This window comes from Microbacterium sp. CFBP 8801 (genome assembly GCF_014839455.1).
Taxonomy (GTDB): Bacteria; Actinomycetota; Actinomycetes; order Actinomycetales; family Microbacteriaceae; genus Microbacterium.
In genome coordinates, this window is sequence record NZ_JACYNU010000006.1 from 111,005 (window position 1) to 165,012 (window position 54,008).

Here is a 54,008-nt window from a genome sequence, read left to right on the forward strand (position 1 = left end):
GGCAGGACGCGCGGCTGTTCCCGCATCTTTCCGCGCGCGAGAACGTCGCGTTCGGCCCGCGCGCGGCAGGGGTCTCGGCATCCGTCGCCCGCTCCGGCGCCGACGAATGGTTGGATCGCGTGGGGCTCCCGGGGGCGGGGGACCGGCGCCCGGTGGAATTGTCGGGCGGTGAACAGCAGCGCGTCGCGGTGGCTCGGGCGCTCGCCGCCGAACCGCGGGTCGTGCTGCTCGATGAGCCGCTCGTGGCGCTCGACGCGGTGACGGCCTCGGAGATCCGCGCGATGCTGCGTGAGCACCTCGCCGGAGTGACGGCCGTCGCGGTGACCCACGACGCCGTCGATGCCGCGGCCCTGGCCGACCGGCTCGTGATCGTCGAGCGCGGACGCGTGACGCAGGCCGGGCCCGTGCGCGAGGTGTTGACGGCTCCGGCGACCGACGTCGCGGCACGGATCGCGGGCCTGGAACGGCTCGTCGGGGTGGCCCAGGGGGGAGCGTTCGTGCGAGGCGGGGTGAGGTTGACCGCATCGGATGCCGCGTCTCGCGCGCTCGCGGGCGTCGACGGCACCCCTCTTGCGGCGGTCTTCCGCGCGGTCGACGCGCGTCTCGGTGAGGGGTTCCGGGCGACCGTCGCCTACCTGGAGGCGACGCTGACGGGCGTGCGGGTCGTCACCGATGCGGGAGCCGTCGAGGTCACGCCGGAGGTCGCGGGCAGGCTGGGCCCGGGCGACGTGGTGTCGATGAGTGTCGCGCCCGAGCGGGTGCGGTTCGTTGTGGCGCCGTCAGAGGGCGCTCACGAGAACCGGGGCGGTCGCTGACGTGCGCGCTCCCTGACACCCGCGACCACCCGCCCGCCCTCCAGGCGCACCTCGCGGTCGACCAGCCCGGCGGGCACCTCGACGTGCGACACGAGCACCACGGCGCGGTCGCGTCCCACCGCGCCGAGCAGATCGTGCAGCAGGGCATCGGATGCCGCGGGGTCCACGCCCGCCGTCGGCTCGTCGAGCACGAGCACGGGGAAGCCGCGCAGCAGCGCCCGCGCCAGCGCCAGGCGCTGTGCCTGCCCGCCCGAGACGAGCGCCCCGCGATCGCCGACACGCGCGTCGAGTCCGCCCCGCTCGGCGACCCAGTCGTCGAGGCCGACACGGGCCACGGCGGCCCGGAGGTCGTCGTCGGTGGCGGTGTCGCGGGCGAAGAGCAGGTTCTGACGGACGGATTCGTCGAACAGATGAGGGGACTGCTCGACGAGACCCACCGTGCGGCGTAGGTCGTCGCCCGACAGGGTGCGCACGTCCACTCCGTCGATCTCGTATGTCCCCGCGACGTCGAGGAAGCGGACGAGCACGTGCGCGAGCGTCGTCTTGCCGGCGCCGCTCGGTCCGCTCACGAGCACGCGCTCGCCCGGGGCGACGTGCAGCGAGACGTCGTGCAGCCGCCCGGCGTCGGCATCGGTGTCGCCCCGCGCAGGCCAGTGCGCCGAGACGCCGACGAGGGAGAGGCCCGAACCCAGCGCCGGTGCGGAGCCCGTGGCGGCCGGCTCGTCGCGGGGAAGGCCCTCGGGCACGCCGTCGGGCACGGCCTCGGCGATGCGCTCCGCGGCGCGCCGGACCTGCCGCCACGAGGCCAGTGCCAGCGGCACGGGACCGAACATTTCGAACACCGCCATCGGCAGCAGGACGACCACGGCGAGGCCCGGTCCTGACAGGGTGCCGCCGGTCACCGCGGGGGCAGCCACCAGCAGGGCAGCCACCGAGGCGAGTCCCGCGAGCACCGAAACGGCCCCCGCGGTGAGTCCCTGCGCCCCGCCCCGGCGCACGACGGCACTGCGCAGTGCCCGGTCTGCCCGGCTGATGCGCTCGCGGGCGGCATCCCCCGCCCCGTAGGCCGTCAGCACGTCGAGGTTCGTCAGCAGGTCGTGCAGGGCGTCGGCGACATCGGCGCGGAGCGGCGCGATCGAGCGCTCGGCGCGGGCCCCCGCGACCCACCCCACGGCGACGGCCACGGCGAAGGCTGCGGCGAGGCAGGCGAACAGCACCAGGGCGGCCGGCCACGACACGAGGGCCACGAACACCACGGCGGCCAGGGCCGTCAGCACCGCGGTCGCCAGCGGCAGCACGACGCGCAGCGGCAGGTTCTGCAACTCCTCGACGTCGTCGACGACGCTGGAGAGCAGTCCGCCGCGGCGGGCGCGGCCGAGACCGTCGGGAGCGAGGGGCACGAGGCCGCGCACGAGTTCGGCGCGCACCCCGGCCAGCTGGTGGAGAGCGGCGTCATGCCCGCTCAGCCGTTCGAGGTAGCGGAACACCCCGCGCGACAGCGCGAAAGCCCGCACGCCCACGACTGCCAGTGACAGGTACATCACGAGGGGCTGCTCGGCCGCCCGCGCGATCAGCCACGCGCTCGCCGCCAATAGCGCGATCGCGCTCGCCGCCGACCCGAAGCCCGACAGCAGGGCCGGAGCGAAGCGCCGCGGCGACGGCAGGGCGGATCGCAGGATCCCCCGCACCCGGTCGTTCACGACCGCACCGCCCGACTCGCGCGCGAGTCGCCAGGATTCGTCGCCGCGACGAGCGCGGAAGCGACGGATCCTGGCGGCTCACGCGGGGGGTCCACCTCGACCACGCGGTCGGCGATCGCGCGTGCGGACCGGCGGTGCGAGACGAGCAGCACCCCGCGGCCGGCGTCGGCCTCGCGGCGCAGCGTCGCCCACAGGTGTGCCTCGGTCGTGGCATCCAGGGCGCTCGAGGGCTCGTCGAGCACGATGAACGGCGTCCCCACGACCCGTGCCCGGTACAGCGCCCGGGCGACGGCGACGCGCTGCGCCTGCCCGCCCGAGAGCCCCGCGCCGTTCGCGCCGAGCGGGGTGGCCGGGTCGATGTCGGTTGCCCCCACGTCGTCGAGGGCGAGACGTATCGCCGCGACGTCGGGCGTCGAGCCCAGGGCCACGTTCCCGCCGACGGTGCCCGTCACGAGTCCCGGCCGCTGGCCGGCCCACGAGACGCTGTCGCGAGCGTGCGGCACGGCGGTCCCGTCCAGGCGCACCTCGCCGTCGTGGTCGGCGAAACCGAGCAGGGCCGCGATCAGGCTGGACTTGCCGACGCCGCTCGGCCCCGACACGACCACGACCTCGCCCGGGCCCACCGACATCGACACCCGCGGCGAGCGGTGCCCCTCGCGGTGCACGCGCACCCCCTCGAGCGCGAGCGTCGTCCCGCGCGCCGGGGTGACGGCATCCGGAACATCGGCGGCGCGCGCGGCGTCGAGGGCGTCGAAGATCTGCTCGGTCGCCGCGACCCCCTCGCTCGCGGCGTGGAACTGCACGCCCACCTGCCGTAGCGGCAGGTACGCCTCGGGGGCCAGCAGCAGCACGAAGAGCCCGACGAGCAGGCTGAGGTCGCCCGCGAGCAGGCGGAAGCCGATGGTGACGGCGATGATGGCGACCGAGATGGATGCCAGGAACTCCAACGCGAAGCCCGAGAGGAACGACACGCGCAGCACCGTCATCGTCTCGCGCTTGTAGTCGCGCGTGACCGTCTCGATCGAGTCGGCCGCGCGGTGCTGTCGGCCGAACACCTTCAGGGTGCCGAGCCCCTCGACGGTGTCGGCGAAGCGTGCGGCGAGGCGGCCGAGCGTGCGGTACTGCTTCTGCTGCACGCCGCGGGTGGCGAGGCCGATGAGCACCATGAACAGCGGGATGAGGGGAATGGTCAGCACGACCGTGAGGCCCGACAGCGGGTCGGCCAGGGTCATCGCGCCGATGAGGATCGGCAGGGTGATCGCGGTCGCGACCAGCTGGGGCAGGTAGCGCCCGAAGTACGCGTCGAGGGACTCCAGGCCGTGCCCCGCCGTCAGGGCGAGGCTCGTCGAGTTGCGCTGCGAAAGCCATGCCGGGCCGAGGCGCGGGACCGCCGCGACCAGCGCTCGCCGCAGCTGCAACGAGGCCGCCGCGGCTCCGCGCGCCGACACCCGCTCGGAGGCGGCGATCAAGAGCCCGCGCAGCAGGGCGAGCGAGGCCGCGATCCCCACGTAGCCCCAGAGCTCCGCGAGCGGTCGGCCCTCGATCGCGCCGACGAGGGCGGCGGTGAGCGCCCCCGCGAAGCCGACGATCACCCCCGTCTGGGCGAGGACGATCGCCGCCGTGACCGCGAAGAAGCGGCGCGAGGCGGTGGCGTGGCGCAGCAGCCGGGGATCGACGGGTTTCAATGCGCCACCAGCGCGGCCTTCTCGATGCGCGCGCGGGTCACGCGCTTGCGGAACACCCAATACGTCCAGCCCTGGTAGGCGAGGATCAGCGGCAGGAAGATCAGTGCCGCCCAGCTCATGATCGTCAGGGTGTAGTCGGTGCTCGAGGCGTTGTCGATCGTGAGGCTCGATCCGGCACCCAGGGTCGAGGGCATCACGTTGGGGAAGAGCGCGAAGAACAGGGCCGCGACCGCGGCGACGATCGTGATCGCGCCGAGGGTGAACGCCGTCCCCTCGCGGTCGCGGAGGTTCGCGACCCACGCGCCGATGAGCGTCAGAGCGGCGATGCCCGCGAGGGCGACGACCCCGAGCAGCAGGGGTGCCTGGGCGTTCGCGGCGTTCACGATCGTCCACCCGAGGAACAGTGCGGCGAGGGCGATGGTCGCGAGCCCCGCTTTCTTCGCGAGCGACCGGGCGTCGGCGCGCACCTGCCCGTCGGTCTTCAGCGCGACGAAGAACAACCCGTGCAGGAAGAACAGGCTCAGCGTCGTGAGTCCGCCCAGGATGCCGTAGGGGTTCAGCAGGGTCAGCACGGTGCCGACGTACTCGTGGTCGGCGTCGAGGGGCACGCCCTGCACGATGTTCGCGAACGCCACGCCCCAGAGGAAGGCGGGCAGTGCCGAGCCGATCACGATCATGCGGTCGAACGAGCGCTTCCACCGCAGGGAGTCGCGCTGGTGGCGGTACTCGAACGAGACGCCCCGGGCGATGAGGGCGAGCAGGATCGCCAGGAGAGGCAAGTAGAAGCCGCTGAACAGCGTCGCGTACCACTCGGGGAACGACGCGAACAGGGCGGCGCCGGCGACGATGACCCACGTCTCGTTGAGGTCCCATACGGGACCGATCGTGTTGATGATCTGCCGGCGGGCGATGTCGTCCTTGCCGAGGAAGGGGATCGACATGCCCACGCCGAAGTCGAAACCGTCGAGCACGAAGTAGCCGACGAAGAGGAAGGCGACGATCCAGAACCAGAGGTATGCGAGGTCCATGAGGGGCTCCTAGTAGACCGTGGTCGGGGTGTTCTCGACGGAGTCGTCGTGCACGGCGTCCGGATCGGGCAGGGGGTCGGGACCCTTCTGCGCGTACTTCTTGATGAGTCCGAACTCGACGACGGCGAGGCTGGCGTACACGAGGGTGAAGGCGACGAGCGAGATGAGCACGCTCCAGCCCGGCACGCTGGGCGAGACGCCGTCCTGCGTGAGCATGAGACCGAACACGATCCAGGGCTGACGGCCCATCTCGGTGAACACCCACCCGACGAGGCTCGCGAGCATCGGCAGGGGAGCGGCCCAGATCGCGACGCGCCACATCCAGGGTGCGACCGGGCGGGTGGCCTTCTTGCGCGTGACCCACAGGCCCACGACGCTGACCAGCGCGGCGATACCGCCCAGGGCGATCATCCAGCGGAACGCCCAGTAGGTGACCCACAGCACGGGCGCGAAGTTGCCGTCGACTTGGCCTGCGAACTGCGGGAACATCTGCTGGCTGTACAGCGTGTTCAAGTCGTTGATGCCCTCGACGCAGCCGTCGAGCGAGTGCGTCGACAGGATGCTGAGCAGGAACGGCACCCGGATCGAGAACAGCTCGCTCGTGCCGTCGGGGGTGCCGAGCGTGAAGATCGAGAACGAGGCATCCTGACCGCAGACGGTGTGGAACGTCGCCTCGGCGGCGGCCATCTTCATCGGCTGCGTCGCGACCATGACCAGGCTGAGCTGATCGCCGACGACGGCGACGAGGACGAACGACACGAGCGTGGACCACAGGCCGAAACGCAGGGTCTTGCGCATCATGTCGGTGTTCTGGCCGCGGGCCATGTGCCAGGCCGAGATGGCGACGACGATCATGGCGGCGAACATCCAGCCCGCGAAGATCGTGTGCGGGAAGGCGGCGAGGGCGACCGGGTTGGTCAGCAGTGCCCAGAAGTCCACGAGTTCGGCGCGATGCCCCTCGGCGGACATCTGATACCCGACCGGGTTCTGCATGAAGGCGTTGGCGGCGATGATGAAGTACGCCGAGAGGGTGGCGCCGATCGTCGCCATCCAGATGCTGGCGAGGTGGGCGAGGCGGGGGAGCTTGTCCCACCCGAAGATCCAGAGGCCGATGAACGTCGCCTCGAGGAAGAAGGCGAGCAGCCCCTCGAACGCGAGGGGGGCGCCGAACACGTCGCCGACGAAGCGTGAGTACGCCGACCAGTTCATGCCGAACTGGAACTCCTGCACGATCCCCGTGACGACGCCCATGGCGAAGTTGATGAGGAAGATCTTGCCGAAGAAGCGCGTGATGTGCAGCCAGCGCACGTCTCCGGTGCGGTACCAGACCGTTTGGAAGATGGCCACGACCAGCGACATCCCGAGCGTGAGCGGCACGAAGAGGAAGTGGTACAGGGTCGTCAACCCGAACTGCCAGCGGGCGAGAGCCAGGGGGTCGAGCCACTCCATCAGGAGCCTCCGATCGAACCGGATTGTGTGGTCAGACCACATGCTACGCCGGGCTCCGGAGCGCCGTTCGGGGTTGCCTCGGCGTCGAACCATATACTGAGCAAGTCATTTTCGAGCCCGCCGGGAGGCCGCCGTGTCGGTACGTCAGAGCCTGCTCGCGATCCTCGATCGCGGCGCCTGCTACGGCTCTCAGCTGCGCGCGGAGTACCAACGGCGCACGGGCGCCACGGTCAACGTCGGACAGGTCTACACGACCCTCGAACGCCTCGAACGCGACGGCCTCGTGGTCGGCTGCGGCCTCGACGACGAGGGGCGCATGCTGTGGGAGCCCACCGAGGCCGGACGCCTCGAAGCGCGCACCTGGCTGTCCACCGCGTCTGTCGTTGCGGGACGCGACGACGTGGCGCTGAAGATCGCCCTGGCGGTGACGCTGCCGGGTGCCGACGTCAGCGGCATCCTGTCCACCCAGCGCACGGCCGTTCGTGCTGCTCTGACCGAGTCCGGGACCGAGAACCCGGATGCCATCCCCGCGGCGATCGTGCGCGCGGCCCGGCGTGTGCGGCTCGAGGCCGACCTTCGTTGGCTCGACGAGGTGGCGGTGCTCACGGCCGCAGCCACGCCGTTCGAGTTGTCGGAGGACCGTCCCCGTCGCGGCCGACCGGCCCGGTCAGCCGGTTAGCGCACCGCTAACGGCGGCGCCCGGATTCGTCAACCCCGAAACGCTTCCCGGCGCGACGCTTCACTCTGAGATCACCCCCGGAAGACCGAAGGAGTTCTCGAATGGTCATGGAAGCACCGCTCAGTCGCCGGGGTTCGTCGAGGGTGACCCGTACTACCGTTCCCGGTCCTCTTCCGACCCCGTCGGTTCCCGCTATCACCGAGATCCCCTGGACCCGCATCGACCTCGACCTCTACGAGGTCGCCCGCGACGGCTACATCGTCGGCTACGTCGAAGTGGTGGGCTCGGTGTTCGTCGCGCTCGGCGGCTCGCGGTACGACCGCGCCGTCGAGGTGTCGCAGCACCTCACGTTCCACGCCGCCGTCGACGCCCTCGTCCGCCGCGGCTGCTGAGGGCGCCGAGCGTCCTGAGGCTCGCTCAGCGCGCCAGCGTGTAGCCGGCCTCGTCGATCGCCGCGGCGATCTCGGCGTCGCCCACCTCGCCGGTGGAGGAGATTCGCACGAGCGAGGCTCCGCCCACGCGGAGGTCGATGTCGACGACGTCGACGCCGTCGAGGGCTCCGAGCTCCTCGGTCACCGCGCGGACGCAATGCGCGCACGTCATCCCCTCCACCCGCAGGATGTCGGTGGCCGTGCTCGAGGAGTTCGGGACGGGGTCGGCGGCGGCGTGGCCGCACCCGCAGCCGTCGCCGCATCCGCCGGACGCGGGAGTCGCGGACGTCAGGCCGAGGTCGATGCGCTGTTCGGTCATGGGGGTCTCCTTCACGAGCGGACCAGGCGGGCGATCGCCTGGTTGGCTTCTCTCAGTTTCTCTTCGGCGACCGGGCCGCCCTGGGCCGCCGCCTCGGCGACGCAGTGCGAGAGGTGGTCGTCGAGCAGCGACAGGGCGACGTTCTCGAGCGCCTTGGTGACGGCGGAGACCTGGGTGAGGATGTCGATGCAGTACTGGTCGTCGTCGACCATGCGGGCGATGCCGCGCACCTGACCCTCCGCGCGACGAAGGCGCTTGAGCAGGTCGTTCTTGTGCCCCTGGTATCCGTGCATGGCATCCAGTATACCCCCGAGGGGTATCCCTATCACTGTCGTCGGCACTGTCAACCCCCTCGGCGCGACGCGGGAGATGACGGATGGTCGAGGCACCAGGAGGTCGACATGAGTGACAGTCGTTCCGGTGGTGGTCGACGATGACCACCGAGCCCTTCCCCACCGGACCCCACCGCCCCGTACGCATCCCGCATCTGCCCCCACTGCGCTCGCAGCGGAGAGAATCGAAGGATGACGCGAACGCTGGCAGCGCTCCCCGGAGCCGCGAGGAAGCTGTGTCTGCTCAGGAGGAACGGAGAGATCTGCACCCGTGAGAACGGGCACCGCGGCCTGCACCACCGCACGGGGGGACGCCTGCTGTGGAGCGACGCGCAGTCCGATCCCCCGGAGTGCCCCGGCGCGGGCTCCCCGGCGGAGGCGGCACCGACCCTGCCCGACGGCTACCCCGGCGGCCGGGCAGTGTGTCCGATCTGCTGGGCCTTCGTGACCCGGAGCGTCCAGGGCACCCTCGAACCCCATGACTCGTGGCGCGGCGACGAGTCGCGCGCCGAGGCCGACCGTCGCCGCGAGTGGTTCAACTCCTTCGGCTGGTGAGCAGGCGCGCGCGCCCGTCGATGACCTCCACGGTCTCGTCCAGAGCGTCCCGGTGCGCGAGGTCGTGCGTGACGAGGAGCGTGGCGGTTTCGCGTTCGCGCGTGAGGCGCGACAGCAGCGCCATGATCTCTCCGCCGCGGGCGCTGTCCAGCGCGCTCGTCGGTTCGTCCACCAGCAGCACACGAGGCTCGTGCACGAGCGCCCGGGCGATCGCGATGCGCTGACGCTGCCCGCCCGAGAGCTGCGCGGGGCGGCGATCGGCGAGGGCGCTGAGGCCCACGGCATCCAACAGCTCGTCGACCCGGCCGCGCACCGCCGTCCGCCGCTGTCTCGCGCCGCGCCCGCCGAGCTCCGCCATCACCCGCAACTGCTCGCGTGCGGTGAGGGCGGGTAGCAGCTGCGGTTGCTGGAAGACGATGCCGATGCTCTCGCGGCGAAGCGTCGTGGCCCCCGCCGCGCTGAGGCGGGTGGCATCCGTTCCCGCGACGATCACGCGACCGGATTCGGGTCGGACGAGGGTGGCGGCGAGGGCGAGCAGGCTCGACTTGCCGGAGCCCGAGGGGCCGGTGATCCCGGTGACGACACCGGGCCGGCCCTCGAGGGTGACGTGGTCGACCGCGGTGACGCGCGTGTCGCCGTCGGGGTAGGTGAGGGTGACGTTCTCGAGCAGGATCATCGTGTGCTCCCGAGGGCGGTGAGGGGGTCGGACGAGGTGACGGTGCGAAGCGAGACGGCCGCGCCGAAGAGGCCGAGCACGACCATCACCAGTGCGGGAAGAACGGTCGTCAACGGGTTCAGCGCGAAGGGCAGCGTGCCGCCCGCCACGAGGCCCAGGGCCACGGTCGCTCCGATCCCGACGCCCACCCCCACGAGCAGGACGACCAGGGCCTGACCGAGCGCGTCACGCAGCAGAGCGGGGGTGCTCGCCCCGAGGGCCTTCAGCACGGCGATGTCGGCGGCGCGCTGCATCGTCCAGACGGTGAAGAACGCGCCGACGACGAGGGCCGAGACCCCGAAGAGCATCGCGATCATGAGGGCCAGCGAGCCGATCTCGGACCGGAAGGTGGGCAACGCCGTCAGGCTCGAGAGGGGGGTGGATGCCACCGTGCCGGTGTCGGCGGCCACGGTGTCCCACGCGGCGGTGCCGGAGACGGCGAGGACCGTCGCCCGACCCGAGCCGCCCAGGCGCTCATCGAGCGTCTGCCACGCGGCGGTGGTCAGCGAGATCACCGGAAGGTGGCTGTAGGAGAGGTCCCCGCCCACCGCGGCCACGCGATAGGTGGATCCGGCGATCGAGACGGAGTCGCCGACGGCGGTGCCGAGAGCGGTGGCGGCCCCGGTCGAGAGATCGACCTCGTCGTCGTCGGAGGGGGCGGCGGGCGTGGTCCCCGCGTCGAGGCCGAAGAGCGCCACCCCGGCGGTCGCACCGGATCCCTCGGCCCGCGCGGAGAGGATGCCGACCGGCGTCACCGTCTCGACCCCCGCGGCGCCACGCCAGGCGGCGACGGTGGTGTCGTCGATCTCGGAGTCCGCGAAGGTCGCGGACGCGCCGCCCACCGGCTGCAGGACGAGCCTGTCGCCGGGCAGGGCCAGCACGGCCGAGACGTTCTGCGCGGCGAGGCCGCCGGTGAGCCCCGAGAGGAAGCCGACGAGCAGGGTGATGAGGGCGACGACCGCCCCGATGAGGGCGAATCGCCCGCGGGCGAACCGAAGATCGCGCCATGCGACGTACACGTCGCCTCCTTCCGCCGGTGGATCTCGCCGGCTTCTTCCACTGTCGCCGTGGCGCGGCGGCGGGTCATCGGCGGCCGGGACGAAGTCCCTCTCCACCTTTCGGATGATCCGCCCGCGGCGCGGCATCCGTAGCCTGGAGATCGACATGCCCCACCGCACCCTCGCTCCCGTCTTCGCGGGCCTGCGCGCCGGACTCCACGCCCTCTTCGGCGGCCTGCTGGCCCTGGTCGTCGTGCGCGTGCTGCTGACGAACGGACCGGTGCTCGCCCTGGTCCTGGCCGGGCTGCTCGGCGCGGTGTACCTCTCGGGGCTCTGGCTCGCACGGGGTGGGCGCTCCCGCGCCGCCGTCGTGTGGCTGGCGGCCCTCACCGTCGTCTGGGCGGCGCTGGTCTGGCTCGTCCCCGAGGCGGCCTACCTCGTCTTCCCGCTGTTCTTCCTGTACCTGCACCTTCTGCCGGGCGTCGCGGGAACCCTCGCCGTCATCGGCACCACCGCGTTGACGATCGCGGCCTTCGCGGTGCACGGCGGCCTCACCGTCGGCGGCGTGGTCGGACCCGTCGTCGGAGCCGGAGTCGCTCTGCTGATCGGCCTCGGCTACTCGGCACTCGAGCGGCGCGCGGCCGAGCGCGAGGCCCTCATGGCCGAGCTGCTGGCGACCCGCGACCGGCTGGCCGCCGCCGAGCGCGAGCAGGGCACCCTCGCCGAGCGCGCCCGCCTGGCGCGCGAACTGCACGACACGGTCGCTCAGGGGCTCTCGAGCATCCAGATGCTGCTGTACGCCGCCGAGCGAGCCGATGCCGAGGGGCCGGGCATCGCGCACGTGCGCCTCGCGCGCCAGACCGCGGCCGACGGCCTGGCCGAGACGCGGCGTTTCATCCGCGAGCTCGCGCCACCCAGCCTCGATCGGGGACTCGGCTCCGCCCTCGAGCGTCTCGCCGCCGGCTGGGGCGCCCGCGAGAAGATCCCCGTCGACGTCGATGTGGATGCCGCGGTGTCCCTGCCGATGGATGCGCAGACGGCGCTCCTGCGCATCGCCCAGGGCGCTCTCGCCAACGTCGCCCAGCACGCCCGTGCCCACCGCGTCGGCATCCGGCTCAGCGCCGACCGGGGGACCGCGCGTCTGACGATCACCGACGACGGGGACGGGTTCGATCCGCGCGGCGCCGAAGACGCGGCATCCACAACCGACTCCTTCGGCCTGCGCGCCATGGGCGAGCGGGTCGACCAGCTCGACGGGCGACTCGCCGTCGACAGCATCGCGGGCTCGGGAACGACGATCACCGTGACGCTGCCGGGGGCGACGCCGTGATCCGCGTGCTCATCGCCGACGACCACCCCGTGGTGCGGGCGGGCGTGCGGGCGCTGCTCGATGCCGAGACCGACATCGACGTGGTGGGCGAGGCCGCCACCGCCGACGAGTCGGTCGCCCTGGCCGACACGCTCGCTCCCGAACTCGTGCTGATGGACCTGCAGTTCGGCGACCGCGCGGCCGGTGCCGACGCCACACGCCGGATTCGCGCGCTCGCCGCACCCCCGTACGTGCTCGTGCTGACCAACTACGACACCGACGGCGACATCCTCGGCGCCGTCGAAGCGGGGGCCAGCGGCTACCTGCTCAAAGACGCCCCTCCCCACGAGCTCCTCGCCGGAGTGCGCGCCGCGGCCGCCGGCCAGAGCGCCGTGGCCCCCGCGATCGCCGGGCGCCTGCTGGCGCGGCTGCGCGAACCCCGCGTGACGCTGTCGGTGCGTGAGATCGAGGTGCTCCGCCTCGTCGCGCGCGGTGCCTCCAACGCCGACGTGGCCGCGCACCTGCACATCACCGACGCCACGGTGAAGTCCCATCTCGCGCACGTGTTCTCCAAGCTGGGCGTGTCGTCGCGCACCGCCGCGGTCTCGAGCGCGCGAGCCCTCGGCATCGTGCGCTGACCGGGTTCGCCGCGTCGCGGCACGTACGATGGGCGACATGATCCGGGTGCGTGTGGTCGGTGTGGCCCTCGACCCGGCCCAGCAGCACGTCATCCTGTTGAAGCCGGTCGACACCGCCACCGACGGCGACCTGGTGCTGCCGGTGTGGATCGGCGCCCAAGAGGCGATGTCGATCCTCGTCGCGATCGAGGGCACCGGGAGTCCCCGCCCCCTCGCGCACGACCTGACCACGGCCATGCTCGGCGAGCTGTCGGCCTCGGTCGAGCGCGTCGAGGTCACGCACCTCGACGCGGGCACGTTCCACGCCCGCGTGCTGCTCGCGACGCCCGCGGGACCGCGCACCTTCGACGCCCGCCCGTCGGATGCCATTGCGCTCGCCGCCCGTTCCGGCGGGTCGATCTGGGTGGCCGCCGACGTGCTCGCCGAGGCCGGCGTGCCCGACGACGCGGTCGAGATCGAGCCGTCCGCCGAGGACGACCGGGTGGAGGAGTTCCGCCGATTCCTCGACGACGTCGACCCCGACGATTTCCAGGGCTGACACATCGACCGAGCGGCGCCGGGCGCTCCTAGACTCGCGGAGGGGCCGCCCGCGCGGCCGTGATCCACGAGGAACGGGGAACCAATGCAACTCGCCATGGTCGGGCTCGGACGAATGGGCGCCAACATCGTCCGCAGGCTCATGAAAGACGGTCACGACTGCGTCGTGTTCGACGTGAATCAGGATGCCGTGGCCGCCCTCGCGGCCGAGGGGGCGACCGGCGCCACCAGCATCGCCGACCTCGCCTCGAAGCTGACCAAGCCCCGTGCCGTCTGGCTGATGATCCCCGCCGGCCTCACCGGCTCGGTCGTCGACCAGGTCGCCGAGGTCTTCGAGCCCGGCGACATCATCATCGACGGCGGCAACTCGAACTACCGCGACGACGTGCGTCGCGCCGCCAAGCTGAACGACTCCGGCATCCACTACGTCGACGTCGGCACCAGCGGCGGCGTCTTCGGGCTCGAGCGCGGCTATTGCCTCATGGTGGGCGGCCACGACGAGGCCGTCGCGCACCTCGAGCCGGTGCTGCGCACCATCGCCCCGGGACCGGGCGAGGTCGAGCGCACGCCCGGCCGCACCGGCGACTTCTCGACCGAGGAGCGCGGCTACCTCCACTGCGGGCCCTCGGGCGCCGGGCACTTCGTGAAGATGGTGCACAACGGCATCGAATACGGCATCATGGCCGCGCTCGCCGAGGGCCTGAACGTGCTGAACAACGCCGACGCCGGTTTGCACCAGGGGGAGCACTCCGCCGAGGTGGCGCCGCTGGAGGAGCCCGAGTTCTACCAGTTCGACATCGACACCGCCCGCGTCACCGAGCTGTGGCGTCGAGGCTCGGTCATCTCGTCGTGGTTGCTCGACCTCACCTCGGCCGCTCTCACGCAGAACCCCACGCTCGACGGCCTCGCCGGCCGCGTCTCGGATTCGGGTGAGGGCCGCTGGACGGTCAAGGCGGCCGTCGACACCGGCGTTCCCGTGCCGGTGCTCGCCGCGTCGCTGTTCGAGCGTTTCGCCTCGCGGGGCGAGGACCACTTCGCCAACCAGGTGCTATCGGCGATGCGTCTGCAGTTCGGCGGGCACCAGGAGCTCCCCGCCGGCGACGTGCTCGAGGCGGGCCAGAAGAAGGCCGAGAGCGGAACGAACTGACCCGCTCCGCCGGGTCAGCGGGTCAGCGTGATCTGACAGATGTGCAGGCCCTCGCCGTCGGTCCAGACCTCGACGGCGGGGGCGACGCACGGCCCGCTCTCGGCGGTGAGCAACCGCACCGCGCCCTCTTCGTACAGCGCGTACGGACCCACGGTTCCGCGGACCGGGGTGGAGATCCCCGAGGGGAGCGTCCCGGTCGTCGCGAGGGCGTCCATGAGCGGCACGCTCGCGGTCTCGGTGTAGTGCGACGCCGCGTCGTAGTCGCGGCAATTGGCCGTGTCGTCGGCGCCGACGGGGAACCCCGTGCCGAGGCAGTAGCCGCCGACCGGCATGTCGGGGAGGGAGCCGTTCTCGGCGCGGTACTTCTCGAAGACCTCCTGCCACTGCACGAGGCGCCCCGTGGCCTCGGCGTTCGGATCGGACTGCTGCGCCGACAGGAACCACGCCAGAAAGGCGAGTGCGCCGACGACGAGGACTCCTCCGACGGCCAATGCGGTGACGGCAGCGGGGTGAAGGCGGGCAGAGGACTTCGTGGGCGTCGACATGGAGCGGACTTTCTCGAGGGACGCCGCAGCGCCGAGCGGGGGAGGAACGACCGGTGTAGGTTGCCACGCGGGCGCGATCGACCCTCGCGACGGATGCGCCATCGCGCGCGGTATCGCCCGCGGGTTCACCTGCCGGTTCATCCGTTCGCCGTGCGGGGGACAGACGCGTCGCCGGCGCGGGGGAGACTAGAGGGATGAGCAGTTCCGCGTCGTCCTCGTCCTCCGACCGTTACGTCGTCGCCACCGACGGCGCGTGCAAGGGCAATCCCGGCCCGGCCGGCTGGGCGTGGGTCGGCGAAGACGGCCATTGGGCGGCCGGATCCATCCCCGAGGGGACCAACAACATCGGCGAGCTGCTGGGCCTGCTGCACGCGATCACCGACCACACCGACGTGCGGGAGCTCGTCGTGCAGGCCGACTCGAAGTACGCGATCGACACGTACTCGTCGTGGATGGACGGCCACCGGCGACGCGGCTGGGTCACGAGCGCGAAGAAGCCGGTGGCCAACCGCTCGATCCTCGAGGCCCTCATCGTCGCGCGTGACGCCCGACGCGAGGCGGGCATGCCCGACGTCGTCCTCGAGCACGTCCGCGGTCACAGCGGGCATGTGCTCAACTCCTGGGCCGACGAGCGCGCGGTGCGCGCGTCGCAGCACGCCGCGAAGGGCGAGGAGCTCGTCTGGACGTCGTTGCGCGGCCTCGACCGCCTCGAAGTCTCATCGGCCCCGCCCCGTTCGGCGGCCGATCGCAACGGGCGCTGAGGCCCTACTCTTCAGATCCGGCCACCTGACCGTTCCGGCCGCGAGGGGTCTTCGGCGTTCACCCGCCGGGCGCGGCGCCGGGGCGCGGGTCAGGGAACGGGCGTGCCCCGGCGGGCCGCCGTCAGAACGACTTCGCGGCCAGCGACGGATCCTTCGCGATCTGGGTCTTGAGCACCTTCTCGCCCGCGAAGAGGGTGTCGCCGGACAGGTCGCCGAAGGCGAAGGGCGCGCGCATGTGCCAGATCGAGGCACCCGTGCACCACCGTGATCGCAGCGGTGCCCGCAGCACTGAGGCGTACAGCAGAGCTTGGACGTCGTGGTTCGCCGCCCCCGTGGGAGGGGTGCTGCCCTCTTGCTGCGCGAGCCCGTCGACCCTCGGCTGCGCCCCGACCTCGGTGATGAGGAAGGGCATACGCAGTTGGTCGCAGACGGCTTCGAGCTTGCCGAGATGGTCGTCGGTTCGTCCGCCCGCTCCCCGCCACCCGGCGACGAGCTCGTCGACGGTGATGTTGGGGGCGTCGGGGGTGTAGACCTTGTCGGTCAGGCGGATCCACGAGTTGATGCCGAACACGTCGAGCAGCTGCGCCATGTGCGGGGTCTTCTGGGGCAGCCAGTAGGTGTACAGAAGGAACAGCTCGAGGGTCGTGAACGCCGCGGTGAGCTTGATGGCGGGGTGATCGGCGCGCACCTTCGCCAGCATCGGCACCCACCGCTCGTACTCTTCGGCGGTGGTCTGCGCCGGCTGTTCGCACGCCACCGACAGGTACTCGACGTCGTTGTCGGTGCACAGCTGCGCGAAGTGCGACAGCTGATCGGCCCAGCTGTCGAAGAAGGCGTCGACCGAGGCCGGTGTGTAGTTCGCGCGGTAGAAGCTGTCACCGTCTTTCACGGTGGCGATGTGCGGCTTGACCAGGGTGATGCGCACACCGCGGTCCTTCGCCAAGGCGAAGACGGCGTCGATGCGTTCGTCGGAGACGCGGGTGAAGGTGGTCGAGTCGGGGTCTGAGATGTAGCAGAGGACGACGAGCGTCGCGTTGGCGCCGAGCTCGGCGATGCGGTCGAGTTCCCGCGCGGTGACCCTGAGGGGTGTCGTCGCATCGAGGCTGAGCGAGACGCTGAGATCCCGCTTGATCTCGCCGACCGCGCCCGCGAAGGCCTGTCGGCGGCGGTTGTCGCCGTGGCGCACCTCGACCTCGAAGGCGTACGGTCCGGTGTCGGTGAGCATGCCCGCCAGGCTCGATCCCGCGATGGCGAGACCAACCGGCAGAACGCCCCGGGTCACCGTGATCGTCGCGTCGTCGGCGGGCGACAGCGAGCGTCGTACCGTATCCCAGACGTGAAGTTCGAGGTCCTTCGTCGACGGGGTCGTCGCGTTCGCCGTCGGGCTCGGGGAGTGCGTGGCGCCCGAGGCGGAGGGCGTCGGGGCATCGGGTGCCCCGTGCGTCATCACCTTCGCCGCGGCGACCGATCCGGCGCCGAGTCCGATGATGCCGAGCACCCCGAAGAGCACGCTGCGTCGTGTCAGCTCCACGCGGGCTCCCCTCTCGATGCGATGGCGTCGTCGACCGATGAAGGGGTGGTGCGTGCGCGCGGTTCGGCTCGCGCGACTCCCCGGCTTCCAGGGTACGGGGCCGCGCGGTCGCGACCCCCTCCCCTCGACGAGTTCCGGGCCGACTCACGTGCATTCTGCGGGGAGGACTCCGCGCCGACGACGCACCCACCCCCGCCGCGGCGGGCCGAACTCCTGAGAAACCGGAGGCCGAGGCCGACTCCGCCGCGAATCGACGCGCCGCGCGCTGCGCCGCCGTCGCGATTCTCAGGAGTTCGGCCCGCACCGGCCCGGTGGATACGCTGGGGCGACCCGCGCCGACAACGGTGCGGGAGAAAGAGCTCTGATGTCTTCCCGCACCACGACCGTCCGTTCCCTCCGCACCGCGTCGCTGGCCATCGCCGGCATCGGGGCGTCGATCTCGATGGGATCGCTCGGATCGTGGTGGACACCGGTGATCCTGCTCATCGCCACCGCCGGGGCGCTGCTGGTGATCTGGCGCACCGACGGCGCCCTCGTGGGATCGCGAGCCGTCGTGCCCGTGCTCATCGTCGTCGTCGCCCTGACCGCGGCGGGCCTGCTCGCGCTCACCGGTGCGCTGCCGTCGGCGTGGATGTGGGCGGCGCTCGGCGCCTACGCCGTCGCCTGGGGCGAGTACCTCGTGTCGCAGACCATCGCGCGCTCCCGCGGCGTGACCGCGCGCTGATCGTCCCGTCCCGCACGCGCAGAAACGTCGAAGGGCCCGGATGCCGTGATCGTGGCATCCGGGCCCTTCGGCGTCGCTGAGGTCAGACGCGGGCTGCGGCCGTGGTCGGCTGCCAGCCCAGGGCCGGAGCGACGTGACGAGCGAAGTTCTCGACCAGGCGCAGGTTGAACTCGACGCCCATCTGCGACGGGATCGTCAGCATGAGCGTGTCGGCGCTCATCACGGCGGCGTCGTTCTGCAGCTGCTCGATGAGCTTCTCGGGAGGCGCGGCGTAGGTCTTGCCGAAGGTCGAGCGCATGCCGTCGATGACGCCGATCTGATCGGAGCCCGCCGAGCCGCCGAAGTACATCTCGTCTTCGGCGGTGACGATCGGGAAGATGCTGCGGCTGACCGAGGTGCGGGGCTCACCGACGTGGCCGGCCTCGCGCCAGGCGGCGCGGAACGCGTCGAGCTGCTGAGCCTGCAGGATGTCGAAGGGCGTGCCGTCGGCCTCGGTGAGCAGGGTGGACGACATCAGGTTCACGCCGATGCGCCCGGCCCACTCGGCCGTCGCCGTCGTGCCGGCACCCCACCAGATGCGCTTGCGCAGCCCGGGGGAGTGCGGCTCGATGCGCTGCAGACCCGTGCCGCCACCGAAGGGGCTGTGCGGGTCGCGCTCGGCGAGACCCTCGCCGTCGATCGCGCGCAGGAACAGGTCGAAGTGCTCGCGGGCGAGGTCACCGCCACGCGGGTCGTCCGACCCCGTGTAGCCGAAGGCCTCGTAGCCGCGCACGACCGTCTCGGGTGAGCCGCGGCTCACACCCAGCGCGAGCCGGTTCGCGCTGATCAGGTCGACGGATGCCGCCTCCTCGGCGAGCATGAGCGGGTTCTCGTAGCGCATGTCGATGACGCCGGTACCCACCTCGATCCGAGAGGTGCGGGCGGCGATCGCGGCGAGCAGCGGCATGGGGGCCGCCTGCTGACGGGCGAAATGGTGCACGCGGAACGAGATGCCGTTGACGCCGAGGTCGTCCATACCCTGGGCGAGGTCGATCGCCTGGAGCATCGAGTCACCGGCGGTCAGGTGGTGCCCGCCGCCGAGGGGACCGTAATGGCCGAAGGAGAGGGTGCCGAAAGAACGCATGCGTGAGAAAACGCACCGGCGCCTGATCTATTCCCTCGCATGTATCAAGGGGCGGCCTCGGTGCGCTGAGGGTGTGGAAGCATTCAGGCATGGACGACGAGGTGCAGGACGAGCTGCGACGTCTGCGTGCGCGGGCGTACGGCCCGGGGGCCGACATCGCCGACGATCCCGTGGCCGTCGCGCGTCTGCGCGAACTCGAGGAGCTCGACCGGACGCGACAGCACACGACGCTTCCGTCCGACGCCGTCGTCGAGGGCGGTGCCGAGGCGGAACGGACGGGCGTCGCGGCATCCGCAGGGCTCGACGACCTCGACTCGGCCGACATCGACCAGACACCGCGGCCCCCGCTCCTGCGCACGCGGCGGCGGGTGTGGGTGGCCGCCGTCGGCGTCGCGGCCGTCGTGGTGGCGGCCAGCGCGCTCACCGCCGTCGGCATGTCGTTCACGACCGTCGAGCGCACTCCGGGCATCGCGCAGACCGACGCGCTGACGCCCGCCCCCGAGCTCGATCCCGCGGCGGTCGGCTACCTCGGGTTCGATCCCGAGCAGTCGCGGGGCTTCGAGGACTACTACGGGCTGACGGCGTTCGCGGGGCCGACGCAGATCGACTCCGAGGGCAATCGGGCCGACTGTCTGCTCATCTCCGACACCGCCGATGTGGCAGACTCCGGCGGCGCTCTCCGCTCGAACGCGGGCGTGCGGTTCGGGGGCTGTGCGGCGGGGCTCTTCCCGGCGACGGCGGAGTTCATTGTGAACTCCACGTTCCCCGAGCAGTTCCGCGCCCGTTATCCGGTGGGCACGGCGGTGCAGTTCGTGCTCGACGGCGACGACGTCGGAGTCTTCTCCGACGCGGGCTGACGCCCCACGGATGAGAGGGTGGGGGAGTGACCCCCCTCCTCGAACTCGTGCCCGTCGGTGCCGACCCGGATGCCGTCTACCTGGGCTTCGTCGACTGGGCGGTCGCGCGCGGCCTGACGCTGTACCCCGCGCAAGACGAAGCGGTCATGGAGATCGTGTCGGGTGCGAACGTGATCCTGTCGACCCCGACCGGCACGGGCAAATCCCTGGTCGCGGTCGCCGCCCACGCGGCATCCCTCGCCCGGGGCGGCCGCACCTATTACACGGCGCCGATCAAGGCGCTCGTGAGCGAGAAGTTCTTCGCGCTGGTCGACATCTTCGGGGCCGAGAACGTCGGCATGGTCACGGGCGACTCGTCGGTCAATGCCGATGCGCCGATCATCTGCTGCACGGCCGAGATCCTCGCGAACCTGGCGCTTCGCCAGGGCGCCGACGCAAACGTCGACCAGGTCGTGATGGACGAGTTCCACTACTACGGCGAGGCCGATCGAGGCTGGGCCTGGCAGGTGCCGCTGCTGCTGCTTCCGCGGGCGCAGTTCATCCTCATGTCGGCCACCCTCGGCGACGTCACCGAGATCGCCGAAGACCTCTCGCGACGTACCGGCCGGCCCACCGCCCGGGTGACCGGCGTCGAGCGTCCTGTGCCGCTGCACTTCGAGTACGCGCGCACGCCCGTGCACGAGACGGTGCAGGAGCTGCTCGACACGAAGCAGGCGCCCATCTACATCGTGCACTTCTCGCAGGCGGCGGCGATGGAGCGGGCGCAGGCGCTGTCGTCGATCCGCATCATCGGGCGCGAACAGCGCGACGAGATCGCCGAGGCGATCGGCGGGTTCCGCTTCACGACCGGCTTCGGCAAGACCCTGTCGCGCTACGTCCGCGCCGGCATCGGCGTGCACCACGCCGGCATGCTGCCGCGTTACCGCCGCCTGGTCGAGACGCTCGCGCAGCGGGGGCTGCTGCGCGTCATCTGCGGCACCGACACCCTCGGCGTCGGCATCAACGTGCCGATCCGCACCGTCATGATGACGGCGCTCACCAAGTACGACGGCCAGCGCATGCGCCAGCTGACCGCGCGGGAGTTCCACCAGATCTCGGGCCGCGCGGGCCGCGCCGGGTACGACACCGCGGGCACGGTCGTGATCATGGCGCCCGACCACGAGATCGAGAACGCCGCGCAGATCCTCAAGGCCGGCGACGACCTGAAGAAGCAGAAGAAGATCGTGCGCAAGAAGGCGCCGCAGGGCTTCGTGAACTGGACCGAGCAGAGCTACGACCGCCTGGTGGTCGCCGAGCCCGAGCCGCTTCAGCCGCAGATGAAGCTGAGCGCCGCGATGCTCATCAACGTCATCGCGCGCGGCGGCGACGTGTTCGCCAACGTGCGATCGCTGGTGTTCGACAACCACGAGCCCCGCGCCCGCCAGTACGAGCTCGCCCGCCGGGCCCTGGCGATCTTCCGCACGCTGGTGCAGGCGGGCGTGGCCGAGGTCATCCCGCGCGAGTCGCCGGATTTCGTCGCTTCAGACGGCTCCGAAGCGACGATTCTCGGCGACTCGCGCATCCGGCTCACGGTCGAGCTGCAGGCGAACTTCGCGCTCAACCAGCCTCTGTCGCCCTTCGCGCTCGCCGCGATCGAGATGCTCGACCCCGAGGTCGAGCTCGGACGGGGACCGGATGCCACGGCCGCCAGCGACAGCGTGGGCACCGGCCACTACGCGCTCGACGTCGTCAGCGTCATCGAGGCGACCCTCGACGACCCGCGTCCGATCCTGTCGCAGCAGCAGTTCCGCGCGCGCGGCGAAGCGGTGGCCGCGATGAAGCGCGAGGGCATCGAGTACGACGAGCGCATGGAGCTGCTCGAGGAGATCACCTGGCCCAAGCCGCTCGACGAGCTGCTCGCGCAGGCGTACGAGGTGTTCGCGTCGAGCCAGCCCTGGATCCGCGACTTCGAGCTGTCGCCGAAGTCGGTCGTGCGCGACATGTTCGAGCGGGCGTGCTCGTTCGGCGAGTACGTCTCGCTGTACCAGCTGGCCCGCTGCGAGGGGCTGGTGCTGCGCTACCTCAGCGACGCCTACCGAGCGATCCGTCAGACCGTGCCGGTCGACGCGCAGACGCCCGACCTGCTCGATCTGATCGCCTGGCTCGGCGAACTCGTCCGTCAGGTCGACTCGAGCCTGGTCGACGAGTGGGAGCAGCTCATCAACCCCGCCGCCGACCCCGATGCGCCGGTCGTGCCGCCGGCGCCGCCGTCGATCCTCACCAACCGGCGGGCGTTCGTCGTGCTGGTGCGCAACGAGATGTTCCGTCGCGTGCAGCTCGCCGCGCTCCAACGCGACGACGAGCTCGTCGAACTCGACCCCGACATCGACTGGCCCACCGTGCTCGACCGCTACTTCGACGAGCACGACTCGATCGGCACCGGGGGAGCGGCGCGCTCCTCGGCGCTCGTCGAGATCGACGAGTCGGGGGCCTCCGACGGCGTGTGGCGCGTCGAGCAGACGATCGACGACCCCGCGGGCGACCACGACTGGCGCATCCGCGCCGAGGTCGACCTCGCGGCCTCGGAGGAAGAGGGCATGGCGATCGTGCGGGTCACCGAGGTTCTCAGGCTGTAGCGGCGGTGCGTCGGCGCGCCATCATCCGGCGCAGGACGAGGCCGACGACCGCGACGGCGATCGTCACCCCGATCGCGCGCAGGCCCAGTTCGGGTTGGGTGAGGGCCGAGACGAAGACGTTCACGCCGTAGTCGGCCATTTCGGGGAGGTCGGAGGCGAGCACCCGGGTGCCGGCGGCGGAGGCGAGAGCCGTCGCGAGGGGTGGGACCACCCAGACGAGCATCAGCCCGACCACCCCGGCCACCACCCGCCCCACCGTGTCGACGCCCGTCCACGCGATCGCCGCCCCCACGAGCACCGGGCCGAGGAAGAAGGTCAGGGGCAGGACGGCCGAGAAGGGCGACTCGGAGCCGAAGGGCAACGTCATCCACGCTCCGACCCAGATATCCGTCGCCAGTGCGCCGATCGAGAGGGCGACCCCCGTACCGGCGCGGGGAGCCGTCGACACCAACGACGCAACGAGCAGCGAGACCACGAACGCGAGCACGGCCACCGCGGTGAGCAGCACCAGGTACACGATCGATTCGAGGCGCTCCTGGAGCACGTTCCACGTCGCGAGCGCGGTCTGAACGATCGCGACGAGCTGGACGAGCGCGAGCCCACCCACCGTCGCGAGTCCGCGCAGAACCCCCGGACGCGAGCGTTGCGCGCGAGCGATGATGCCGGCGGCGGCTCCGCCGACCACGAGCAGCACGATGATCGTCGTGATCTCGTACTGGCTGTACGGCAGCAGCACGAACGGCCCCTGCCGCGACACATCGTCGGCGTCCTCCAGGTTCTGCAGCGGCAGGAACGGTCCACTCGTCAGCCAGGGGAGCAGCCCCACGACCGCGCCGAGCGCCCCGAAGAGCAGGAACCACGCGACCCTTCGCCGCGGGGGAACGTCGAGCGTCGGATCGGTCGTCATCAGGGTCCCCGTCCCCCGGCGATCCGCCGGACGCTCCGACGCTATCGGAGAGGAGGGGACCTCTGTCGTGCGCGTCATCGAGTCGTTGCAGCTCCCACGGCTTCTCCCCGGGCCAGGGGCGGGTGAACTTCTCCACCGATCACCGATCGAGGCCGTCGTCGGCCGCGCGCACGCCGGTAATCTGTCGACACGCACACCCCGGAAGGACCACCGTGAACCTCGACGCGGCTCAAGCCCTCATCGCCCTCGGGGCCTTCTTCCTGACCTTCGCCGCCGCGATCCTCAGCGGGATGATGTGGATGCTGGACCGCGTCGAGCGTCGCACCGAACAGAACTTCGCTCAGGTGGACCAGCGCTTGGGCCGCATCGAATCGCGCATGGAGCGCGCCGAGACACGGATGGAGAGGGCTGACGCCCGCTTCGACGAACGCATGGTGCAGATCGACGCGCGAGAACGCCGGATCGACGCGCGTCTGCTCACGATCGACGGCAACATCGCCGAGATCAAGGCCTCCGTGTCGCGTCTCGAGGGGCCGCACTCGCCGTTCCTGATCGCCCGCGGCTGAACGCCCGCACGCGAAAACACCGGATGCCGAGGCCACGATGAGGCCTCGGCATCCGGTGTGTTCGTCGTCGTTCAGCTCCGGGCGACGCGGTTCTCCGCGCTGACCATCCACGACAGCTGCTCGAGGCGCTCGAGGATCGAGTGCAGGATGTCGGCGCTCGTGGGGTCTTCGTCGTCGACGTCGTCGTGCACCTCGCGGACGGTGCCGACGGTGGCGTCGAGGCGCTCCGTGATCAGGTCGACGACCTCCGAGGTGTCGACCTCGCCCTGGGGGAACTCGGGGAGGGTCGTGGTCTCGGCGATGGTGTCGCTGCGGCCGTCGGGAAGAGCGTGCAGGGCGCGCATGCGCTCGGCGACGGTGTCGCTGAACTCGCGGGCCGCGTCGATGATCTCGTCGAGCTGCAGGTGGGTGTCGCGGAAGTTCTTGCCGACGACGTTCCAGTGCGCCTGCTTGCCCTGGATCGACAGCTCGATCAGGTCGATGAGCACGCGCTGAAGGTTGTCGGTGAGCTCCTCCGAGGCCTGGAAGCCGCTCTCAGCGTTCTGCTCTTCGGTGGTTTCGGGGCCGTTGCCGCCGCGGGCGGGGCGACGGCGGTTCTTGGTGGTCTCCTGGGTGGCGGACATGCGCCTTCCTTTCACTCGCGGTCGGTAGCGACGTTAGGCGCTTCGTCGGCGGGCGCGGCGGGGGTTGCGAGCCTTCGCACAGCGGGGTAGCTGCCGACGCGTGGGTCGGCGCCGTAGCCGCTCCCCTCGGAATGGACAACCCCGGCCTTGCCCCACCGCGCCGTTCTTAGCGTGGAGACGTGCCCCACACACCCCCTGCTCCGTCTCGCCCCCTCCGCGACTACGCTGCGATCGGTGACGGTCGGACGGTCGCTCTGATCGGTCTCGACGGATCGGTGGACTGGCTGCCGCTTCCGAACATCCACTCGCGCCCCGTGTTCGCGCGACTCGTCGACGAATCGGCCGGCGGGTGCATCGAACTCGCTCCGGTGGAGGAGTACGAGGTCACCCGGCGTTACCTGCCGCACACGAACGTGCTCGAGACGACCTTCACGACCGCGTCGGGGGTGGCCACCGTGACCGACGCCATGGTCACGGGCATCGCCGGACGCCTCCCGTGGGCCGAGCTCGCGCGGCGCGTCGACGGGGTGAAGGGCGAGGTCGAGTTCGCCTGGTGCGTACAGCCCGGCACCATGCTGCGCTCCGCCGCCCCGTGGACCGAACGCATCGACGGCTTCTCGATCATGCGCATCGGACACGTCTCGCTCGCCGTTGTCGGCCATGAGCACGGTCTGCATGGCGACCCGGATGCCGGCAACGAGAGCATCGACGGCGCGTTCACGACGTCGAAGGGCTCGCGCCATCTGCTCGTGATCGCCGCGACCGAGGGGGAGCCGCTGCGCATCCCCGACGCGAAGAACGTCGACCGCGGCATCGACCGCACCGTCGACGGGTGGACGACGTGGTCCGACGAGTTCTCGTACGAGGGACCCTGGGCCGAAGACGTGCAGCGCAGCGCCCTCGCGCTGAAGCTGCTGTTGTTCAGCCCCACCGGGGCGATCGCGGCGGCGGCGACGACGTCGCTCCCCGAGAACCCCCGCGGGGGCAAGAACTGGGACTACCGCTACGCCTGGGTGCGCGATCTCGCCTACACGGCGCACGCCTGGGTGGGTTTCGGTCTGCGCGAGGAGACGCACGCGGCCATCTCGTGGCTGCTGCGCACGATCCGCAAGAACGGTCCCGAGGTGCAGGTGATGTACACCCTCGACGGCGAGGCCGAGATCGGGCTCGAGAAGCACGACGTGCCGGGTTGGAACGGCAACCAACCGGTCGTGACCGGGAACCCCGCGCAGGGGCAGCTGCAGCTCGGCGTCTACGGCGACCTGATCGCCCTGTGCCGCACCTACGTCGAGGCGGGGAACCGTCTCGACATCCAGACCGGACGCCTGCTCGCCGACGTCGCCGACCGCACGTGCGACCTGTGGCGCCGCGAGGACTCGGGCATGTGGGAGCTCCCGGAGCTGCGTCACTACACCTCGTCGAAGATGGGCTGCTGGAAGGCCCTCGACGACGCCCAGTGGCTCGCGGCCGGCGGACACATCCCCGACAACGCCGACCGGTGGCGCGCGGAGCGCGACCGCATTCACCGCTGGGTCGAAGAGCACTGCTGGTCGGAGGAGCTCGAGGCCTACACGCTCGCCCCCGGAAGCTCCGATCTCGACGCGTCGGTGTTGCTGCACGCCCCCACCGGCTTCGACCGGGGCGAGCGCATGTCGAAGACCCTGGATGCCATCACCGAACGTCTCACGACGGAGAACCACCTCGTCTACCGGTACACCGGCATGGACCAGGAGGAGCAGACGTTCGTCGCCTGCGCCTTCTGGCGGGCCACGGCGCTCGCCTGCGTCGGCCGCCACGACGAGGCGGTCGAGGCGATGGACGCTCTCGTCGCCCAGGGGAACGACGTCGGCATCTACTCCGAGATGATCGCCGAATCGGACGGGGCGTTCTGGGGCAACCTCCCGCAGGCGCTCAGTCACCTGGCCCTCATCAACGCCGCGCTCGTCATCCGCGAACTCGTGGATGCCGCCGAGCTCTCCGGCCGCTGATCCTCTGCCGCGACGTCTCGTCTCGGCATCCATCCCCCATGAAAGGACTCGCCATGAGCACGCAGTACACGTTCACCGATCCCACGAAGCTCTACGCCGACATCGAGCCCCAGGCGCAGGACCAGCCCGAGCCCGGCCTCGATGCCGAGCTGACCCCGAAGGCCGCGCTCGGCGAGGACACCTACGTCGGCAGCGAGCGGCTGAAGGGCCGCAAGGCGCTGATCACCGGAGCCGACTCGGGGATCGGCGCGGCCACCGCGATCGCGTTCGCCCGCGAGGGAGCCTCGGTGGCGATGTCGTACCTGCCGGAGGAGAAGGTGGATGCCGACCGCATCGCCGGAATCCTTCGTGAGGCCGGCGCGACCGTCGTGCAGATCCCCGGCGACCTGCGCGAGCGCGAGTACGCCCGCACGCTGGTCAAGGAAGCGGTCGAGGGCCTCGGCGGCCTCGACATCGTCGTCAACAACGGCGGCAAGCAGATCTTCAACGAAGACCTGACGACGCTGGACGACGAGCAGTTCGACGACACGTTCAAGACCAACGTCTACGCGATGTTCTGGATCTGCAAGGAGGCCATCCCGCACCTGCCCGCGGGTTCGGCCATCATCAACACCACGTCGATCCAGGCGTACTCGCCCGCGCCGATCCTCGTCGACTACGCCTCGACCAAGTCGACCATCAACACCTTCACCAAGGCCCTCGGTCAGCAGCTCGCGCCCAAGGGCATCCGGGTGAACGCCGTGGCGCCCGGCCCGATCTGGACGCCGCTGCAGGTGACCGACGGTCAGCCGAACGAGAAGGTCGACGAGTTCGGCGAGGAGACCCCGCTCGGGCGCATGGGCCAGCCCGCCGAGCTCGCCCCCGCATACGTGTACCTCGCCTCGGCGGAGTCGAGCTACGTCATCGGCGAGACGCTCAACGTCAACGGCGGTATGCCGACGCCGTAAGCGTGACGCGCAGAAGGGGCCGTCGTCCGGGACCGGGCGGCGGCCCCTTCGTCTGCGGTGCGCCACCCCCCTGTTGAGTGTCCGACACACGCCGCGTTCGCGGTCGGCACTGCGGCGTGTCGTGGACACTCAACAGGGGGGGCGTCCTGCTCAGGCGGTGAGCGGCTTGCGGTAGAAGATCTCGCCGTCGGCGGTGGTCTCGGTGCGGTGATACCCCTCGCGCTCGTACAGACGCTGGTTGGCTTCGCTCAGGCCGCCGGTGAAGAGCTCCGCCTCGGTGGCGCCGGCTTCACGTCCGCGCTGCTCGACCGCTGCCAGCAGCAACGTTCCGAGACCGGCGCCCTGCTGATCGGGGGCGATCGCGAGGCGCCCGATGAGCAGCAGTTCCCCGTCGCGGCGCGCGCGGACGGCGCCGACGATCCGGTGTCCGTCGACGGCGACGCAGCCGAGATTCTCGACCAGCTCGGCTTCGAGCTCGGGCAGGGTCTGCGTGAGCGGAGGCATATCGGGATCGCCGTAGATGAGCGCTTCGCTCGCGAAGGCGGCGCGCTGGATCGTGAGCACCTCTCCGGCGTCGTCGGGATGGATGGGGCGCACGGCGGGCGAGTCGGCCACGGGTGTCTCTCCTGGTGAGTCGGGGTGAGGGGGGTTAACTATCATGGGCATGAGCGGTCCGTTTTCCAGCGGTTCGCCGTCCTCGCCTATGAACGATTTCTTCGACTCGCGCGTCCGCACCGATGACGTGGCCGACACGCAGGCCTGGCTGCAAGAGCAGTACGGGCGGGTCGACGTGCTCGCCGAGAGGGCCTCGATCGCGGAGCACGCGGTCGGTGATGCGGCGTTCGCCCTGCGACACCTGACCTGGGACTGCCGGGCCGAGATCGTCTACGAGGCGGATCGGTTCTACTTCGCCACCTCGAATCCCGGGTTCTCGTGGACCATCGGCTCCGAATCCGGCGACTACAGCGTGGAGCCCGGCATCGTGCAGCCCGGTCGCGAACTCATCGGGAGACCGATCGACACGACGGTGCAGCTCGTGGCGTTCGACGCCGAGTGGCTGAGCGAGACGGCCCGCACGATCTACGGCGACGAGACGCTCGTGGCCCGGTTCGCCGGCACGGGACCGGTGTCGCGGCGCCTGGGCGAGTACTGGCTCGCGACGCTGCGGTGGTCGTTGACGCAGGTCCCCCTGCTGGCGGAGCCTCTCGTGCGGGCGCACGTGCGACGCGCCCTCGCCGCGGCGACGCTCGAGGCGTTCCCCCTCGTGGGCGACGCGCGCGAGCGGCGGGCATCGGCACTCGAGCAGGCGACGATCTACACCGCCGCGACGTCGTGGATCGACGATCACGCGTCGTTGCCCGTGACGGTCGACGACGCGGCGCGTGCCGTCGGCACGTCTGCCACCGGCCTGCGTCGCGCGTTCGCGGCCAACGGGCAACTGGCATCCTCTCCCGAGGAGTACCTGTCTGCGGCGCGTCTGAGCGCGGCTCACGCCGACCTCCTCGACGCCGACGCGGGATGTGCGTCGGTCGGGGAGGTCGCCGCCCGATGGGGTTTCGCCGATCCGGACGCCTTCGTGCGGTCGTACGTCGAGGTGTATCGCGTCGCACCGCAGCGCACGCTCGAACGGTGATCGCCGGGTGCTGACCGAGGGACTCTGATCGCTCAGCGGTCGCGGTCGGTGTACTCGCCGGGGTTGTCGAGGTCTTCGTGCGCCTCGTCGCCGCTCGGCAGCTCGACGTCGGTGTAGGCGCCGGCCTCGTCGGTGCGGGGGCGCGACTCGCTCCCGTCGGCGTTCTCGCGGTCGACGTACTCGCCGGGCGCGTCGGCGCTCCCGCGGTCGTCGTCTCCGCCGGGCAGCTGCACGTCGGTGTACTCGCCTTCTTCGGGTCCGGTGCCGTGTCCGTTGACGTCGCGCTCAGTCATGTCCGCCTCCTGGGGGTCGTGATGACAGCGACGCTAGTCCGCGGATGCCGGGGGCGCAGCGGTCTTGACACGGCTTCCGCCGCGCAGCCCGCACGGCGCCACCCGTGCGGTGCCGCCCGCACGGTGTCAAGGGCGCAGACGAGGGGGCGTCGACCCGGCAGAGTGGGACCATGCCCGCTCTCGCCATCATCCTCGTCATCGTCGGTCTCGTGCTCCTCTTCCTCGGCATCTTCGTCGAGGCCGTGAAGTTCCTGCTCTGGATCGGCGTGATCATCCTGATCATCGGTGTGATCGCCGCGCTCATGCGGTTCATCCGTCGCCAGGTCTGACCGTTCGTCCCCACCCCCGGATCCGACCGAGGTCGGAGCGATCAGAGGCCGTCCCCCGTGTGCCGCACCGACGTGCGTCACACGGCCGGGGCGGCCTTTCGCGTGAGGCCGGCTCAGGCCGAGAACAGGTCGCGACCGCGCGGGGGGCGCAGAGCCGCCACCGCCTCGAGCGCCGGGGCCAGCTCGGGATAGCGGAAGACGTAGCCCGCCTCGGTCAGCACGCGGGGCACCGCCCACCGGCTCTTCAGCACGAGTTCGGGCTCGTTGCGCAGCAGCGCCATCGCCGGATCGAGCATCCACCGGAACGCGGGCAGGCCGATCGGCGCCCGCGCGATGCGCCGGAGCTCTCGCATGAGGGTGCGGTTGTCGCTCACGGCGGGCGCGGCCAGGTTGACCGGACCGACGATGTCGTCGCGGTCGCGCAGGAATCGCACGGATGCCACGACGTCATCGATGTGGATCCAGCTGAAGCGCTGGTGGCCCGAGGTGCGGTGCCAGCTCGACCACAGGCGCCCCGTGGGGCGCGCGCCGATCCCGCGGTACCGGCGGTGGGGGAACCACCAGCTGTCGATCTGCGGGCCGCCCAGCCCGAGTCGGGCGAGGGCGAACAGCATGCGGGTCGCCGGACCGTCTCCGAGCACGATCGCCATGCGCAACGCCACACGGCGCGTGCGGGGCAGTTCTCCCTCGAAGAACGCGCGTTCCCAGCTCGTGGCCACATCGACCGAGAACCCCTGGCCGATCTCGCCGTCGACTTCGTCGTTGCCGTGCTCGGTGGCGTGGCGGTAGATCGTCGCGGTCGAGGCGTTCATCCACACCGTGGGCGGGTGGGCCGCGTGCGCGACGGCGGAGTGCAGGGCACGGGTGGTGTCGACGCGAGAGCGCAGGATCTCGTCACGGTTCGCGTCGGTGTACCGGCACGACACGATCTTGCCCGCCAGGTTCACCAGGACGTCGGCGCCGTCGACGACCTGCGCCACGGCGGCCGGATCGGCCCAGGTCGCGGTGCCGGTGCGGCCGATCGTGTCGACGTCGTAGCCGTCGTCTCGGAACGCGGCGACCAGCGCTCCGCCGACGAATCCGCTCGCTCCGGCGATCACGGCGCGGGGTCGGGGCACGGCATCCTCCTGGGTCGGGTGGCCTCAGCCTAGGGGCGGAGGCGTGCTGATCGCCCTCCTGTTGCTCGACGCCGATGCAGTGCGCGGAACGCGCGGGGAACCCCTGCCACAATGGAGGCCATGCGACGACGGGCACGGGGCGCACGCGTCGCGCGCGGGGGCGTCGCCGCGTCGATCGCCACCCTCGTCGCGTTGCTCTCGCACGTGACCGGCGGGGGAGCCGTGCCCGGCTGGATCGGTGTCGTCGTTCCGCTCGCGCTGTCGTTCGTCGCCTGCACGGTCCTGGCCGGCCGCCGGCTCTCGGCCTGGCGTCTGAGCGCGGCCGTCGTCGTCAGCCAGCTGCTGTTCCACGCGCTGTTCGTGCTCGGCAGCTACGACCTCGGCGCGGCCGGCCACGTGCACGGGGCCGTCTTCCCGGCGGTCGCCGCGGATCCGGTGGGCGCCGCCCTGACGCCGGATGCCACGATGTGGCTCTGGCACGCGCTCGCCGCGGCCGTCACCTCGCTGGCCTTGCACCGCGCGGAACGCACCCTGGGGGTGCTGCGTGCGCTCGCGGACCGCGCGGTCGAGGGGCTGCGTGCGCGCGTGCGCGTGATGGCGGCGACGTTCGGGCCCGTGTCGCCGCGCCATCGCGTTGCGGTCGTGGTCGCCGTCGTGCGCCCGACCTCGGTGCTGCTCGCCGCGAGTGCGCGACGTCGCGGGCCGCCGGTCTCGGCATCCTGACCCTGCTCCGCGTCACGCCGCGCCGTGAGCGGTGCGTCCCGGCCGTCTGACGGACCGGGCGGGCGGTCGCGCACGCCGAGTGCTCTCGCGCCGGCGCGACTCCCTTCCACGTCCCCTCGGGACGCCCCCTTCCTCGGTCATCGTCGAGCGGCGATGTCGTATCCCGTGGCGCACCGCCCCGCGGCGACGTCGACCGCGCGCGGGACCCCGGCCCGTCGTGCACGCGCGCGGCGGCGCCGACCGACGGGCGCCACCCGGTGCCCGGAGAAGAGATCCTCCATGTTCCGTTCCCCTCCCCTCACCCTGCCGGCGCCGGTCGTCGCGGCATCCGCTCCCGACGAGTCCGCCCCGCCGTCCCCGCCGCCCGCGCCCGCCCCCGGCCGCCCCGTCGAGCCCGGGGCGCCGTCATGACGGCATCCACCCCGTCGAGTGTCCACAACACGCCGTCGGGAGACGACGCGGTGCGGCGTGTTCCGGACACTCGACGGTCGGGGAGCGGGCCGGGCGCTCCGCGACGAGGCTGGTTCACCGCGCTGCTGCGTCGGCTGCACTTCTTCGCGGGACTGCTCGTGGGGCCGTTCATCCTGGTCGCGGCGCTGAGCGGCGCGCTGTACGCCCTCACGCCGTCGCTCGAGAGGGTCATGTACGCGCACGAGGTGACCGCCACCTCCACCCTGGTCGGGATGCCGCTGGCCGACCAGGTCGAGGCGGCCGAGGCCTACGTGGGCGGCGGGGCCTCACCGGTCGCCGTGCGGCCCGCCCCCGCGCCCGGTGACACCACGCGCGTCCTGTTCGCCGACGAGGCGCTACCCGAAAGCACGACGCGGGCGATCTTCGTCGACCCCGCGACGGCCGAGGTCCGCGGCGACCTGCCCGCGTACGGCACGAGCGGCGCACTGCCCCTGCGGCACTGGATCAGCGACCTGCACCGCTCGCTGCACCTGGGCGAGCCGGGCCGGCTGTACAGCGAGCTCGCGGCATCGTGGCTCGGGATCGTCTCGCTCGCGGGCCTCGGGCTGTGGATCGGCCGCTTCGTGCGCAGCCGCCGCGGGCGCCGCGACCTGCTGCGGCCGAACCGCGCGCACCGGGGGTACCGCAAGCTGTCGGGCTGGCACTCGGCCGTCGGGATCTGGGTCGTGCTGGGCGCGGTCTTCCTCGCGGCGACGGGCATCACCTGGTCGGCCTCGGCGGGCGCGCACGTCTCCGACCTGCGTGCCGCGATCGGTGAGGGGACACCCGCGTTGACGACCTCGCTCGGTGCGGAGGCGGAGGCCGGCGGCGAGCACGCCGGACACGGCGGCGGGGCGCACGCCGACACCCCGGGGGCGGCGGACCCGGCCACGTTCGACGCCGTCCTCGCCGTCGCGAAGGGCGTCAACGTCAACACCGGCGACGTCGAGATCCGCCCGCCGTCCGGCGCCGCAGACGCCTGGGTCGTGCAGGAGGTGCACCGCAGCTTCCCGACCGAAGTGGATGCCGTGGCCATCGACGCATCGACCCTGCGCGTGACCGATCGGGTCGACTTCGCCGACTATCCGCTGCTCGCCAAGCTGTCTCGCTGGGGCGTCGACCTGCACATGGGCACCCTGTTCGGTCTCGTCAACCAGCTCGTGCTGTTCGCCCTGGCGATCGGCATCGCCGCGCTCGTCGTCTGGGGCTACGCGATGTGGTGGAACCGTCGCCCGACCCGTGGCCTCGCGTCGGCGCCGGCACGCGGCGCACTGCGCGGGGCACCCTGGTGGGGGATCGGTGCGGTGCTCGTGGTCGCGGTGGCGTTCGGGCTGTTCCTGCCGCTCGTCGGTTACACGCTCGCGGCGTTCGTGGTGCTCGATGTACTGCTCGGTCTCTGGGCGCGGCGGCGGCCCGGAGCGACGCGGCCCACGGTGTGACGGCGCGGCGCCGTCCCCCGCGAGGCGGCCCGCTCAGCCCTCGAGCAGCAGGTGCATCGTCACCGAACCCGTCGTCGGCTCGGTGAAGCCCAGGCTGCGGTACAGCGCCTGACCCGGAGGGTCGGCCAGCAGGGTCACGTAGGCACCCTCGGGGGCCTTCGCGCGGATCTCCGCGAGAAGGTCCTCGAGGATGCGGCGGCCGAGACCGCGTCGCTGGTACTCGGGCAGCGTGGCCATGTCGGCGATGAGGAAGTACCACCCGCCGTCGCCGACGACCCGGCCCATCGCGATCGATCGACCCGTGGCATCCACGATCCGACGCCAGGCCCAGCTGTTCGCGAGCGCGGGCGCGCCCTGATCGGAACGCTTGGGGGTCAGGCCCGAGGCACGGCGCAGCTCGAGGTAGTCGTCGAGAGAGGGGGCGAGGGGTTCGAGGCGGAGGTCGTGCATGCCTCCACCTTCGCGTATCTCCGTCTCGCGAGGGAGGCGGCGTGCGAAGCGGGTCCGTAGCGTGGAAAGCCCCCCTCGGAAGGACTCCCGTGACTCTCGCCCGTCGCCTCGCCGCCGCCCTCTCGATCGCCACGATCGCCGCCCTCACCGCGTGTACCAGCTCCGCGCCCGACACTCCCGCAACCCCCGCGGCCTCGGTCGAGGTGCCGGCCACCCCCGTGGGGGAGCGGCTGACCTGGGTGATCGACGTGCTCGAGGCCGAGGCCGACACGACGGCCGGCGACTGGTCGCGCGTGCTGCACGAGGACTTCCAGCAGCAGGTGTCGGCCGACGACATCGCCGAGCTGCTCAATCGGCAGATCCGCCCGGCGGCGCCCTTCACCGTGACCGCGTACCAGGGCACCGAGACCCAGGCGGTCGCGACCCTCGCCGGGACGCTCGGCGACCCGTTCGATCTCTCGCTCGCGATCGACGGCAACGACCGCATCACCGGCATGGTGTTCGCCCCGGTCGCCGAGCCGTGGGAGCCCTCCGCCTCGCTCGACGAGGTGGAGCAGCGCCTGGGCGATCTTCCCGGCGAGGTCAGCGCGCTGATCCGGCGAGGAGACGACGACGTCGTGGCGGTGGACACCGAACGGGCAGCTCCCCTCGCCTCGATCTTCAAGCTGTACGTGCTGCTCGCGGCGGCCGATGCCGTGGCATCCGGGGATCTCGCCTGGGACGAGACGCTCGTGCTCGACGACGCCGACCGCAGCCTGCCCTCGGGCGAGCTTCAGAACGCCCCCACCGGTACCGAGGTGTCGGTGCGCGAGGCCGCCTCGGCCATGATCCGCATCAGCGACAACACCGCCACCGACCTGCTGATCGAGCGGCTCGGGCGTGAGCGCGTCGAAGCGGCGGTCGCGCGCAGCGGCCACGCGGACCCCGCCGCGTTGACGCCCTTCCTCTCGACCAAGGAGCTGTTCACCCTGGGTTGGGGCGACCCGGCTCTGCGCGAGGAGTGGGCGCGTGCCGACGACGCTGCGAAGCGCGCGCTGCTCGACCGCATCGACGCCGCCCCGCTGGCCGTCGGCGTCACCGACGTGACGACCCCGGTATGGCAGGACGGATTCGACTGGTTCGCCTCGGCCACCGACATCGCCGCCGTGCATCGGGCGCTGCAGCAGACCCAGGATGCCGAGGTGCTCGCCATCCTGAGCGAGAACCCCGGTGCGGGACTCGACGTCGGCACGTGGCCCTACGTCGGCTTCAAGGGCGGTTCGAGCCTGGGCGTGCTGACCGGCAGCTGGTTCGTGCGCGACGACGAGGGGGAGGCGACGGTGGTGCTGCTTCTCTCGGCCGACGACGCGCAGGCCGTGACCGCGGCGATGGGCGACTTCTTCCACCTCGCCGAAGACGCCCTGCGCCTCGCACGCTGAGCCTCGCCGCTGCGGGAGGCCGGGAGCCCGTCGAGGGGGCTGGGACCGTGCGCGGGGGCGACCGGAGGGCCGCCCCCGGCGGGATCACGCGTCGTCGGGGTCGGGCAGGCTCTGGGCGATCTTGCTGGATGCCGCGGAATCACGGCCGACACCGGGCTGGAACTTCGCGATGGGGTCGTCGGCGTCGACGTGCGGTTCGCCCTCGGCGGGAGCGTCCGAAGCCGCGTGCGCGGTGGCCGAGCCGCCGCCGGTGTCCTCGGTGTGCCGCGAGGTCGAGCCGCCCTCGCCGCGGGCGTCGTCGGTGCCCCGCTCGGTGAGGCCGTCGGCGGCGCGGGTGCCGACTCCGGGCAGGTCGTTCTGGCTCGAGATGCCCTGGATGCGGGCTTCGTCGTCGGCGTCGATCTGCGCCGCTCCGACGGCACCGGTGTCGGCGCCGGCGGCGCCGGCGGGCACATCGGCGGCCAGGCCCTCGGACTCGGGGACGATGTTCTCTTCGTCGGCTCCGGGGAGCCGGTCGGCGGGAGTGTTCATGGCGTTCCTTCCGTGGGGTGTGCCGCCACGCTAGAGGCGACCGCCGACCGGGCGAACGGGCTTGACGACCGCCACGGGGTGCGCAGGGGGCGTCCGGTGGGCCGCGGCCCCGGTGCCGGACGCGCTGGATAGGCTCGGAACCAGCTTCGAAAGGAACCGCAATGCAGCAGCGTCCCCTCTCCCGCACCGGCCGTGACGTCTCGGTGATCGGCCTCGGTACTTGGCAGCTCGGCCCCGACTGGGGCGGTGTCAGCGAAGACGAGGCCCTCGCCGTGCTGGCCGCCTCGGCCGACGCCGGCGTCACGCTCTTCGACACCGCCGACGTGTACGGCGACGGCCGGTCCGAAGAGATCATCGGAAAGTTCCTGAACGACACCGCCGCCACGGGCATCACCGTGGCGACCAAGATGGGCCGTCGCGAAGACCAGGTGCCCGAGAACTACACGATGGAGAACTTCCGTGGGTGGATCGACCGCTCGCGGCGGCTGCTCGGCACCGACACCCTCGACCTCGTGCAGTTGCACTGCCCGCCGTCAGCCGTGATCGACGACGACGCCACCTACGACGCGCTCGACCAGCTCGTCGCCGAGGGCGTCATCGCCGCCTACGGTGCGTCGGTCGAGACGATGGAGCAGGCCCTCTCGGCGCTCCGCCGGCCGAACCTCAGCAACCTGCAGATCATCTTCAACCCGTTCCGGCTCAAGCCCCTCGACGAGGTGCTGCCGATGGCGGCCGAGAAGAACGTCGCCGTGTTGGCCCGCGTGCCGTTGGCGAGCGGTCTGCTCTCGGGCAAATACACCGCCGACACGACGTTCGACAAGGACGACCACCGCACGTACAACCGCAACGGCGAGGCGTTCGACAAGGGGGAGACGTTCTCGGGCGTCCCGTTCGCCGAGGGAGTGGCCGCGGCCGACGAGCTCAAGGCCTCGCTTCCCGAGGGAGTCACCCTGCCCGCCGCTACGCTGGCGTGGATCGCCTCGCGCGAGGGCATCACCTCGGTGATCCCGGGCGCCCGTTCGGTGGCGCAGGCCACATCGAACGCCGGGGCCGCACAGCTCCTCGACGAGGGCTTCGACCTCGACGCCTTCGACGCGTTGGTGCGTGACGTCTACGACCGCCGTCTGCGGGCGGAGATCCACCCGCAGTGGTGAGCGTCTGACACGCGAAAGCCGGGTCCGCCCCGAAGGGTGGACCCGGCTTTCCTGTCTATGACGTCAGCTGACGTCGCCGCGCCAGGCGCCGGACTCGGCACCGCGCGACTCGATGTACTTCTTGAAGTTGTCGAGGTCCTTCTTCACCGAGTGGTCGTCGGCGCCGAAGACGGCACCGAGCTTCTCGAGGACTCCGGTGGGCTCCCAGTCGATCTGCACGGTGACGCGCGTCTCGTCGTCGGAGAGACGGTGGAACGTCACGACACCCGCGTGGTTCTCGTCGCCGCCGACGCTGTTCCAGGCGACGCGCTCGTCGGGGTGCTGCTCGGTGATCTCGGCGTCGAACTCGCGCTCGGCACCGGCGATCTTCACCTTCCAGTGCGTGAGGGTGTCGCTCTTCTGCGTGATCGACTCGACGAAGCTCATGAAGTGCGGGAACTCCTCGAACTGCGTCCACTGGTTGTAGGCGACGCGGACGGGAACGTTGACGTCGATGGTTTCGATGACCTGTGCCATGGTGTCCTCTTTCGTGTGGTTTCCGGGGCTGGTCCCAGTCTTCGCTCGTCACGGGCGAGCTGCCCCCGGGGTTGAGGGATCGGCTCGCGTGCCCTATGGGCGTGCGCGGCGCGCCGGGGTCGTTCGGGGATTCGCCCCGCGGCTTAGGCGCGACCGCGCAGGATCAGGTGCCAGTAGACCCAGGGCAGCCCCCGACGGTCGGCGATCCACGACAGGGCGCGCTCTCGATACAGCGAACGCCAGAAGGGGATCGTGGGCTGCAGGCGCCCCTGACGATCGAACTCGGCGAAGACGACGGTGCCGCGCGACACCGTGAACGGCACGACGCTGTAGCCGTCGTACTTCGCGGAGGGGGAGCGCCCGGCTCTCACCGCCGTCATGTTCTTCACGAGGGCTTTCGCCTGCTGCCGGATCGCGCCCCCGGAACGGCGGGTCGCCACCGCGGCGGCATCGCCGACCGACCAGATCTCTGGATACCGCGTGTGCTGCAGCGTCTCGGGATCGACGTCGACGAACCCGTGCGGATCGTCGGATGCCGCCAGCCCGCTGCCGGCGATCCACTCCGGCGCCCGCTGCGGAGGGACCGCGTGCAGCACGTCGTACGCCAGGGTCTCTTCGGCCTCGCCGTGACCGATCGTGATCGTCTGCGCCTCGGCATCCACCGACCGCACCTCGCGGCTGTAGTGCACCTCGATGCCGTACTCGTCGAGTTTGCGCTGCAGCTCGCGGTCGATGGCCGGGATGCCGAAGGGCACGGGGTCGGGGGCGACGAAGACCACGCGCAGGTCGTCGCGCACACCGATCGCGCGCCACCAGTCGCACGCGAGGTACATCGGCTTCTGCGCGGCCGCGCCGCAGGACGCGGGCTCGGGCGGCTGGGTGAACACGACCGTGCCGGAGCGCAGGTCGCGCAGCACCGGTGAGGCTTTCGCGGCGAGGTCGTAGTCGTAGTTCGAGATGCCGTTCGGTGCCGCCATGGCCTCGGGCAGGCCCGGGATCTGCTCCCATGCCATGCGCAGGCCGGCGCACACCACGAGCTGGTCGTAGTCGAGATGACCGCCCGACACGAGATGCACGCGGCGGGCCGCGGCATCCACCGTGAAGACCTCGTCGCGCAGCCAGCGGGTGCCCGGGGGGATCACGTCGGCCTGCGCGCGGACGGCCTCGCTGGCCCGTGCCGCGCCTCCCGCGATGTGCGACTGGAGGGGCGCGAAGACGTGCTGCGTCCGCGGCTCGATCACGGTGATGTCTCCGGCGCGGGCCCGGTGGAGGCGTCCGGCCACCGACAGTCCGGCGTTGCCCCCGCCGATGATCACGATGCGGGGGGTGTCGGCGCGAGCGACGGTGCGGCTCGAGTCGTTCATGGGGGATCCTCTCGTCTCCCTCACCGTGTCGTCATCGGCAGCGGGATACCACCCGGTTGACAGCGTCGGTCGGGCGGATGACCCGGGCGCTGGGGAACGACGAAGAGGGCTCGCCGTCGGCAGGAGCGCTTCTCCCGCGCCGGAGCGGGGGCGCACCCGTCGAAGCGCGTGGTCCGTGCGCGGGCCGGGCCTGTCAAGGGGCGGGGCGCGGCCGCGTCGGCATCGTTGGATGGAGGCACCGCCGATCAGCGGTGACGCACCCCGGTGCGTTCGACGAAAGGATCCTCATGAGCGACGCCTCGATCGACCCGTCCCCCGCCGACTCGTCGACCCCCGCCGCCGACGTCGGCATCGCGGGCGTGCAGCCCCTGCGCGACGGCGACACCTCGATCGAGCCCGACCCCGCGCTCGACCCCGCCCAGGCGGAGTGGGATGCCACGACGGCCCTCGACGAGGGCGTCGACCCGCAGGACATCGCCCCCGCGACCGCGACGGGCGCAGACCCGGCCGAGATCGCCGCCGACGACACCGACATCCCGTTCGACGACATCCACCCCGGGTCCACCGGCACCGACTCGCAGGGTCAGGACCCGGGCGTCGTCGAGCTCGGCGAAGAGGGCCAGGGCGACCTGGCGCCCGAAGACCTCTGAGCGACGCGCGAAGAGAGGGGTCGGTCCGTTCGGGCCGACCCCTCTCTTCGCGATGGATTACTGCTCGATGAGCTGCGGTTCGCTCTCGTGCGCGCGGATGACGCCGTCGTGGTCGTCGGTGGCCACCGCGATGCGGCGCGGCTTCGCCTTCTCGTTCACCGGGATCGTGACCGACAGCACCCCGTTGCGGTAGGCGGCGCTGATGCCGTCGGTGTCGATGCCCTGGCCGAGGTTGAGCTGGCGGACGAAGGTGGCCGTCTCGCGCTCGCGGGTGATCCACTTGACGTCGTCGCCGGTGGCGAGGGTGCGTTCGGCGCGGATGGTCAGCAGCTGACCGTCGACGTCGATGTCGACCGAGCCCGGGTCGACCCCGGGAAGGTCGGCCGAGAGCACGTAGTGGTCGCCGTCGCGGTAGAGGTCCATCGGCATCCGGCGCGGTCCGCCCCCGCGACGGGCGTCGAGAAGGGTCGACGCGAGGCGGTCGAGGTCGCGGAAGGGGTCGTAAGTGGCCATGGTCGGTTCTCCTTTTCGGTCGGTCCGGATATCGGCATCCGGAGTTCGATGAAGTTGAGCCTTGTGCGCTCAACGTGGCAGCAGATTAGCACTCTCGATAGGAGAGTGCCAAGACCGTCGAGTGTCCAAGACGCGCCGTGCCGGGGCCGGTCTCGGCGGCGTGTCCTGGACGCTCAACGTGGTGGTGGTGAGGCGCCCGGGCGGGTCGACCGCCCGGGTGCGCAGCCGCGGTAGCGTCATCGGGTGATGGATGCCGCGGCGAAGCCGCCCCTCGTGCGGGCGCTGTGGGGCGCGACCCACCCGGGGCCGACCCTGGTCGTGACCGTTCTGTCGCTGGCCCTCGGCCTCGCCGCCGGGGTCGAGCCCGGGCGACTCGCGCTGCTGGTGGTGGCCGTGTTCGCCGGGCAGGTGTCGGTGGGCCTGTCGAACGACGCGATCGACGGCGCGCGCGACGCCGCCGTCGGCCGCTCGGACAAGCCCATCGTCGGGGGAGCGATCACTCCGGAACGTGCGCTCGGGGTGGCCGTGGCGTCCGCGCTCCTCGCCGTGCTCCTGTCGGTGCCGCTCGGCCCCGGACTCGTCGCCGCGCACGCGGTGGCCCTGGCCTCGGCGTGGGCCTACAACGCCGGGCTGAAGTCGACGCCGGCGTCGATCGTGCCGTTCGTGCTGAGTTTCGGGCTCTTCCCGTCGTTCGCGACGCTGTCCCTCGCCTCTCCCGCGCTGGCTGCCCCGTGGGCGTCGCTCGCGGGCGCCGCCCTCGGCGCGGCCGTGCATCTGACCAACGTCGTTCGCGACCTCGACGACGATCGGCGCACGGGCGTGCGGGGCCTTCCGCACCGCCTCGGTGCGCGGGTCTCGGTGGTGCTCGCGGCGGTCGGCGTCGTCGCCGGAGCGGTGGCGGTGCTGATCGGCACGGATGCCACGGTGCTCGGCGCGATCTTCTTCGCCGCCGTCATCGCGGTGGCGGCCACGGCCGTGGTGCTCGTGCTCGTGCGCGCGCCCGGACGCGCGGTGTTCCAGCTCACGATGCTGGCGGCGCTGCTGCTCGCCGCTCAACTCGTCGTGACCTGACTCCTCCCGCCCGGGCGGCTCGTCAGTCGCGGGCGGCGCGATCCAGTCGCATGGCGTACGCGCGCGTGAACAGCGCGCCCCCCGCCCCCCGCAGCATGGTGCGCAGCGCCCCGGTGCGCAGGGGGTGGGCGAGCGGGCCCGTGGCTCGCCCGAGCAGCGTGTTGAGCCAGGCCAGGCGCGCCGCGTGCCGCGCCGAGGCCAGACGGTCGGTCTCCCATCGTCCGAGGCCGACGGCCTCGCCCGTCCGCACCCACCCGGGCAGCAGCGGGGCCAGCGTGAGGGCGTCGAGCAGCCCGAGGTTCATCCCCTGACCGCCGATGGGGCTCACCTCGTGGGCGGCGTCGCCGACCACCACGACGCGGCCGCGCCGCAGCGCCGGAGCCACGGCGCGCCGCACGCGGAACGTCGTCGCCTCGGCGATGTCGACCTCGAGCCCCGCGCGCTCGGCGACGGCCCGCTCGAGGGTGCCGACGGCATCCGCCACCTCGTCGGTGCCCGCCCACGCCACCAGCCGGCGGCGTCCGCCGGGCAGCGGGAACGACTCCAGCACGCCCTGGCGTTCCAGGTGCACCCGGGCGACGGGACCGCCGGGAGCGACGACGTCGGCCATGACGTAGCGGTCGGGGTAGTGGTGCGTCCGAACGGCGCCGGGGCGGTACGCGAGGTCGCGGCCCGCCCATCCCGAGGCCACGACGACGACGCGGGCGCGGATCTCCTCGTCACCGCGCGGACCGGTGGCGCGCACGCGTACGCCTTGACCGTCGTCGTGCACGGCGGTCATCGCGACCCCCCGACGCACGCGCGGCGCGAGGCCGGTCAGAACCTCCATCGTGTCGGCCTGGGGGAGGGCGGCGACGTACGGATGACGCGCCCGCAGGCGATCGAAGCGGATCGCCGCGAGCAGCCGGCCGTCGGCCCGCGCCTCGCCGCGGACGATCCTCTCGGCGCGCGCCAGCAGGGCCTCGGTCGCGCCCGACGCCTCGAGGAGGGCGAGAGCGGGGGAGTGGATGCCGATGGCCCGCGACCCTGATCCGGTGCCGGCGCGCTTCTCGACGATCTCGACGTCGACCCCGCGCACCCGCAGGTCGGCCGCCAGGGCGAGACCGACGGGTCCGGCTCCGACCACCAGCACCTCAGGCACGCTCCGCCCGCCCCTCGGCCACGGCGAGAACACGGAAGGGCGCCGGCGTCTCGACCCGCCAGGGTGTTCCGAGCGCGGCGGCCAGCTCGGGGGCGCGATAGCTGCGGCGGATCGAGCGCAGTCCGTCGACGCGCAGAAACGTGCCGGCCGACAGCGGGGCGATCCCCGCGGCGTACAGGGCGTACGCGAGTCGGCCTCGGGCGATGTCGGCGTGCAGCACCCGACCGCTCGAGAGGGCGAGCGAGTCCTCGGCGAACGTCGCCAGGGCGGCGGCGTCGAGGTGGTGCAGCACGTGGTTCGACACGACCAGGTCGTAGCGTTCGCCCGCGGCGCGCAGGGCGCCCGAGTCCTGGGCCACGAACCGCACGCCCGGTCGTTCGCGCGCGCGGGCCGAGGCGATGGCGCGGGGGTCGGGATCGGCGCCGGTCCACTCGACGTCGAACCCGTCGCGCGCGGCCAGGCCCGCCAGACGGACGGCGACGTCGCCGCCGCCGCACCCCAGGTCGAGCGCGCGGGCGGGGCGGCCGAGCGCCTGCAACTGCGGGCGGACGCGCGAGCGGTACACGTGCCCCCAGGCCGAGACCAGGCGGTTCACGACGTCGAACCGCCGATACGTCGCCGCCAGGGCGCGCGGGTCGCAGTCGGGGTCGTCCATCAGCTCGGTGAGCGCCGCATCGCGTCGGGCGAGGCTGCGCCAGAGGCCGGTCGCTCCGTCGCTGGTGGCGGGGCCTCGCGCGGCGCTCACGGGCGGCGCAGCGTCAGACGCGCCGCCTCGACCGTCAGGCCGGGGCCGAAGGCCAGGGCGGCGATCCGCTCCCCGTCGGGGTGCGCGACGTCGGCCAGCAGGTCGCGCAGGATGAACAGCAGGGTCGCACTCGACATGTTGCCGTGCGCGCGCAGCACCTCCCGCGAGGGCGCCAGGGCGGCGGCATCCAGGCCGAGAGCACTCTCGACCCGGTCGAGGATGCTGCGGCCGCCGGGATGCACGGCCCACGCGTCGACGTCGCGCAGGTCGCCCAGCACGTCGGCGGCGATGCCGGTGATCTCGCGCCCGATGATGCGCGGCACCTCGGGGGTGAGGGTCATCTCGAACCCGGAGTCGCCCACCGTCCAGGCCATGTCCTTCTCGCCCTCGTCGGTGACGTGGGTGGCGAAGTCGTCGAGGTCGAGGCCGGGGTGCGACGAGTCTCCGGATGCCACGACCGCGGCCGCCGCGCCGTCGGCGAACACCGAGGCTGCGACGATCTGGTCGGGGTGCGACGAGGTCTGCCAGTGCAGCGAGCACAGTTCGGCGCACGCCACGAGCACGACGGCGTCGGGGTCGGCGGTCACGATCCGCGCCGCGAGCCGCAGCGCGGGGATCGCCGCCGCGCATCCGATGAAACCGAGGTGGTACCGCTCGGCCGAGGTCGGCAGGCCGAGGTCGCGCACGAGGTGGTAGTCGGGACCCGGCGCGAACATGCCGGTGCACGAGACGGTCACGACGTGCGTGATGGCATCCGGCGTCCGCCCCGAACCCTCGATCGCGGCGCGCGACGCCTCGGCGAACAGGGCGGGTGCGGTGCGGCGGTACTCCGCGTTGCGGGCTCCCGTGGACGGCATGAGCAGCGTGTCGCCGTCACGGACGCCGAGCCCGCCCCCGGTGCCGCCGGCGAGCTGCGGCAGCACGACGTGGCGGGTGTCGATGGCGGCGGCATCGAAGGCCGCACCCACCAGGCGTTGGCCCTTGCGGTCGAACCCGGGCTGCGCGGCGAAGAGGTCGCGCAGGGCCGATTGCTCGACGCGGGTCTCGGGCAGGGCCGTGCCGATCGAGAGGATGCGCGCGGTCATGCCTCACTGTAGACACGGTTCGGGGCACCGGCGGCGGGGATAGCGCGGTGTCGGTGCGGCGTCTATGGTGCCGCGCGGCCCCGCGTGCGCTGAGACGTCACGGAGTGCGCCGACTTCCCATCCCGTAGACGACGACGTTGACGGCGGGGACGGCGAGAAAAAGCATCCAGCACCACGCCCAACTCCCGGCCGCCCCGAGCGCGAAGGCCAGAGACACGCACACCGCTTGCACGATCAACGCCGCCACGACGCCCCAACCGCCGCCGAGGGGTCACCTCGGCACCGAAGCATCGTCGATGCTCATTCGCCCCATGACACGCCACCGTATCCGGGTGTCGCGAAGGACGTCCACATCGTGCGCGCCCGGTCTCTTTCTCGCCACCCGCGCGTGGAGCGGAATCCGTCGGTACCGTGCCACAGGAGACGGTGTTCTCACCTCGCGCCGAGGGTCAGGCGGCCAGGACGCTCGGCAGCAGCAGGCTCGAGATCGCACCACGGTAATCGTCGACCATGCGCCTGCGGTCGATGCGCGTGCGTGCGGCGAGGGCGGCGCGGCGCAGCTCGCCGCGGCGGCACAGCGCGTCGTCCCAGGCGGCGGCGATCGCGGCGGCGTCGCGGGGCGTGACGAGGCCGAAGCCCGCGACCATCCGGGCGGCGTCGCCGACGTCGGTGGTCACGGGGACGGCTCCGGATGCCGCTCCCTCGGCCAGGCAGAGGGGTGAGGCTTCGCCGAAGGCGCTGGTGAGGGCCACGATGTCGGCCGCGCGATACAGCTGCGGCATGTCTTCGCGCAGTCCCAGGGCGTGCAGCGCCACCGCGCCGTCGATGCCGTTCTCGGCGAGCAGGGCGGTGAACAGGGGATTGTCGCGGGTCATGCCCGAACCGCACATGACGTAGTGGGCGCCGGGGGAGTGCGCCGCATGGCGCGCCACCGCCGCGAGGAACAGCCCCGGGTCTTTCATGGCGTCGAAGCGTGCCGCCAGCAGCACGACGGGGGCGGACTCCGGGATGCCGAGACCCTCGCGGATGCGGTGACGCTCGGCCCGGGTGCCCGGGCGGAAACGACGGGTGTCGATGCCGTTGTCGATGACCCACGCCTGCTCGGTGACGACGCCGGCGCGGGCGTAGGCGGTCGACGTCGACGAGGCGCAGGCGATCGTGGCCGACACGGCGCCGGAGGCCCCGGCATCGCGCAACCACCCCAGCGCCGGCCCCGAATGCGTGGGATCGGAGCGGTGCAGGCACGCCGCCACCGGCCGTGCGGGCAGGAGCCCGGCGCGATCGAGGGCCACCACGAGGCTGAGCGGCTGCTCTTTCAGTGAGAGCACGACGTCGGCGTCGGCGAAGAGATGGGCCGCCCGCTCGAGTTCGGGCCGGGTGAAGTCTTCGGGGTGCACCGGGTGATCGCCCGCGATGCGGTCGAGGGCGTCGATGCGCACCCCGGCGCGGCGCAGACGGCGATAGCGCGTGTCGTCGCGGGCGAGCTGCAGCGACGCGTCGCGACGGGCGGCGGAGGTGAGCGAGAGCACCCGGTGGTGCTGCGCACCGCCGGCGGCGAGACCCGCGATGACGTCGGAATGCAGAATCCGTGCGCCCCCGGCGAAGAAGCCCTCGTACAACGACAGCACGCGCAGGGGTCGAATCATCGAGGGGCCTTCCGGGGGAGGAGCACCGCTCGTGGCGGTGCTGTCGCCGATCACCGCGGATGCGGTCGTCCCATGCTGAAGGGTCGGCCCGGTGCGGCGGGTTACGCCGTGGAAACCATCGTATGAACGCCCGGACACAGGCCGACGCGCCGGCTCCCGGGGGTGGGAGCCGACGCGTCGGTAGGAAGAGCGGTGGTTCAGGCTCGGGGCGCGACCACCATCGGCTCGACGATCGTGCGGGTGCGCGACCAGGGCCAGCGCGGGGCCGCACGCGTCCCCCGTCGGTCCTCGGCCGCCCTCGGCACGATGCCGTTGCCCATCGCGGTCGACATCGCGATGCTCCACACCGAGCCCGCGTGCTGGGCGTCGTCCTGTGCGCCGTGTTGTCCGTAGATCATGGTCTTCTCCTCGCTCCCGTCTCCCGACGGAACTGTCCTTGTTCCGTCTTAGACCGGCGGCGAGCGGCGGGGCCCGCCCTTGACAGCGCCGCCCTGCTGCGCATGCGGGGCAACGCCGCGGGTCCAGACGACGGGCCCGGCTCGAGGCGGAGGAGACGAGGGCATCACCCGGCTCCTCCGCCTCGCGACGAGACGGCCTCTGGGATGGAGTCGCTACGATCGGGGGTCGTGCAGACGTCTTCCGATTCTTCGTCGTCCCCCTCGCCGGGGTCCGACCTGGGGCGCGCCCTGCTCGCATACGGCGAGGCTCGGCGCGTCGCCGCCGCCGCCGCCCGCCGCGAACTCGCGCTTAACGAGCTCGACGCCCGCGCGCTCGTGTTCGTCGCCGACAACCCCGGCGCGCGTCCCTCCCACGTGCGCGATCACCTGGGGATCACCTCGGCCGGTGTGACCACCCTCATCGACCGTCTCGTCCAGCGTGGCGCCGTTCGCCGCGATCTCGACGAGGACGATCGGCGGGTCAACCACATCACGGCGACGGTCGATCTCGACAGCCCCCCATGGAACGCGCTGCGCGCTTTCGACGACGGCATGGAGGCGGCGATCGCCGGCCTGGATGCGGAGCGCGCGGCTGCGGCGGCGTCGCTGCTGCAGCACCTCATCGCGACGGTGGCGATAGCGGACGAGCGCTGAGTCGCCACGCTGAGGCGTGACCGCTCGACCTCCACACCGCGGTGGAGGCGAGGGTGTCAGGCTCGCGCGAGGAACGCCTCGGACCGGGCCTGCAGGAACGAGCACAGTGCCGCCAGGGTGGCCAGCTCGCCGGACAACGCCATGACCCGACCGGCGGGCAGCGGAGCCGCGTCTTCTCGAGGTTCGAAGGTGACGGCCCAGTCGGTCGAACCGACCTCGCTGCTCGGCGCCACGTAGAAGGTCGTCGAGACGCTGCGCAGCTGCGCGGCGACGAGGCCGGCGTCCGCGCCGTCTTCGCCATCCTGCGGGATGACGCGCAGGATCTCCGCGTCGTCGAACCCGAGCGCCCGGAAGTCGTCGACCCACTCCTGGAGCGTGCTCATCGTGCGAAAAGGCATCGGCATCCCCTCGGGTATCGGCACACCCGGCGGCGGCTGCCTCCATTATGTCCGTGCCGGGGCTCCCGCGCGGGGTGGGCCGTCTCAGTGCGGGGTCACGAGCGCCGCACCGAGACGATCCGACCGTCGCGCCGGGGAACGGGGACGCCGGATGCCGCACCCCGAAGGAGCTGCGTCCCGAATCTTCCCGAGCACGGCGGTGGCGGTCAATGCGATGTGAGACGGGTTGCGCGCCCCGGCCGGAGGTGCGCGCGCGGCGGCCGACGACGCTGTGGCTGCTTGCTATGAATTGCCCCAGTACGCTGGAACGTGGATGGGGGGCATCCAGGTTCGTGCACGGACGCCCGCGGAGCGCGCGTGAGAGCGGTCCCATATCGATCCTTGCCACGGAGCGCAATGGTCTTGCCGCACGACTTCGGACAATTTAGGAAGACCTCGTGGAGCATACGAACATCGAGACCCGCGACGCCGAGACGGTGGAGCAGCTGTGGCAGTCGGTCGTCCCGGGGGCGCGTATTTCGCGCGCGGAGGTGATCCAGCCCGGTCTGTCCTGGCACGCCGCGACGGAGCCGGGGTTCGGTTTCTTCGACTACACGATCGGGTCGACCATGCTGGTCGAGTCCGACCCGCTCGATCACGTGGTCGTCGGCCGCATCGCCGGCCCCCGGGTGGCGGGAACGTATCGCCGGGAGCGCATCGACACCGCGGTGCCGTTCATGGTCGTCGACCGCCCGCTCGAGATCGCCTTCACCGGGCGCATCGCCGGGGCAGGCGTGTCGTTCGCGCGGTCGGAGTTCGACGAGGCAGCCCGCCGCCTGTCGGGCGACGACACGCTGCGCGTGCGTCCGACCGGCTACGCCCCCGTCAGCGAGCAGCGTCTGCGCTACTGGTCGCGCACCTGGGAGTACGCGCGCGACGTGCTGCTGCGCTCGCAGGAACGCTCGCCGCTCGTCGAGCAGCAGGCGCGCACGCTCATGCTCGAGGCGTCGCTGCTGACGTTTCCGACCACGTTGACCGAGGTCCTCGCCGCTGGGCGTCCGGCCCGCCCGCTCCCCGCGCCCGTCCGCCGTGCGAAGGCCTACGTCGAAGCCCACGCCGCGGAGCCGGTGGTGCTGGCCGACATCGCCACGGCGGCGCGACTGTCGCCGCGGGGGCTGCAGTACGCCTTCCGTGCCGCGACCGGGCGCACACCCATGCAGTACCTGCGCCGCGTGCGGCTCGACGCCGCGCGCGCCGAGCTGCGCAGCGCCGATCCGTCGGTCGACACCGTCGCCGCGGTCGCCGCCCGATGGGGTTTTTCGAACCTCGGCCGTTTCGCGGCGATGTACCGCGGCGAGTTCGGCGAGACGCCGTCGACGACGCTGCGCAGCTGAGCCGCGCCCGCGTCGGCGCGTCGCGGTGCCCAGCGGAGCGCGTGGGACGAGGGGAGGACGTTTCTCGTCCTGGCATCCTCCCGTCGCTGCATCTCCTCCGTTCCGCACGCCGTCGGTGATCCGGGCCGGCTCCACGGCGCGCCGTCGGTGGTCACGGCCTCGCGCAGTCGGCGTGTGGCGGTGTCGCCCCGGCGTCGGCGCGTCGCGGTGCCCAGCGGAGGGCGTGGGATGAGGGGAGGACGTTTCTCGTCCTGGCATCCTCCCTGCGTCGCAGCTCCTCCGCTCCGCACGCCGTCGGCAGTCCGGGCCGCGCCCGCGTAACGCGACCCCGCCCAGCCGGCCCCGCGCAGCCGCCCCGCCCAGCCCGCGTGGCGCGCCCCGGTGCGCAGCCGGTGTCAGTGCCCGGCGCCGAGCCCACCGGTGAGGCGCCCGTGGAATCGGGCGGCGGCGGTGTTCATGCCCTGGAGTTCGACGGTCGTGCCCAGGTGCGCGTACTTGGTCTGAACGGCGTCGAGGGCGGCCACCGTCGAGGCGTCCCACACGTGCGAGCGCGACAGGTCGATGACCACGTGCGCTGGGTCGTGGTGGTAGGCGAACTTCGTCGTCAGGTCGTTGCTCGAGGCGAAGAACAGCTCGCCCTCGACGGTGTAGCGCGCCACCTCGCCGTCGACCTCGCGGGTCACCGTCGTCAGGCTCGCGACGCGGCGGGCGAACAGCACGGCCGCGGCGATCAGGCCCACGCCCACACCGATCGCGAGGTTGTGCGTCCACACCGTGATCGCGACGGTCGACACCATCACGACCGTCTCGCTCACCGGCATCCGGCGCAGGGTCGAAGGGCGGATGCTGTGCCAGTCGAACGTGGCGACCGAGACGACGATCATGACGGCCACGAGCACCGCCATCGGGATGATCGCGACGACGTCGCCGAACACGAGCACCAGCAGCAGCAGGAAGACGCCGGCCAGGAAGGTCGAGATGCGCGTGCGCGCGCCCGACGCCTTGACGTTGATCATCGTCTGGCCGATCATCGCGCAGCCGCCCATGCCCCCGAACAGGCCCGACAGCACGTTGGCCGCGCCCTGACCGAGTGACTCGCGCGTCTTCGACGAGGGGGTGTCGGTGATGTCGTCTACGAGGGCGGCGGTCATCAGCGATTCGAGCAGCCCGACGATCGCCATGGCCACGGCGAACGGCAGGATGATCGCGAGCGTCTCGCCGTTCAGCGGCACGTTCGGCAGCAGCAGCGACGGCAGGCTCTCGGGCAGCGCGCCCTGGTCGCCGACGGTCGGCACCGAGATGCCGAACACCACGGCAGCGCCGGTGAGCAGCACGATGGCCACGAGCGGCGCGGGCACGGCCTTGGTCAGTCGCGGCAGCAGGTACATGATCAGCAGCCCCGCCACGGCGATCGGATACACCGCCCAGGGCACGCCGATCAGCTGCGGCACCTGCGCCGTGAAGATGAGGATCGCGAGCGCGTTGACGAAGCCCACCATGACGCTGCGGGGGATGTAGCGCATGAGTTTGGCGACGCCGAGGAGGCCGAGGATCACCTGCAGGATGCCGCCGAGGATCACCGTGGCGAGCAGGTAGTCGACGCCGTGCTCGCGGGCGACGGGGGCGATGACGAGGGCGATCGCGCCGGTCGCGGCCGAGATCATGGCCGGGCGACCGCCGAGGAACGCGATGGCCACGGCCATCACGAACGACGAGAACAGTCCGAGGCGCGGGTCGACCCCGGCGATGATCGAGAAGGCGATCGCCTCGGGGATGAGGGCGATCGCCACCACGAGGCCGGCCAGCACCTCGCGGGTGAGCAGGCGGGGCGAGCGGAGTGCCTGCAGCACGGTCGGCTCGGGGCGCGGGCGCGCGAAGACGTCGGTCATGGAGATGCTCCCGGGAGACGCGGCGGAGGGATCCCGCCGATGAGCGGGGAGAATGAGGGGGTCGCGATCGCGACCGAACACACTCTACCGTAACGAGAGGGTTGCGGGATCGGGGATGCCATGAGCGACGCGCGACCGATGCAGATCGGCGAGCTCGCGGAGCGGACGGGCCTGTCGATCCGCACGCTGCGCCACTACGACGAGATCGGGCTCCTCGTGCCCTCCGCCCGCAGCGACGGCGGCTTCCGCCTCTACACGCCCGACGACGAGTCGCGCCTGCTGCTGATCCGCCGGATGAAACCGCTGGGCTATTCGCTCGAGCAGATGGGGGAGTTGCTCTCGGTGGTCGACGGCCTCGCCGACCGACCCGACGACGCCGCCCTCGGCGAGCGTCTCGAGGCCATCCGGACCGAGGCCACGGAGCGGCGCGAGACGCTTCGACGCCAACTCGACGCGGCCGACGAGTTCGTCGCCCAACTGGCCGCGCGATGACCGAGCACGACCTCGTCCTGCGCGGTCCCGACGTCGTGCTCACCCCCGCGCATCCCGACGACGCGACCGAGGCGTGGGCCCTCACCGACGCGGAGCTGTGGGCGGGCATGACGACCCCCTGGCCCGAGAGCGTCGAGGCTCACGCCGCGCGCATCGACCAGCAGCGGCAGACCCCGGGCCTGTTCGCGTTCACGGTCCGGGATGCCGTGACCTCCGGCATCCGGGGATCGACGACGTTCTACGACCACACGCCCGCGCAGGGCCGGGTCGAGATCGGGACGACCTGGTACGGCCGCGCATTCCAGGGCGGAAGGACCAACCCGGCGACGAAGCTGCTGCTGCTGACCCACGCTTTCGACGTGTGGGGGCTGAACCGAGTGGCGCTGCGGTGCGACAGCCGCAACACCCGCAGTGCCCGCGCGATCGAGCGGCTCGGCGCGACGCCGGAGGGGCGCCTGCGGCGGCACCGCATCAACGCCGACGGCACGGTGGGTGACACCCTGTACTTCTCGATCCTGCGCGACGAGTGGCCGGCCGTACGCGCGGGTCTCGAAGAACGGCTGCACGGTGCGCGGTGACCGACGTCGCCTCGGGGAGCGCGACTCGGACCGGCTCGAGTCCCGTGTAAGCTTTCCCGTTGGAAGTGTGTCCGAGCGGCCTAAGGAGCATGGCTGGAATCCATGTAGGCGGGGTAACTCGCCTCGCAGGTTCAAATCCTGTCACTTCCGCCGAACGAAGAGCGTCGTCCCTCACCGGGGCGGCGCTCTTCGCTTTCCCCCGGCGGACCGCGACGTCGACCCCGAGCAGAGCTCGGCCTCGACGCGCGACCGGTCCCGCCCCCTACCGTCCGACGGGTTCGCGCTCCGCGGACGCCGCACCCGGGCGCACGAGCAGCGAACGCGGCGCGAGTCGCGCGCCGAGGCGCCGGGGACGAGAGGCCGCGGCGGCGAGCGTGACGCGCGCCCGGTCGACGGCGTCGGCGAGGCCCGCTCCGGCGGAGGGGTCTATCGCGTCTCCGGCGTAGCTGACCTGCTCCAGCGCCGCGCGCAGCAGATCGAGGGCGTCGGCATCAGCGCCGTGGTCGGCGATCAGCCGCGCCGCGAACGCGCGGGGCGACTCGGCGGCGGGCGAGGGGATGCCGAGGTCGACGGCGTCTTCGCGCAGGGCGGTCCACGCGGCGACGGCGTCGCCCGCGCGCGCGGCGTGCAGACGTCGACGACGCACGACGAGGCGCACCACGGCGGGGGTGGCCGCGAGCAGCACGACCAGCAGACCGGCGAGCGCCGCCGGCACCCAGGCGGCACCCCGGCCCGCGCCGGTGCCGGTGCCGACGCCGTCCTGGTCGCCGACGTCGACGCGTCCGTCCTGCGAGGGCGCGGTCGACGGCTGGGCGCCGGGGGTGGCGGCATCCTGCTGCGGCGTGGCGGGGGCGTTGGACGCCCCGTTTTGCGACGACGAGGCGAAGTTCGTCGGCACGCCGAGGCTGTTCGTCGGTTCGAACGGCACCCATCCGATGCCCTCGAAGTACACCTCGGGCCACGCGTGCAGCTGGCTGGAGCTGACGACGAAGGTCGTCCGTCCGTCCGAGGGGGTCCCGGTCGCCGAACCCGGGAGGTAGCCCACCACGATGCGCGACGGCATGTCGAGCGTGCGCGCCATCACGGCGAACGCCGAGGCGTAGTGCACGCAGTACCCTGCGCGCACCTGCAGGAAATCGGCCACGGCGTCGAGCCCCGCTCCGTCGAAGCCCGAGTCGACCGGGGCGTCGAGCGAATAGCGGAACTCGCTGCTGCGGAACCAGGTCTGCAGGGCGATCAGCGCGTCGTACGGGTTCTGCGTGCCCGCCGTGACCTCTCGCGCGGTGTCGCCGATGATGGCGGGCACGTTCGCCGGGAGCGTGCGCACCGCGTCGCCGAGGTTGCCGCCGCCGACCGGCCGCGCGCGGATCTGCTCGAGGGTGGGACGCGCGACGGTCGACTGCACCTCGTACACCTGATCGCGCGTGGAGCCGGAGCGTGAGACGACGGTGCGGTTCTGCGGCATCCCGAGCCAGTCGCCCTGCAGACCCGTCACCGTGGAGGCCGGGTAGGGCACCGGCAACCAGGGGCTGTCGAGCTGGTCGACGTCGATGTCGGTGGTCCAGTCGGCCACCGCGATCTCGCCGTCGACGACGAGCGGGTCGAACACGGGTGCGTCGTCGCGCACGGGCACGGTGTCGGAGCTGTCGGGCTGCCACACCGAGCCGTCGAAGCTCGACAGGGTCACCGCGCGCAGGTAGGGCGCCGACGGCGCGGTCGTGCGCACGCTCAGCACGTCGACGTCGCGCGGCTGACGCAGGTCGTTGCCGAGTTCGAGGTTGGGGTTGATGGTCGTTCCCACCCCGCCCGTACCGCCCGAGGCGAAGCGCAGGCCGGGCTGGGGCAGCAGGGGGGTGGCGACGACGGCCACGATGACCGCGACGGCGGCGACGCCGAGGGCCGTCGCCGACGCGCCGACACGGCGCGGAGTCCTCGGGCGACGCGCGACGGGATCGGCCTGCAACCGCGCGCGGGTGTCGATGCGCAGCAGGAAGAGCAGAGCCGCGGCCAGCACGACGAAGCTCCAGACGTCGACGTCGGAGGGGATCGCGATCGTCGGGATGAGCGACACGGCGACCAGTCCCACGCCCGCGAGCAGGGGCATGCGCGCCGTCAGGACGACGTGATCGAGCACGATCGCCAGGGCCCCGAAGGCGGCGACCAAGAGGAAGCTCAGCCCGGTGGCGGCCGACACCGGGGCCACGCCGACGCGGATCTCCTCCGCCGCGGCGTCGAGCAGTCCGGGAACGGATGCCACGGTGGCCGGCGTCGGGATCAGCCCGAGCAGCGCGGTCGGACGCCCGAACATCGCCGTCAGCAGCACCACCCAGACGACGACCTCGACGAGGCTGGCCGCGAGGGCCGGCAGACGCGCGAGCCGCACGCCGAGACCCG

57 protein-coding genes and 1 tRNA gene (2 of these 58 running past the window's edge) are annotated in these 54,008 nt (G+C 71.9%); 29 read left to right on the plus strand and 29 right to left on the minus strand.

All coding sequences use genetic code 11. The annotated features are described in order from the left end of the window. Positions 1-815, plus strand: the 3' portion of a protein-coding gene (locus IFR11_RS09320) for an ATP-binding cassette domain-containing protein (protein WP_191915964.1). The gene continues 262 nt to the left of window position 1, outside the view; the window shows 815 of its 1,077 coding nt (coding positions 263-1,077); its start codon lies beyond the left edge, outside the window; its stop codon occupies positions 813-815. On the opposite strand, the gene cydC is transcribed toward IFR11_RS09320, so the two are convergent. Genes cydC through IFR11_RS09340 form a run of 4 tightly spaced genes read right to left on the minus strand, consistent with a single transcriptional unit; the run spans position 791 to position 6,677 of the window. After that, positions 791-2,515, minus strand: coding sequence for a thiol reductant ABC exporter subunit CydC (cydC, locus tag IFR11_RS09325; protein ID WP_191915965.1), 1,725 nt, complete (start codon positions 2,513-2,515; stop codon positions 791-793). The two genes, IFR11_RS09320 and cydC, sit on opposite strands and share 25 nt — an antisense overlap. Then, the gene (cydD, locus tag IFR11_RS09330; protein ID WP_191915966.1) at positions 2,512-4,200 is read right to left on the minus strand and encodes a thiol reductant ABC exporter subunit CydD; all 1,689 of its coding nucleotides are present in this window, start codon (positions 4,198-4,200) and stop codon (positions 2,512-2,514) included. The genes cydC and cydD overlap by 4 nt, the downstream gene beginning before the upstream one ends. After that, positions 4,197-5,228, minus strand: coding sequence for a cytochrome d ubiquinol oxidase subunit II (gene cydB / locus IFR11_RS09335; RefSeq protein WP_055938552.1), 1,032 nt, complete (start codon positions 5,226-5,228; stop codon positions 4,197-4,199). The genes cydD and cydB overlap by 4 nt, the downstream gene beginning before the upstream one ends. 9 nt (positions 5,229-5,237) lie before the next feature. Then, positions 5,238-6,677, minus strand: coding sequence for a cytochrome ubiquinol oxidase subunit I (locus tag IFR11_RS09340; RefSeq protein ID WP_055938548.1), 1,440 nt, complete (start codon positions 6,675-6,677; stop codon positions 5,238-5,240). A gap of 133 nt (positions 6,678-6,810) precedes the next feature. Here IFR11_RS09340 and IFR11_RS09345 point away from each other — a divergent pair, with 133 nt between their 5' ends. Further along, positions 6,811-7,356, plus strand: coding sequence for a helix-turn-helix transcriptional regulator (locus IFR11_RS09345; RefSeq protein WP_191915967.1), 546 nt, complete (start codon positions 6,811-6,813; stop codon positions 7,354-7,356). Positions 7,357-7,499: 143 nt separating this feature from the next. Next, on the plus strand, positions 7,500-7,748 hold the full coding sequence (locus IFR11_RS09350; protein ID WP_191915968.1) for a hypothetical protein: 249 nt from the start codon (positions 7,500-7,502) through the stop codon (positions 7,746-7,748). 25 nt (positions 7,749-7,773) lie between these two features. Here the strand turns inward: IFR11_RS09350 and IFR11_RS09355 are convergent, their stop codons facing one another. After that, positions 7,774-8,106, minus strand: a complete 333-nt coding sequence (locus tag IFR11_RS09355; protein WP_191915969.1) for a cation transporter — start codon at positions 8,104-8,106, stop codon at positions 7,774-7,776. A gap of 11 nt (positions 8,107-8,117) precedes the next feature. Next, complete coding sequence (locus tag IFR11_RS09360) at positions 8,118-8,399, minus strand: metal-sensitive transcriptional regulator (protein WP_191915970.1); 282 nt, start codon at positions 8,397-8,399, stop codon at positions 8,118-8,120. A 231-nt stretch (positions 8,400-8,630) separates the two neighbouring features. On the opposite strand from IFR11_RS09360, the gene IFR11_RS09365 reads away from it, so the two are divergent. Beyond that, positions 8,631-8,993 (plus strand): hypothetical protein, encoded by a 363-nt coding sequence (locus tag IFR11_RS09365; RefSeq protein WP_244630685.1) that lies wholly within the window; start codon positions 8,631-8,633, stop codon positions 8,991-8,993. On the opposite strand, the gene IFR11_RS09370 is transcribed toward IFR11_RS09365, so the two are convergent. Together IFR11_RS09370 and IFR11_RS09375 are read right to left on the minus strand one after the other, a co-directional pair. Beyond that, positions 8,974-9,669, minus strand: coding sequence for an ABC transporter ATP-binding protein (locus IFR11_RS09370; protein WP_191915971.1), 696 nt, complete (start codon positions 9,667-9,669; stop codon positions 8,974-8,976). The genes IFR11_RS09365 and IFR11_RS09370 overlap by 20 nt on opposite strands. Further along, positions 9,666-10,727 carry an ABC transporter permease gene (locus tag IFR11_RS09375; protein WP_191915972.1) on the minus strand — a complete coding sequence of 354 codons (1,062 nt, stop codon included), beginning with the start codon at positions 10,725-10,727 and terminating at the stop codon, positions 9,666-9,668. Before IFR11_RS09375 ends, IFR11_RS09370 begins: the two co-directional genes overlap by 4 nt. A gap of 145 nt (positions 10,728-10,872) precedes the next feature. Between IFR11_RS09375 and IFR11_RS09380 the strand changes: the two genes are divergently transcribed. The 4 genes from IFR11_RS09380 (at position 10,873) to gnd (ending at position 14,337) form a co-directional block, all read left to right on the plus strand. Further along, complete coding sequence (locus tag IFR11_RS09380) at positions 10,873-12,036, plus strand: sensor histidine kinase (protein ID WP_055939410.1); 1,164 nt, start codon at positions 10,873-10,875, stop codon at positions 12,034-12,036. Then, positions 12,033-12,653 carry a response regulator gene (locus IFR11_RS09385; protein ID WP_191915973.1) on the plus strand — a complete coding sequence of 207 codons (621 nt, stop codon included), beginning with the start codon at positions 12,033-12,035 and terminating at the stop codon, positions 12,651-12,653. The genes IFR11_RS09380 and IFR11_RS09385 overlap by 4 nt, the downstream gene beginning before the upstream one ends. Positions 12,654-12,690: 37 nt before the next feature. Further along, on the plus strand, positions 12,691-13,191 hold the full coding sequence (locus IFR11_RS09390) for a bifunctional nuclease family protein (protein WP_055939407.1): 501 nt from the start codon (positions 12,691-12,693) through the stop codon (positions 13,189-13,191). Between the two features lie 84 nt (positions 13,192-13,275). Further along, positions 13,276-14,337: a phosphogluconate dehydrogenase (NAD(+)-dependent, decarboxylating) gene (gnd, locus tag IFR11_RS09395; RefSeq protein WP_191915974.1), complete on the plus strand. Its 1,062-nt coding sequence runs from the start codon at positions 13,276-13,278 to the stop codon at positions 14,335-14,337. 14 nt (positions 14,338-14,351) lie between these two features. On the opposite strand, the gene IFR11_RS09400 is transcribed toward gnd, so the two are convergent. Then, entirely contained in the window at positions 14,352-14,882 is a 531-nt protein-coding gene (locus tag IFR11_RS09400; RefSeq protein ID WP_191915975.1) for a hypothetical protein, read from the minus strand. A 194-nt stretch (positions 14,883-15,076) separates the two neighbouring features. On the opposite strand from IFR11_RS09400, the gene IFR11_RS09405 reads away from it, so the two are divergent. After that, positions 15,077-15,643, plus strand: a complete 567-nt coding sequence (locus tag IFR11_RS09405) for a ribonuclease H family protein (protein WP_055838717.1) — start codon at positions 15,077-15,079, stop codon at positions 15,641-15,643. Positions 15,644-15,764: 121 nt separating this feature from the next. Here IFR11_RS09405 and IFR11_RS09410 read toward each other — a convergent pair whose 3' ends face one another. Continuing rightward, on the minus strand, positions 15,765-17,174 hold the full coding sequence (locus IFR11_RS09410) for a glycoside hydrolase family 113 (protein ID WP_191915976.1): 1,410 nt from the start codon (positions 17,172-17,174) through the stop codon (positions 15,765-15,767). A gap of 364 nt (positions 17,175-17,538) precedes the next feature. Between IFR11_RS09410 and IFR11_RS09415 the strand changes: the two genes are divergently transcribed. Beyond that, a complete protein-coding gene (locus IFR11_RS09415) occupies positions 17,539-17,898 on the plus strand; it encodes a hypothetical protein (protein ID WP_055838711.1) in 360 nt (119 codons plus the stop codon). 82 nt (positions 17,899-17,980) lie between these two features. Here the strand turns inward: IFR11_RS09415 and IFR11_RS09420 are convergent, their stop codons facing one another. Next, positions 17,981-19,021, minus strand: a complete 1,041-nt coding sequence (locus tag IFR11_RS09420; protein WP_191915977.1) for an LLM class flavin-dependent oxidoreductase — start codon at positions 19,019-19,021, stop codon at positions 17,981-17,983. Positions 19,022-19,110: 89 nt separating this feature from the next. Between IFR11_RS09420 and IFR11_RS09425 the strand changes: the two genes are divergently transcribed. Together IFR11_RS09425 and IFR11_RS09430 are read left to right on the plus strand one after the other, a co-directional pair. Continuing rightward, on the plus strand, positions 19,111-19,878 hold the full coding sequence (locus tag IFR11_RS09425) for a hypothetical protein (protein WP_191915978.1): 768 nt from the start codon (positions 19,111-19,113) through the stop codon (positions 19,876-19,878). A gap of 26 nt (positions 19,879-19,904) precedes the next feature. Beyond that, positions 19,905-22,493, plus strand: a complete 2,589-nt coding sequence (locus tag IFR11_RS09430; protein ID WP_191915979.1) for a DUF3516 domain-containing protein — start codon at positions 19,905-19,907, stop codon at positions 22,491-22,493. On the opposite strand, the gene IFR11_RS09435 is transcribed toward IFR11_RS09430, so the two are convergent. Continuing rightward, complete coding sequence (locus IFR11_RS09435) at positions 22,483-23,400, minus strand: hypothetical protein (protein ID WP_191915980.1); 918 nt, start codon at positions 23,398-23,400, stop codon at positions 22,483-22,485. The genes IFR11_RS09430 and IFR11_RS09435 overlap by 11 nt on opposite strands. A gap of 212 nt (positions 23,401-23,612) precedes the next feature. Between IFR11_RS09435 and IFR11_RS09440 the strand changes: the two genes are divergently transcribed. Further along, a complete protein-coding gene (locus IFR11_RS09440) occupies positions 23,613-23,966 on the plus strand; it encodes a hypothetical protein (protein WP_191915981.1) in 354 nt (117 codons plus the stop codon). Between the two features lie 71 nt (positions 23,967-24,037). Here IFR11_RS09440 and IFR11_RS09445 read toward each other — a convergent pair whose 3' ends face one another. Next, entirely contained in the window at positions 24,038-24,589 is a 552-nt protein-coding gene (locus IFR11_RS09445; protein ID WP_055938511.1) for a Dps family protein, read from the minus strand. A 179-nt stretch (positions 24,590-24,768) separates the two neighbouring features. Here IFR11_RS09445 and IFR11_RS09450 point away from each other — a divergent pair, with 179 nt between their 5' ends. After that, positions 24,769-26,577: a glycoside hydrolase family 15 protein gene (locus IFR11_RS09450; RefSeq protein WP_070409445.1), complete on the plus strand. Its 1,809-nt coding sequence runs from the start codon at positions 24,769-24,771 to the stop codon at positions 26,575-26,577. Positions 26,578-26,630: 53 nt separating this feature from the next. Further along, positions 26,631-27,524 (plus strand): SDR family oxidoreductase, encoded by an 894-nt coding sequence (locus IFR11_RS09455; protein ID WP_055838603.1) that lies wholly within the window; start codon positions 26,631-26,633, stop codon positions 27,522-27,524. A gap of 150 nt (positions 27,525-27,674) precedes the next feature. On the opposite strand, the gene IFR11_RS09460 is transcribed toward IFR11_RS09455, so the two are convergent. After that, entirely contained in the window at positions 27,675-28,184 is a 510-nt protein-coding gene (locus tag IFR11_RS09460) for a GNAT family N-acetyltransferase (protein WP_055839517.1), read from the minus strand. Positions 28,185-28,227: 43 nt separating this feature from the next. Here IFR11_RS09460 and IFR11_RS09465 point away from each other — a divergent pair, with 43 nt between their 5' ends. Further along, complete coding sequence (locus IFR11_RS09465) at positions 28,228-29,157, plus strand: helix-turn-helix transcriptional regulator (RefSeq protein ID WP_191915982.1); 930 nt, start codon at positions 28,228-28,230, stop codon at positions 29,155-29,157. Positions 29,158-29,189: 32 nt separating this feature from the next. Here IFR11_RS09465 and IFR11_RS09470 read toward each other — a convergent pair whose 3' ends face one another. Beyond that, the gene (locus IFR11_RS09470) at positions 29,190-29,450 is read right to left on the minus strand and encodes a hypothetical protein (RefSeq protein WP_055938500.1); all 261 of its coding nucleotides are present in this window, start codon (positions 29,448-29,450) and stop codon (positions 29,190-29,192) included. Between the two features lie 170 nt (positions 29,451-29,620). Here IFR11_RS09470 and IFR11_RS09475 point away from each other — a divergent pair, with 170 nt between their 5' ends. Continuing rightward, positions 29,621-29,779: a hypothetical protein gene (locus IFR11_RS09475; protein ID WP_181015936.1), complete on the plus strand. Its 159-nt coding sequence runs from the start codon at positions 29,621-29,623 to the stop codon at positions 29,777-29,779. Positions 29,780-29,892: 113 nt separating this feature from the next. On the opposite strand, the gene IFR11_RS09480 is transcribed toward IFR11_RS09475, so the two are convergent. Continuing rightward, entirely contained in the window at positions 29,893-30,897 is a 1,005-nt protein-coding gene (locus IFR11_RS09480) for a DUF1731 domain-containing protein (RefSeq protein WP_191915983.1), read from the minus strand. Positions 30,898-31,017: 120 nt separating this feature from the next. Between IFR11_RS09480 and IFR11_RS09485 the strand changes: the two genes are divergently transcribed. The 3 genes from IFR11_RS09485 to IFR11_RS09490 all read left to right on the plus strand — a co-directional run bounded on the left by IFR11_RS09485 (position 31,018) and on the right by IFR11_RS09490 (position 33,509). Continuing rightward, the gene (locus tag IFR11_RS09485) at positions 31,018-31,620 is read left to right on the plus strand and encodes a hypothetical protein (protein ID WP_191915984.1); all 603 of its coding nucleotides are present in this window, start codon (positions 31,018-31,020) and stop codon (positions 31,618-31,620) included. Between the two features lie 279 nt (positions 31,621-31,899). Further along, complete coding sequence (locus tag IFR11_RS16625; RefSeq protein ID WP_274604452.1) at positions 31,900-32,031, plus strand: hypothetical protein; 132 nt, start codon at positions 31,900-31,902, stop codon at positions 32,029-32,031. Continuing rightward, the gene (locus tag IFR11_RS09490) at positions 32,028-33,509 is read left to right on the plus strand and encodes a PepSY-associated TM helix domain-containing protein (protein WP_191915985.1); all 1,482 of its coding nucleotides are present in this window, start codon (positions 32,028-32,030) and stop codon (positions 33,507-33,509) included. Before IFR11_RS16625 ends, IFR11_RS09490 begins: the two co-directional genes overlap by 4 nt. A 33-nt stretch (positions 33,510-33,542) precedes the next feature. Here IFR11_RS09490 and IFR11_RS09495 read toward each other — a convergent pair whose 3' ends face one another. Then, a complete protein-coding gene (locus IFR11_RS09495; RefSeq protein ID WP_191915986.1) occupies positions 33,543-33,959 on the minus strand; it encodes a GNAT family N-acetyltransferase in 417 nt (138 codons plus the stop codon). An 89-nt stretch (positions 33,960-34,048) separates the two neighbouring features. On the opposite strand from IFR11_RS09495, the gene IFR11_RS09500 reads away from it, so the two are divergent. Next, entirely contained in the window at positions 34,049-35,377 is a 1,329-nt protein-coding gene (locus IFR11_RS09500; protein WP_191915987.1) for a Cpe/LpqF family protein, read from the plus strand. 84 nt (positions 35,378-35,461) lie between these two features. Here the strand turns inward: IFR11_RS09500 and IFR11_RS09505 are convergent, their stop codons facing one another. Beyond that, complete coding sequence (locus IFR11_RS09505; RefSeq protein WP_055838585.1) at positions 35,462-35,908, minus strand: hypothetical protein; 447 nt, start codon at positions 35,906-35,908, stop codon at positions 35,462-35,464. A 161-nt stretch (positions 35,909-36,069) separates the two neighbouring features. Here IFR11_RS09505 and IFR11_RS09510 point away from each other — a divergent pair, with 161 nt between their 5' ends. After that, positions 36,070-37,062, plus strand: a complete 993-nt coding sequence (locus IFR11_RS09510; protein WP_055838582.1) for an aldo/keto reductase — start codon at positions 36,070-36,072, stop codon at positions 37,060-37,062. Positions 37,063-37,125: 63 nt separating this feature from the next. Here the strand turns inward: IFR11_RS09510 and IFR11_RS09515 are convergent, their stop codons facing one another. Together IFR11_RS09515 and IFR11_RS09520 are read right to left on the minus strand one after the other, a co-directional pair. Continuing rightward, positions 37,126-37,578: an SRPBCC family protein gene (locus IFR11_RS09515; RefSeq protein WP_055838580.1), complete on the minus strand. Its 453-nt coding sequence runs from the start codon at positions 37,576-37,578 to the stop codon at positions 37,126-37,128. Between the two features lie 143 nt (positions 37,579-37,721). Next, a complete protein-coding gene (locus IFR11_RS09520; protein WP_191915988.1) occupies positions 37,722-38,942 on the minus strand; it encodes an NAD(P)/FAD-dependent oxidoreductase in 1,221 nt (406 codons plus the stop codon). Positions 38,943-39,229: 287 nt separating this feature from the next. Here IFR11_RS09520 and IFR11_RS09525 point away from each other — a divergent pair, with 287 nt between their 5' ends. Next, a complete protein-coding gene (locus IFR11_RS09525) occupies positions 39,230-39,592 on the plus strand; it encodes a hypothetical protein (protein WP_055838574.1) in 363 nt (120 codons plus the stop codon). A gap of 57 nt (positions 39,593-39,649) precedes the next feature. Here the strand turns inward: IFR11_RS09525 and IFR11_RS09530 are convergent, their stop codons facing one another. Next, positions 39,650-40,105, minus strand: coding sequence for an Hsp20/alpha crystallin family protein (locus tag IFR11_RS09530; RefSeq protein WP_191915989.1), 456 nt, complete (start codon positions 40,103-40,105; stop codon positions 39,650-39,652). A 246-nt stretch (positions 40,106-40,351) separates the two neighbouring features. Between IFR11_RS09530 and IFR11_RS09535 the strand changes: the two genes are divergently transcribed. Then, on the plus strand, positions 40,352-41,176 hold the full coding sequence (locus IFR11_RS09535) for a UbiA family prenyltransferase (protein ID WP_191916023.1): 825 nt from the start codon (positions 40,352-40,354) through the stop codon (positions 41,174-41,176). A gap of 22 nt (positions 41,177-41,198) precedes the next feature. Here IFR11_RS09535 and IFR11_RS09540 read toward each other — a convergent pair whose 3' ends face one another. The 5 genes from IFR11_RS09540 to IFR11_RS09560 form a co-directional block, all read right to left on the minus strand. Continuing rightward, positions 41,199-42,317, minus strand: a complete 1,119-nt coding sequence (locus tag IFR11_RS09540; protein ID WP_191915990.1) for an FAD-dependent monooxygenase — start codon at positions 42,315-42,317, stop codon at positions 41,199-41,201. After that, complete coding sequence (locus IFR11_RS09545; RefSeq protein ID WP_191916024.1) at positions 42,310-42,972, minus strand: methyltransferase domain-containing protein; 663 nt, start codon at positions 42,970-42,972, stop codon at positions 42,310-42,312. Before IFR11_RS09545 ends, IFR11_RS09540 begins: the two co-directional genes overlap by 8 nt. 86 nt (positions 42,973-43,058) lie before the next feature. Further along, positions 43,059-44,147 (minus strand): type III polyketide synthase, encoded by a 1,089-nt coding sequence (locus IFR11_RS09550; protein WP_191915991.1) that lies wholly within the window; start codon positions 44,145-44,147, stop codon positions 43,059-43,061. A 449-nt stretch (positions 44,148-44,596) separates the two neighbouring features. After that, positions 44,597-45,793: a glycosyltransferase gene (locus IFR11_RS09555; protein WP_191915992.1), complete on the minus strand. Its 1,197-nt coding sequence runs from the start codon at positions 45,791-45,793 to the stop codon at positions 44,597-44,599. A 197-nt stretch (positions 45,794-45,990) separates the two neighbouring features. Beyond that, positions 45,991-46,191 (minus strand): hypothetical protein, encoded by a 201-nt coding sequence (locus tag IFR11_RS09560; protein WP_055838552.1) that lies wholly within the window; start codon positions 46,189-46,191, stop codon positions 45,991-45,993. 228 nt (positions 46,192-46,419) lie between these two features. Between IFR11_RS09560 and IFR11_RS09565 the strand changes: the two genes are divergently transcribed. Beyond that, the gene (locus IFR11_RS09565; RefSeq protein ID WP_191915993.1) at positions 46,420-46,884 is read left to right on the plus strand and encodes a MarR family transcriptional regulator; all 465 of its coding nucleotides are present in this window, start codon (positions 46,420-46,422) and stop codon (positions 46,882-46,884) included. A 56-nt stretch (positions 46,885-46,940) separates the two neighbouring features. Here the strand turns inward: IFR11_RS09565 and IFR11_RS09570 are convergent, their stop codons facing one another. Next, positions 46,941-47,282 (minus strand): hypothetical protein, encoded by a 342-nt coding sequence (locus IFR11_RS09570; protein WP_070410021.1) that lies wholly within the window; start codon positions 47,280-47,282, stop codon positions 46,941-46,943. A 437-nt stretch (positions 47,283-47,719) separates the two neighbouring features. On the opposite strand from IFR11_RS09570, the gene IFR11_RS16775 reads away from it, so the two are divergent. Continuing rightward, on the plus strand, positions 47,720-48,655 hold the full coding sequence (locus tag IFR11_RS16775) for an AraC family transcriptional regulator (protein ID WP_055838548.1): 936 nt from the start codon (positions 47,720-47,722) through the stop codon (positions 48,653-48,655). Between the two features lie 395 nt (positions 48,656-49,050). Here IFR11_RS16775 and IFR11_RS09580 read toward each other — a convergent pair whose 3' ends face one another. Further along, complete coding sequence (locus IFR11_RS09580) at positions 49,051-50,544, minus strand: SulP family inorganic anion transporter (RefSeq protein WP_191915994.1); 1,494 nt, start codon at positions 50,542-50,544, stop codon at positions 49,051-49,053. Positions 50,545-50,664: 120 nt separating this feature from the next. Here IFR11_RS09580 and IFR11_RS09585 point away from each other — a divergent pair, with 120 nt between their 5' ends. The 3 genes from IFR11_RS09585 to IFR11_RS09595 all read left to right on the plus strand — a co-directional run bounded on the left by IFR11_RS09585 (position 50,665) and on the right by IFR11_RS09595 (position 51,764). After that, positions 50,665-51,036: a MerR family transcriptional regulator gene (locus IFR11_RS09585; protein WP_191915995.1), complete on the plus strand. Its 372-nt coding sequence runs from the start codon at positions 50,665-50,667 to the stop codon at positions 51,034-51,036. Continuing rightward, positions 51,033-51,614 (plus strand): GNAT family N-acetyltransferase, encoded by a 582-nt coding sequence (locus IFR11_RS09590; protein ID WP_070409471.1) that lies wholly within the window; start codon positions 51,033-51,035, stop codon positions 51,612-51,614. Before IFR11_RS09585 ends, IFR11_RS09590 begins: the two co-directional genes overlap by 4 nt. Before the next feature lie 61 nt (positions 51,615-51,675). After that, positions 51,676-51,764: transfer RNA gene (locus tag IFR11_RS09595), tRNA-Ser, on the plus strand. A 112-nt stretch (positions 51,765-51,876) separates the two neighbouring features. On the opposite strand, the gene IFR11_RS09600 is transcribed toward IFR11_RS09595, so the two are convergent. Continuing rightward, positions 51,877-54,008 carry the 3' portion of a transglutaminase TgpA family protein gene (locus IFR11_RS09600; protein WP_342030280.1) on the minus strand. It continues 175 nt past the right edge of the window, so the window shows 2,132 of its 2,307 coding nt (coding positions 176-2,307); the start codon falls outside the window, past its right edge — the gene reads right to left on this strand; the stop codon is at positions 51,877-51,879.

What these genes read in the sequence shown, in the direction of transcription:
- IFR11_RS09380 (WP_055939410.1), top strand. Translation starts at nt 10,873, where the DNA reads ATGCCCCACCGCACCCTCGCTCCCGTCTTCGCGGGCCTGCGCGCCGGA.
- IFR11_RS09340 (WP_055938548.1), bottom strand. Translation starts at nt 6,677, where the DNA reads ATGGAGTGGCTCGACCCCCTGGCTCTCGCCCGCTGGCAGTTCGGGTTG.
- IFR11_RS09530 (WP_191915989.1), bottom strand. Translation starts at nt 40,105, where the DNA reads ATGGCCACTTACGACCCCTTCCGCGACCTCGACCGCCTCGCGTCGACC.
- IFR11_RS09370 (WP_191915971.1), bottom strand. Translation starts at nt 9,669, where the DNA reads ATGATCCTGCTCGAGAACGTCACCCTCACCTACCCCGACGGCGACACG.
- IFR11_RS09405 (WP_055838717.1), top strand. Translation starts at nt 15,077, where the DNA reads ATGAGCAGTTCCGCGTCGTCCTCGTCCTCCGACCGTTACGTCGTCGCC.
- IFR11_RS09580 (WP_191915994.1), bottom strand. Translation starts at nt 50,544, where the DNA reads ATGACCGACGTCTTCGCGCGCCCGCGCCCCGAGCCGACCGTGCTGCAG.
- IFR11_RS09510 (WP_055838582.1), top strand. Translation starts at nt 36,070, where the DNA reads ATGCAGCAGCGTCCCCTCTCCCGCACCGGCCGTGACGTCTCGGTGATC.
- IFR11_RS16625 (WP_274604452.1), top strand. Translation starts at nt 31,900, where the DNA reads ATGTTCCGTTCCCCTCCCCTCACCCTGCCGGCGCCGGTCGTCGCGGCA.
- IFR11_RS09555 (WP_191915992.1), bottom strand. Translation starts at nt 45,793, where the DNA reads ATGATTCGACCCCTGCGCGTGCTGTCGTTGTACGAGGGCTTCTTCGCC.
- IFR11_RS09590 (WP_070409471.1), top strand. Translation starts at nt 51,033, where the DNA reads ATGACCGAGCACGACCTCGTCCTGCGCGGTCCCGACGTCGTGCTCACC.
- IFR11_RS09400 (WP_191915975.1), bottom strand. Translation starts at nt 14,882, where the DNA reads ATGTCGACGCCCACGAAGTCCTCTGCCCGCCTTCACCCCGCTGCCGTC.
- IFR11_RS09390 (WP_055939407.1), top strand. Translation starts at nt 12,691, where the DNA reads ATGATCCGGGTGCGTGTGGTCGGTGTGGCCCTCGACCCGGCCCAGCAG.
- IFR11_RS09465 (WP_191915982.1), top strand. Translation starts at nt 28,228, where the DNA reads ATGAACGATTTCTTCGACTCGCGCGTCCGCACCGATGACGTGGCCGAC.
- IFR11_RS09550 (WP_191915991.1), bottom strand. Translation starts at nt 44,147, where the DNA reads ATGACCGCGCGCATCCTCTCGATCGGCACGGCCCTGCCCGAGACCCGC.
- IFR11_RS09415 (WP_055838711.1), top strand. Translation starts at nt 17,539, where the DNA reads ATGTCTTCCCGCACCACGACCGTCCGTTCCCTCCGCACCGCGTCGCTG.
- IFR11_RS09460 (WP_055839517.1), bottom strand. Translation starts at nt 28,184, where the DNA reads ATGATAGTTAACCCCCCTCACCCCGACTCACCAGGAGAGACACCCGTG.
- IFR11_RS09520 (WP_191915988.1), bottom strand. Translation starts at nt 38,942, where the DNA reads ATGAACGACTCGAGCCGCACCGTCGCTCGCGCCGACACCCCCCGCATC.
- IFR11_RS09505 (WP_055838585.1), bottom strand. Translation starts at nt 35,908, where the DNA reads ATGAACACTCCCGCCGACCGGCTCCCCGGAGCCGACGAAGAGAACATC.
- gnd (WP_191915974.1), top strand. Translation starts at nt 13,276, where the DNA reads ATGCAACTCGCCATGGTCGGGCTCGGACGAATGGGCGCCAACATCGTC.
- IFR11_RS09490 (WP_191915985.1), top strand. Translation starts at nt 32,028, where the DNA reads ATGACGGCATCCACCCCGTCGAGTGTCCACAACACGCCGTCGGGAGAC.
- IFR11_RS09570 (WP_070410021.1), bottom strand. Translation starts at nt 47,282, where the DNA reads ATGCCTTTTCGCACGATGAGCACGCTCCAGGAGTGGGTCGACGACTTC.
- IFR11_RS09485 (WP_191915984.1), top strand. Translation starts at nt 31,018, where the DNA reads ATGCGACGACGGGCACGGGGCGCACGCGTCGCGCGCGGGGGCGTCGCC.
- IFR11_RS09445 (WP_055938511.1), bottom strand. Translation starts at nt 24,589, where the DNA reads ATGTCCGCCACCCAGGAGACCACCAAGAACCGCCGTCGCCCCGCCCGC.
- IFR11_RS09525 (WP_055838574.1), top strand. Translation starts at nt 39,230, where the DNA reads ATGAGCGACGCCTCGATCGACCCGTCCCCCGCCGACTCGTCGACCCCC.
- IFR11_RS09515 (WP_055838580.1), bottom strand. Translation starts at nt 37,578, where the DNA reads ATGGCACAGGTCATCGAAACCATCGACGTCAACGTTCCCGTCCGCGTC.
- IFR11_RS09495 (WP_191915986.1), bottom strand. Translation starts at nt 33,959, where the DNA reads ATGCACGACCTCCGCCTCGAACCCCTCGCCCCCTCTCTCGACGACTAC.
- cydB (WP_055938552.1), bottom strand. Translation starts at nt 5,228, where the DNA reads ATGGACCTCGCATACCTCTGGTTCTGGATCGTCGCCTTCCTCTTCGTC.
- IFR11_RS09560 (WP_055838552.1), bottom strand. Translation starts at nt 46,191, where the DNA reads ATGATCTACGGACAACACGGCGCACAGGACGACGCCCAGCACGCGGGC.
- IFR11_RS09360 (WP_191915970.1), bottom strand. Translation starts at nt 8,399, where the DNA reads ATGCACGGATACCAGGGGCACAAGAACGACCTGCTCAAGCGCCTTCGT.
- IFR11_RS09585 (WP_191915995.1), top strand. Translation starts at nt 50,665, where the DNA reads ATGAGCGACGCGCGACCGATGCAGATCGGCGAGCTCGCGGAGCGGACG.
- IFR11_RS09545 (WP_191916024.1), bottom strand. Translation starts at nt 42,972, where the DNA reads ATGGACGACCCCGACTGCGACCCGCGCGCCCTGGCGGCGACGTATCGG.
- IFR11_RS09425 (WP_191915978.1), top strand. Translation starts at nt 19,111, where the DNA reads ATGGACGACGAGGTGCAGGACGAGCTGCGACGTCTGCGTGCGCGGGCG.
- IFR11_RS09435 (WP_191915980.1), bottom strand. Translation starts at nt 23,400, where the DNA reads ATGACGACCGATCCGACGCTCGACGTTCCCCCGCGGCGAAGGGTCGCG.
- IFR11_RS09535 (WP_191916023.1), top strand. Translation starts at nt 40,352, where the DNA reads ATGGATGCCGCGGCGAAGCCGCCCCTCGTGCGGGCGCTGTGGGGCGCG.
- IFR11_RS09365 (WP_244630685.1), top strand. Translation starts at nt 8,631, where the DNA reads ATGACGCGAACGCTGGCAGCGCTCCCCGGAGCCGCGAGGAAGCTGTGT.
- IFR11_RS09420 (WP_191915977.1), bottom strand. Translation starts at nt 19,021, where the DNA reads ATGCGTTCTTTCGGCACCCTCTCCTTCGGCCATTACGGTCCCCTCGGC.
- IFR11_RS09470 (WP_055938500.1), bottom strand. Translation starts at nt 29,450, where the DNA reads ATGACTGAGCGCGACGTCAACGGACACGGCACCGGACCCGAAGAAGGC.
- IFR11_RS09455 (WP_055838603.1), top strand. Translation starts at nt 26,631, where the DNA reads ATGAGCACGCAGTACACGTTCACCGATCCCACGAAGCTCTACGCCGAC.
- IFR11_RS09475 (WP_181015936.1), top strand. Translation starts at nt 29,621, where the DNA reads ATGCCCGCTCTCGCCATCATCCTCGTCATCGTCGGTCTCGTGCTCCTC.
- IFR11_RS09355 (WP_191915969.1), bottom strand. Translation starts at nt 8,106, where the DNA reads ATGACCGAACAGCGCATCGACCTCGGCCTGACGTCCGCGACTCCCGCG.